Source organism: Pseudoalteromonas sp. QJM3NY_22, from assembly GCF_056173065.1.
The window spans coordinates 1,499,460-1,553,686 of the sequence record NZ_CM149655.1 but is presented as its reverse complement, the minus strand read 5'-3'; the positions used below and the strand labels follow the sequence as shown (position 1 = coordinate 1,553,686).

66 protein-coding genes and 8 tRNA genes (2 of these 74 cut by a window edge) are annotated in these 54,227 nt (G+C 41.6%); 20 read left to right on the top strand and 54 right to left on the bottom strand.

Annotated elements, in window-relative coordinates:
• The 4 genes from cmoB to AC0VZ4_RS06910 all read left to right on the top strand — a co-directional run.
• A protein-coding gene (gene cmoB / locus AC0VZ4_RS06925) for a tRNA 5-methoxyuridine(34)/uridine 5-oxyacetic acid(34) synthase CmoB (protein ID WP_475441287.1) crosses the window boundary here: on the top strand, positions 1-380 show its 3' end. Its footprint begins 589 nt before the window's first position; the window shows 380 of its 969 coding nt (coding positions 590-969); its start codon lies beyond the left edge, outside the window; it ends in the stop codon at positions 378-380.
• A 190-nt stretch (positions 381-570) separates the two neighbouring features.
• Positions 571-1,623 carry a phosphoribosylformylglycinamidine cyclo-ligase gene (purM, locus tag AC0VZ4_RS06920; RefSeq protein WP_149594765.1) on the top strand — a complete coding sequence of 351 codons (1,053 nt, stop codon included), beginning with the start codon at positions 571-573 and terminating at the stop codon, positions 1,621-1,623.
• Positions 1,623-2,270 carry a phosphoribosylglycinamide formyltransferase gene (gene purN, locus AC0VZ4_RS06915; protein WP_033028281.1) on the top strand — a complete coding sequence of 216 codons (648 nt, stop codon included), beginning with the start codon at positions 1,623-1,625 and terminating at the stop codon, positions 2,268-2,270. Before purM ends, purN begins: the two co-directional genes overlap by 1 nt.
• Before the next feature lie 16 nt (positions 2,271-2,286).
• On the top strand, positions 2,287-3,021 hold the full coding sequence (locus AC0VZ4_RS06910; protein ID WP_475441624.1) for a DUF3108 domain-containing protein: 735 nt from the start codon (positions 2,287-2,289) through the stop codon (positions 3,019-3,021).
• 38 nt (positions 3,022-3,059) lie between these two features.
• On the opposite strand, the gene AC0VZ4_RS06905 is transcribed toward AC0VZ4_RS06910, so the two are convergent.
• From AC0VZ4_RS06905 to AC0VZ4_RS06795, 23 genes are all read right to left on the bottom strand, one after another.
• The gene (locus AC0VZ4_RS06905) at positions 3,060-3,824 is read right to left on the bottom strand and encodes a class II glutamine amidotransferase (RefSeq protein WP_149605129.1); all 765 of its coding nucleotides are present in this window, start codon (positions 3,822-3,824) and stop codon (positions 3,060-3,062) included.
• A gap of 170 nt (positions 3,825-3,994) precedes the next feature.
• On the bottom strand, positions 3,995-4,948 hold the full coding sequence (locus AC0VZ4_RS06900; RefSeq protein ID WP_475441286.1) for a hypothetical protein: 954 nt from the start codon (positions 4,946-4,948) through the stop codon (positions 3,995-3,997).
• Positions 4,921-5,625, bottom strand: coding sequence for a hypothetical protein (locus AC0VZ4_RS06895; RefSeq protein WP_475441285.1), 705 nt, complete (start codon positions 5,623-5,625; stop codon positions 4,921-4,923). The genes AC0VZ4_RS06900 and AC0VZ4_RS06895 overlap by 28 nt, the downstream gene beginning before the upstream one ends.
• Complete coding sequence (locus AC0VZ4_RS06890; RefSeq protein ID WP_149614043.1) at positions 5,622-6,107, bottom strand: baseplate complex protein; 486 nt, start codon at positions 6,105-6,107, stop codon at positions 5,622-5,624. Before AC0VZ4_RS06890 ends, AC0VZ4_RS06895 begins: the two co-directional genes overlap by 4 nt.
• On the bottom strand, positions 6,104-6,733 hold the full coding sequence (locus AC0VZ4_RS06885) for a hypothetical protein (RefSeq protein WP_475441284.1): 630 nt from the start codon (positions 6,731-6,733) through the stop codon (positions 6,104-6,106). The genes AC0VZ4_RS06890 and AC0VZ4_RS06885 overlap by 4 nt, the downstream gene beginning before the upstream one ends.
• Entirely contained in the window at positions 6,726-7,034 is a 309-nt protein-coding gene (locus AC0VZ4_RS06880; RefSeq protein ID WP_475441283.1) for a hypothetical protein, read from the bottom strand. Before AC0VZ4_RS06880 ends, AC0VZ4_RS06885 begins: the two co-directional genes overlap by 8 nt.
• Complete coding sequence (locus AC0VZ4_RS06875; protein ID WP_475441282.1) at positions 7,027-7,959, bottom strand: hypothetical protein; 933 nt, start codon at positions 7,957-7,959, stop codon at positions 7,027-7,029. The genes AC0VZ4_RS06880 and AC0VZ4_RS06875 overlap by 8 nt, the downstream gene beginning before the upstream one ends.
• Before the next feature lie 29 nt (positions 7,960-7,988).
• Entirely contained in the window at positions 7,989-8,552 is a 564-nt protein-coding gene (locus AC0VZ4_RS06870) for a phage tail-collar fiber domain-containing protein (protein WP_475441281.1), read from the bottom strand.
• On the bottom strand, positions 8,549-9,352 hold the full coding sequence (locus tag AC0VZ4_RS06865) for a hypothetical protein (RefSeq protein WP_475441280.1): 804 nt from the start codon (positions 9,350-9,352) through the stop codon (positions 8,549-8,551). Before AC0VZ4_RS06865 ends, AC0VZ4_RS06870 begins: the two co-directional genes overlap by 4 nt.
• Entirely contained in the window at positions 9,345-10,493 is a 1,149-nt protein-coding gene (locus AC0VZ4_RS06860; protein ID WP_475441279.1) for a baseplate J/gp47 family protein, read from the bottom strand. Before AC0VZ4_RS06860 ends, AC0VZ4_RS06865 begins: the two co-directional genes overlap by 8 nt.
• Complete coding sequence (locus tag AC0VZ4_RS06855) at positions 10,483-10,809, bottom strand: DUF2590 family protein (RefSeq protein ID WP_475441278.1); 327 nt, start codon at positions 10,807-10,809, stop codon at positions 10,483-10,485. The genes AC0VZ4_RS06860 and AC0VZ4_RS06855 overlap by 11 nt, the downstream gene beginning before the upstream one ends.
• Positions 10,809-13,841 carry a phage tail tape measure protein gene (locus AC0VZ4_RS06850; RefSeq protein WP_475441277.1) on the bottom strand — a complete coding sequence of 1,011 codons (3,033 nt, stop codon included), beginning with the start codon at positions 13,839-13,841 and terminating at the stop codon, positions 10,809-10,811. Before AC0VZ4_RS06850 ends, AC0VZ4_RS06855 begins: the two co-directional genes overlap by 1 nt.
• Before the next feature lie 3 nt (positions 13,842-13,844).
• Positions 13,845-13,988, bottom strand: coding sequence for a DUF6890 family protein (locus AC0VZ4_RS06845; protein WP_425273081.1), 144 nt, complete (start codon positions 13,986-13,988; stop codon positions 13,845-13,847).
• 23 nt (positions 13,989-14,011) lie between these two features.
• Positions 14,012-14,299 carry a putative phage tail assembly chaperone gene (locus tag AC0VZ4_RS06840; protein WP_007378140.1) on the bottom strand — a complete coding sequence of 96 codons (288 nt, stop codon included), beginning with the start codon at positions 14,297-14,299 and terminating at the stop codon, positions 14,012-14,014.
• Complete coding sequence (locus AC0VZ4_RS06835; RefSeq protein WP_008135628.1) at positions 14,289-14,921, bottom strand: hypothetical protein; 633 nt, start codon at positions 14,919-14,921, stop codon at positions 14,289-14,291. Before AC0VZ4_RS06835 ends, AC0VZ4_RS06840 begins: the two co-directional genes overlap by 11 nt.
• Positions 14,921-15,370 carry a phage protein gene (locus AC0VZ4_RS06830; RefSeq protein ID WP_007378142.1) on the bottom strand — a complete coding sequence of 150 codons (450 nt, stop codon included), beginning with the start codon at positions 15,368-15,370 and terminating at the stop codon, positions 14,921-14,923. Before AC0VZ4_RS06830 ends, AC0VZ4_RS06835 begins: the two co-directional genes overlap by 1 nt.
• Positions 15,371-15,380: 10 nt before the next feature.
• The gene (locus AC0VZ4_RS06825) at positions 15,381-16,481 is read right to left on the bottom strand and encodes a DUF2586 domain-containing protein (RefSeq protein ID WP_475441276.1); all 1,101 of its coding nucleotides are present in this window, start codon (positions 16,479-16,481) and stop codon (positions 15,381-15,383) included.
• A gap of 145 nt (positions 16,482-16,626) precedes the next feature.
• Positions 16,627-17,295, bottom strand: coding sequence for a phage virion morphogenesis family protein (locus tag AC0VZ4_RS06820; protein ID WP_033015537.1), 669 nt, complete (start codon positions 17,293-17,295; stop codon positions 16,627-16,629).
• On the bottom strand, positions 17,282-17,761 hold the full coding sequence (locus tag AC0VZ4_RS06815; RefSeq protein ID WP_008135631.1) for a phage tail protein: 480 nt from the start codon (positions 17,759-17,761) through the stop codon (positions 17,282-17,284). The genes AC0VZ4_RS06820 and AC0VZ4_RS06815 overlap by 14 nt, the downstream gene beginning before the upstream one ends.
• Positions 17,758-18,195, bottom strand: a complete 438-nt coding sequence (locus AC0VZ4_RS06810; protein WP_008135632.1) for a head completion/stabilization protein — start codon at positions 18,193-18,195, stop codon at positions 17,758-17,760. The genes AC0VZ4_RS06815 and AC0VZ4_RS06810 overlap by 4 nt, the downstream gene beginning before the upstream one ends.
• Positions 18,196-18,306: 111 nt before the next feature.
• Entirely contained in the window at positions 18,307-19,035 is a 729-nt protein-coding gene (gene gpM, locus AC0VZ4_RS06805; RefSeq protein ID WP_475441275.1) for a phage terminase small subunit, read from the bottom strand.
• Positions 19,036-19,119: 84 nt separating this feature from the next.
• Positions 19,120-20,157 (bottom strand): phage major capsid protein, P2 family, encoded by a 1,038-nt coding sequence (locus tag AC0VZ4_RS06800; protein ID WP_475441274.1) that lies wholly within the window; start codon positions 20,155-20,157, stop codon positions 19,120-19,122.
• Positions 20,158-20,200: 43 nt separating this feature from the next.
• Complete coding sequence (locus tag AC0VZ4_RS06795) at positions 20,201-21,082, bottom strand: GPO family capsid scaffolding protein (RefSeq protein WP_475441273.1); 882 nt, start codon at positions 21,080-21,082, stop codon at positions 20,201-20,203.
• 205 nt (positions 21,083-21,287) lie between these two features.
• Between AC0VZ4_RS06795 and AC0VZ4_RS06790 the strand changes: the two genes are divergently transcribed.
• From AC0VZ4_RS06790 to AC0VZ4_RS06775, 4 genes are read left to right on the top strand one after another with little or no spacing between them, the layout of a single operon-like run.
• Positions 21,288-23,069, top strand: coding sequence for a terminase large subunit domain-containing protein (locus AC0VZ4_RS06790; protein ID WP_475441272.1), 1,782 nt, complete (start codon positions 21,288-21,290; stop codon positions 23,067-23,069).
• Positions 23,069-24,136, top strand: a complete 1,068-nt coding sequence (locus tag AC0VZ4_RS06785; protein WP_475441271.1) for a phage portal protein — start codon at positions 23,069-23,071, stop codon at positions 24,134-24,136. The genes AC0VZ4_RS06790 and AC0VZ4_RS06785 overlap by 1 nt, the downstream gene beginning before the upstream one ends.
• Positions 24,133-24,459, top strand: coding sequence for a phage holin family protein (locus AC0VZ4_RS06780; protein WP_475441270.1), 327 nt, complete (start codon positions 24,133-24,135; stop codon positions 24,457-24,459). The genes AC0VZ4_RS06785 and AC0VZ4_RS06780 overlap by 4 nt, the downstream gene beginning before the upstream one ends.
• The gene (locus AC0VZ4_RS06775) at positions 24,459-24,917 is read left to right on the top strand and encodes a hypothetical protein (RefSeq protein ID WP_475441269.1); all 459 of its coding nucleotides are present in this window, start codon (positions 24,459-24,461) and stop codon (positions 24,915-24,917) included. The genes AC0VZ4_RS06780 and AC0VZ4_RS06775 overlap by 1 nt, the downstream gene beginning before the upstream one ends.
• A 20-nt stretch (positions 24,918-24,937) precedes the next feature.
• On the opposite strand, the gene AC0VZ4_RS06770 is transcribed toward AC0VZ4_RS06775, so the two are convergent.
• Together AC0VZ4_RS06770 and AC0VZ4_RS06765 are read right to left on the bottom strand one after the other, a co-directional pair.
• Positions 24,938-25,060: transfer RNA gene (locus AC0VZ4_RS06770), tRNA-OTHER, on the bottom strand.
• A 29-nt stretch (positions 25,061-25,089) separates the two neighbouring features.
• Positions 25,090-25,650 carry a hypothetical protein gene (locus AC0VZ4_RS06765; protein ID WP_475441268.1) on the bottom strand — a complete coding sequence of 187 codons (561 nt, stop codon included), beginning with the start codon at positions 25,648-25,650 and terminating at the stop codon, positions 25,090-25,092.
• A 343-nt stretch (positions 25,651-25,993) separates the two neighbouring features.
• Here AC0VZ4_RS06765 and AC0VZ4_RS06760 point away from each other — a divergent pair, with 343 nt between their 5' ends.
• The 3 genes from AC0VZ4_RS06760 to AC0VZ4_RS06750 all read left to right on the top strand — a co-directional run bounded on the left by AC0VZ4_RS06760 (position 25,994) and on the right by AC0VZ4_RS06750 (position 26,995).
• Positions 25,994-26,239, top strand: a complete 246-nt coding sequence (locus AC0VZ4_RS06760) for an ogr/Delta-like zinc finger family protein (RefSeq protein WP_301562025.1) — start codon at positions 25,994-25,996, stop codon at positions 26,237-26,239.
• Between the two features lie 105 nt (positions 26,240-26,344).
• Complete coding sequence (locus tag AC0VZ4_RS06755) at positions 26,345-26,524, top strand: type II toxin-antitoxin system HicA family toxin (protein ID WP_007378159.1); 180 nt, start codon at positions 26,345-26,347, stop codon at positions 26,522-26,524.
• Positions 26,525-26,578: 54 nt separating this feature from the next.
• Positions 26,579-26,995, top strand: a complete 417-nt coding sequence (locus AC0VZ4_RS06750) for a type II toxin-antitoxin system HicB family antitoxin (protein ID WP_007378160.1) — start codon at positions 26,579-26,581, stop codon at positions 26,993-26,995.
• 39 nt (positions 26,996-27,034) lie between these two features.
• Here the strand turns inward: AC0VZ4_RS06750 and AC0VZ4_RS06745 are convergent, their stop codons facing one another.
• The 8 genes from AC0VZ4_RS06745 to AC0VZ4_RS06710 all read right to left on the bottom strand — a co-directional run bounded on the left by AC0VZ4_RS06745 (position 27,035) and on the right by AC0VZ4_RS06710 (position 33,661).
• The gene (locus AC0VZ4_RS06745) at positions 27,035-27,661 is read right to left on the bottom strand and encodes a KilA-N domain-containing protein (RefSeq protein WP_475441267.1); all 627 of its coding nucleotides are present in this window, start codon (positions 27,659-27,661) and stop codon (positions 27,035-27,037) included.
• A gap of 356 nt (positions 27,662-28,017) precedes the next feature.
• Positions 28,018-31,155 carry a replication endonuclease gene (locus AC0VZ4_RS06740; RefSeq protein ID WP_475441266.1) on the bottom strand — a complete coding sequence of 1,046 codons (3,138 nt, stop codon included), beginning with the start codon at positions 31,153-31,155 and terminating at the stop codon, positions 28,018-28,020.
• Positions 31,156-31,704, bottom strand: a complete 549-nt coding sequence (locus AC0VZ4_RS06735; RefSeq protein ID WP_475441265.1) for a 3'-5' exonuclease — start codon at positions 31,702-31,704, stop codon at positions 31,156-31,158. It lies immediately after the preceding gene.
• 13 nt (positions 31,705-31,717) lie between these two features.
• Positions 31,718-32,002, bottom strand: a complete 285-nt coding sequence (locus AC0VZ4_RS06730) for a hypothetical protein (RefSeq protein WP_475441264.1) — start codon at positions 32,000-32,002, stop codon at positions 31,718-31,720.
• 32 nt (positions 32,003-32,034) lie between these two features.
• Positions 32,035-32,634, bottom strand: a complete 600-nt coding sequence (locus AC0VZ4_RS06725) for a DNA N-6-adenine-methyltransferase (protein ID WP_475441263.1) — start codon at positions 32,632-32,634, stop codon at positions 32,035-32,037.
• A gap of 9 nt (positions 32,635-32,643) precedes the next feature.
• Positions 32,644-33,057 (bottom strand): hypothetical protein, encoded by a 414-nt coding sequence (locus AC0VZ4_RS06720; RefSeq protein ID WP_475441262.1) that lies wholly within the window; start codon positions 33,055-33,057, stop codon positions 32,644-32,646.
• An 18-nt stretch (positions 33,058-33,075) separates the two neighbouring features.
• The gene (locus AC0VZ4_RS06715; RefSeq protein WP_475441261.1) at positions 33,076-33,378 is read right to left on the bottom strand and encodes a hypothetical protein; all 303 of its coding nucleotides are present in this window, start codon (positions 33,376-33,378) and stop codon (positions 33,076-33,078) included.
• 10 nt (positions 33,379-33,388) lie between these two features.
• The gene (locus AC0VZ4_RS06710; protein ID WP_475441260.1) at positions 33,389-33,661 is read right to left on the bottom strand and encodes a helix-turn-helix transcriptional regulator; all 273 of its coding nucleotides are present in this window, start codon (positions 33,659-33,661) and stop codon (positions 33,389-33,391) included.
• Between the two features lie 96 nt (positions 33,662-33,757).
• Between AC0VZ4_RS06710 and AC0VZ4_RS06705 the strand changes: the two genes are divergently transcribed.
• Positions 33,758-34,039: a hypothetical protein gene (locus AC0VZ4_RS06705; protein ID WP_149614072.1), complete on the top strand. Its 282-nt coding sequence runs from the start codon at positions 33,758-33,760 to the stop codon at positions 34,037-34,039.
• Here AC0VZ4_RS06705 and AC0VZ4_RS06700 read toward each other — a convergent pair.
• Positions 34,026-34,415, bottom strand: a complete 390-nt coding sequence (locus tag AC0VZ4_RS06700) for a hypothetical protein (RefSeq protein ID WP_149614073.1) — start codon at positions 34,413-34,415, stop codon at positions 34,026-34,028. The two genes, AC0VZ4_RS06705 and AC0VZ4_RS06700, sit on opposite strands and share 14 nt — an antisense overlap.
• A gap of 96 nt (positions 34,416-34,511) precedes the next feature.
• Between AC0VZ4_RS06700 and AC0VZ4_RS06695 the strand changes: the two genes are divergently transcribed.
• Positions 34,512-34,802: a hypothetical protein gene (locus AC0VZ4_RS06695; RefSeq protein WP_475441259.1), complete on the top strand. Its 291-nt coding sequence runs from the start codon at positions 34,512-34,514 to the stop codon at positions 34,800-34,802.
• Here the strand turns inward: AC0VZ4_RS06695 and AC0VZ4_RS06690 are convergent.
• Entirely contained in the window at positions 34,799-35,155 is a 357-nt protein-coding gene (locus AC0VZ4_RS06690; protein ID WP_475441258.1) for a hypothetical protein, read from the bottom strand. The genes AC0VZ4_RS06695 and AC0VZ4_RS06690 overlap by 4 nt on opposite strands.
• Positions 35,156-35,251: 96 nt before the next feature.
• On the opposite strand from AC0VZ4_RS06690, the gene AC0VZ4_RS06685 reads away from it, so the two are divergent.
• Entirely contained in the window at positions 35,252-35,536 is a 285-nt protein-coding gene (locus AC0VZ4_RS06685; RefSeq protein ID WP_475441257.1) for a hypothetical protein, read from the top strand.
• On the opposite strand, the gene AC0VZ4_RS06680 is transcribed toward AC0VZ4_RS06685, so the two are convergent.
• Both AC0VZ4_RS06680 and AC0VZ4_RS06675 read right to left on the bottom strand, forming a co-directional pair.
• Entirely contained in the window at positions 35,505-35,852 is a 348-nt protein-coding gene (locus AC0VZ4_RS06680; protein ID WP_475441256.1) for a hypothetical protein, read from the bottom strand. The two genes, AC0VZ4_RS06685 and AC0VZ4_RS06680, sit on opposite strands and share 32 nt — an antisense overlap.
• Positions 35,849-36,067: a YdaS family helix-turn-helix protein gene (locus AC0VZ4_RS06675; RefSeq protein ID WP_475441255.1), complete on the bottom strand. Its 219-nt coding sequence runs from the start codon at positions 36,065-36,067 to the stop codon at positions 35,849-35,851. The genes AC0VZ4_RS06680 and AC0VZ4_RS06675 overlap by 4 nt, the downstream gene beginning before the upstream one ends.
• 182 nt (positions 36,068-36,249) lie before the next feature.
• On the opposite strand from AC0VZ4_RS06675, the gene AC0VZ4_RS06670 reads away from it, so the two are divergent.
• Both AC0VZ4_RS06670 and AC0VZ4_RS06665 read left to right on the top strand, forming a co-directional pair.
• Positions 36,250-36,870, top strand: coding sequence for a LexA family protein (locus AC0VZ4_RS06670; RefSeq protein ID WP_475441254.1), 621 nt, complete (start codon positions 36,250-36,252; stop codon positions 36,868-36,870).
• A gap of 172 nt (positions 36,871-37,042) precedes the next feature.
• The gene (locus AC0VZ4_RS06665; RefSeq protein WP_475441253.1) at positions 37,043-37,378 is read left to right on the top strand and encodes a hypothetical protein; all 336 of its coding nucleotides are present in this window, start codon (positions 37,043-37,045) and stop codon (positions 37,376-37,378) included.
• Between the two features lie 45 nt (positions 37,379-37,423).
• Here the strand turns inward: AC0VZ4_RS06665 and AC0VZ4_RS06660 are convergent, their stop codons facing one another.
• Positions 37,424-38,089, bottom strand: a complete 666-nt coding sequence (locus tag AC0VZ4_RS06660) for a hypothetical protein (RefSeq protein WP_475441252.1) — start codon at positions 38,087-38,089, stop codon at positions 37,424-37,426.
• A 133-nt stretch (positions 38,090-38,222) separates the two neighbouring features.
• On the opposite strand from AC0VZ4_RS06660, the gene AC0VZ4_RS06655 reads away from it, so the two are divergent.
• Positions 38,223-38,519 (top strand): hypothetical protein, encoded by a 297-nt coding sequence (locus AC0VZ4_RS06655; RefSeq protein ID WP_475441251.1) that lies wholly within the window; start codon positions 38,223-38,225, stop codon positions 38,517-38,519.
• A gap of 62 nt (positions 38,520-38,581) precedes the next feature.
• Here AC0VZ4_RS06655 and AC0VZ4_RS06650 read toward each other — a convergent pair whose 3' ends face one another.
• Positions 38,582-39,280 (bottom strand): DUF4760 domain-containing protein, encoded by a 699-nt coding sequence (locus AC0VZ4_RS06650; RefSeq protein ID WP_475441250.1) that lies wholly within the window; start codon positions 39,278-39,280, stop codon positions 38,582-38,584.
• Positions 39,281-39,589: 309 nt separating this feature from the next.
• Positions 39,590-40,822 (bottom strand): tyrosine-type recombinase/integrase, encoded by a 1,233-nt coding sequence (locus tag AC0VZ4_RS06645; protein WP_475441249.1) that lies wholly within the window; start codon positions 40,820-40,822, stop codon positions 39,590-39,592.
• A gap of 513 nt (positions 40,823-41,335) precedes the next feature.
• Between AC0VZ4_RS06645 and fadE the strand changes: the two genes are divergently transcribed.
• On the top strand, positions 41,336-43,792 hold the full coding sequence (gene fadE, locus AC0VZ4_RS06640) for an acyl-CoA dehydrogenase FadE (RefSeq protein WP_475441248.1): 2,457 nt from the start codon (positions 41,336-41,338) through the stop codon (positions 43,790-43,792).
• A 121-nt stretch (positions 43,793-43,913) separates the two neighbouring features.
• Here the strand turns inward: fadE and AC0VZ4_RS06635 are convergent, their stop codons facing one another.
• From AC0VZ4_RS06635 to dnaQ, 13 genes are all read right to left on the bottom strand, one after another.
• Entirely contained in the window at positions 43,914-45,035 is a 1,122-nt protein-coding gene (locus tag AC0VZ4_RS06635) for a PepSY-associated TM helix domain-containing protein (RefSeq protein WP_342866173.1), read from the bottom strand.
• Between the two features lie 18 nt (positions 45,036-45,053).
• Positions 45,054-47,090, bottom strand: coding sequence for a TonB-dependent receptor domain-containing protein (locus AC0VZ4_RS06630; RefSeq protein WP_475441247.1), 2,037 nt, complete (start codon positions 47,088-47,090; stop codon positions 45,054-45,056).
• Between the two features lie 192 nt (positions 47,091-47,282).
• Positions 47,283-48,641 (bottom strand): histidine kinase sensor domain-containing protein, encoded by a 1,359-nt coding sequence (locus tag AC0VZ4_RS06625; RefSeq protein ID WP_033038131.1) that lies wholly within the window; start codon positions 48,639-48,641, stop codon positions 47,283-47,285.
• Positions 48,638-49,351, bottom strand: a complete 714-nt coding sequence (locus AC0VZ4_RS06620; RefSeq protein ID WP_007378009.1) for a response regulator transcription factor — start codon at positions 49,349-49,351, stop codon at positions 48,638-48,640. Before AC0VZ4_RS06620 ends, AC0VZ4_RS06625 begins: the two co-directional genes overlap by 4 nt.
• A gap of 235 nt (positions 49,352-49,586) precedes the next feature.
• Positions 49,587-49,663 (bottom strand) — tRNA-Asp (locus tag AC0VZ4_RS06615).
• 54 nt (positions 49,664-49,717) lie between these two features.
• Positions 49,718-49,794: transfer RNA gene (locus AC0VZ4_RS06610), tRNA-Asp, on the bottom strand.
• Between the two features lie 37 nt (positions 49,795-49,831).
• Positions 49,832-49,908: transfer RNA gene (locus AC0VZ4_RS06605), tRNA-Asp, on the bottom strand.
• A 38-nt stretch (positions 49,909-49,946) separates the two neighbouring features.
• Positions 49,947-50,023 (bottom strand) — tRNA-Asp (locus tag AC0VZ4_RS06600).
• 31 nt (positions 50,024-50,054) lie between these two features.
• Positions 50,055-50,131, bottom strand: a tRNA-Asp gene (locus AC0VZ4_RS06595).
• Between the two features lie 41 nt (positions 50,132-50,172).
• Positions 50,173-50,249 (bottom strand) — tRNA-Asp (locus tag AC0VZ4_RS06590).
• Positions 50,250-50,275: 26 nt separating this feature from the next.
• Positions 50,276-50,352 (bottom strand) — tRNA-Asp (locus AC0VZ4_RS06585).
• 97 nt (positions 50,353-50,449) lie between these two features.
• Complete coding sequence (locus AC0VZ4_RS06580) at positions 50,450-51,820, bottom strand: TIGR03503 family protein (protein WP_008138491.1); 1,371 nt, start codon at positions 51,818-51,820, stop codon at positions 50,450-50,452.
• A gap of 9 nt (positions 51,821-51,829) precedes the next feature.
• Positions 51,830-52,543 carry a DNA polymerase III subunit epsilon gene (gene dnaQ / locus AC0VZ4_RS06575; protein ID WP_007378211.1) on the bottom strand — a complete coding sequence of 238 codons (714 nt, stop codon included), beginning with the start codon at positions 52,541-52,543 and terminating at the stop codon, positions 51,830-51,832.
• A 68-nt stretch (positions 52,544-52,611) separates the two neighbouring features.
• On the opposite strand from dnaQ, the gene rnhA reads away from it, so the two are divergent.
• Positions 52,612-53,076: a ribonuclease HI gene (gene rnhA / locus AC0VZ4_RS06570; protein WP_007378210.1), complete on the top strand. Its 465-nt coding sequence runs from the start codon at positions 52,612-52,614 to the stop codon at positions 53,074-53,076.
• A gap of 162 nt (positions 53,077-53,238) precedes the next feature.
• On the opposite strand, the gene AC0VZ4_RS06565 is transcribed toward rnhA, so the two are convergent.
• Positions 53,239-54,024: a class I SAM-dependent methyltransferase gene (locus AC0VZ4_RS06565; protein ID WP_008138494.1), complete on the bottom strand. Its 786-nt coding sequence runs from the start codon at positions 54,022-54,024 to the stop codon at positions 53,239-53,241.
• A gap of 53 nt (positions 54,025-54,077) precedes the next feature.
• On the opposite strand from AC0VZ4_RS06565, the gene gloB reads away from it, so the two are divergent.
• On the top strand, positions 54,078-54,227 hold the 5' portion of the coding sequence (gene gloB, locus AC0VZ4_RS06560; RefSeq protein ID WP_033037832.1) for a hydroxyacylglutathione hydrolase. 624 nt of this gene lie beyond the right edge of the window; 150 of the gene's 774 nt are visible here — the first part of the coding sequence; its start codon is at positions 54,078-54,080; its stop codon lies beyond the right edge, outside the window.

Genomic DNA, 54,227 nt, shown 5'->3' with positions numbered 1-54,227 from the left:
GCGTACTTTATCATCGTCGCTCACCTATCGACTTTTTAGCACAATTAAAGGCGCAGCTTCGCCCAGGCGGCGAACTCGTACTTGAAACCCTAGTAATTGAAGGCGATGAAAACACAGTATTAGTCCCAACTGATCGCTACGCTAAAATGCGCAACGTTTGGTTTATTCCAAGTACTGCAGCATTAAAACTGTGGATGGAACGCGTTGGCTTTAAAGATGTGCAAATAAAAGATTGCGCTATTACCACGCTTGAAGAACAACGCAAAACCGATTGGATGGAAAACGAATCGTTAATCGACTTTTTAGATCCAAACGACACAAGTAAAACAATTGAAGGTTACCCTGCTCCACTTAGAGCAATATTAACTGCAAAAGCATAGCGGTTAATTCAACGCCTTAAATACTAAAAAAACGCCTGCGGGCGTTTTTTTGTTTATTTAAACAACAAGCAGCGGACAAGTGTCCTTGTTTATTATTTCAAAATTACATTTGCGCTAGCCGCGACCTTGCAATTGTTGTAAAATACGCGCGTTTCTAAGCAACCCAAAACAACTATTTTGAGGAAAACCTGTGAGCGAACAAAAACAGTCTCTAAGCTATAAAGACGCGGGCGTAGATATCGACGCTGGTAATGCACTTGTTGAGCGTATTAAAGGCGTAGTTAAAAAAACTCGTCGTCCTGAAGTAATGGGCGGAATTGGTGGTTTTGGCGCACTTTGTGAAATTCCTGAAGGTTACAAGCAACCAGTATTAGTTGCAGGCACAGATGGCGTTGGTACTAAACTACGTTTAGCAATCGACTTAAAAAAACACGATACGGTTGGTATTGATTTAGTTGCAATGTGTGTAAACGACTTAATTGTTCAAGGTGCTGAACCCCTGTTTTTTCTAGATTACTATGCAACGGGTAAACTAGATGTAGACACAGCAGCTGACGTAGTGACAGGCATTGGCAAAGGTTGTGAAATTTCAGGTTGTGCCCTAATTGGTGGCGAAACAGCTGAAATGCCAGGTATGTATGATGGTGAAGACTACGACATGGCAGGCTTTTGTACAGGCGTTGTAGAAAAATCAAAAATTATTGATGGCACAAAAGTAGCCGCCGGCGATCAGCTTATTGCACTTGCTTCAAGCGGTCCTCATTCAAACGGCTTCTCTTTAATTCGTAAAGTACTTGAAGTGTCAAAAGCTGATACCAGCGCTGACTTTGAAGGTAAAACATTAGGCGAAACCTTACTTGAGCCTACTCGTATTTACGTAAAACCTTTACTTGAGTTATTCAAAAACGTTGACGTACATGCGCTTTCGCATATTACTGGCGGCGGTTTTTGGGAAAACATTCCACGCGTATTACCCGCTTCTGCAAAAGCAGTAGTTAAAGGTGATAGCTGGCAGTGGCCATCTATTTTTAACTGGCTACAAGAAAACGGCAATATAACTACACACGAAATGTACCGTACATTTAACTGTGGTGTAGGCATGGTTTTAGTAGTCCCTGCAGACAAACTTGAGCAAAGCTTAACAATGTTAAAAGACTTGGGCGAAAATGCATGGCACCTTGGTGAAATTCAAGATGCAGCAGCTGGCGAAGAGCAAGTTGAAATTGTAGGTGGTGCTAAGTAATGGCACCGACTCGTCTGGTAGTTTTAATCTCAGGTAGTGGCTCTAATTTACAAGCCATTATAGATGCCTGCGAACGTGGCGAGATAAACGGACATATAGCGGCTGTTATTAGTAATAAAGCAGACGCTTATGGCCTAGAACGTGCAAAACAAGCAGGTATTGCTACAAAAGTGCTCAGTCATAAAGATTTTGACTCGCGCGAAGCGTACGATGCGCAATTAATGAACGTTATCGACTCTTTTATGCCAAATCTAGTTGTATTAGCTGGATTTATGCGTATTCTTACTCCTAGCTTAGTGCAAAAATATGTTGGAAAAATGTTGAACATTCATCCATCTTTGTTGCCTAAGTATCAGGGGCTGAATACCCACCAAAGAGCAATTGATGCAAAAGATAATGTTCATGGCGTAAGTGTTCACTTTGTTACTGAAGAGTTAGACGGCGGTCCCGTTATTCTTCAGGCGCAAATACCTGTACTCAAGGATGATACAGCAGAAACATTAGCAAAACGCGTGCATGAGCAAGAGCATGTAATTTATCCTTTGGTGGTCAAGTGGTTCAGTGAACACAGACTTACTATGGAAGCAGATTATGCAGTTCTTGACAAAAAACAACTTCCTGCACACGGCGCGCACTACCCACAATAAAAAAATAAGTGCCCTGTTGTTATGTGCGGGCACTTTACTTCCAACTAGCCTAATTGCAGGCGAATTGACCCAATATCAAGCTAACTACGATATTTTACGCAAAGGTAAAAATCATGGTGAGGCTGTTCGTGAGCTCAAAAAAATGGGCGACGATACTTATGAACTAACATACCACAGCAATATTGAGTGGATGATTTTCTCTGATTCTCGTGAAGAAACATCAAAGTTTACCTTTAAAGATGGCAAGGTTACCCCGCATCATTACAATATGATCCGCACCGGTACAGGCCCAGATAAAGATTATAAAATTGATTTTGATACAACAAACAAAGTAGTGACTAGCAGCGCTAGCGAATACCCACTTAAGTGCGAATGGACTGATGAATTTCAGGATGCTATTTCATACCAAGTGCAAGTGCGCGAAGGGTTGAAAAAAGGCGAAACGAGCTTTTCATTCCCGCTTATAGACAAAAAAGGTAACCGCCGCGACTACAACTTTGAAGTTGTTGAAAAAGAGATGATCTCCCTACCTATCGGTAATGTAGAAGCCATTAAAGTTAAACGTTTATACGATAACGATAAACGCCAAGCAATTGCATGGTTTGCGCCAGAAATGGATTACATGCTGGTACGTATGTGGAAAGGCGAGAAAGGTATGGAGCAGTTTGAAGTTCAAATGAATTCATTTACTGTTACTGCACCAACAGCTATTGCGCCTGCTACAGCACAACAACCTCAAGAAGCTAACTAAATTTAATTAAACCAAAGTTAATATTTAAAATAGGTGGGCTAAATTAGCTCACCCATTTTAAATAATGCAAATTCCCCCGGCTCCATTTTTTGCCAACGCTCATCATTCGTCAAAGGCCTTGTGGCTATAACTGTTACTACATCGTTTGGTGTGGTCTCTTGTTGAAAATCGACCACCATGTCGGCATCAATCAACGTTGCTTTACCAAATGGCGCACGGCGCGTTATGTAATGTAAGTTATTAGTGCAATAGGCTAAAACAAATATGCCATCGGTTAGCAGCATATTAAATACGCCTTTTTCACGAAGGGTATGCGAAAGCTTAGCGGCGTATCTAAAAACCGACGCCATATTAGATGGACGCTTTGGGTATTTTTCGCGAATTTTATCAAGTAACCAACAAAAAGCGAGTTCGCTATCGGTGTTACCTACTGGGCGATAGTACTGTGGTTTTAAATCGTGATAATTAGATAGCTGCCCGTTATGAGCGTAAGTGATTTCACGCCCCCATAACTCTCGCGTAAAAGGATGAGTATTTTCAAGGCATACTCTACCGCGGTTACCTTGGCGAATATGGCTAACAACCGAGACACTTTTAATTGGGTATACTTTAACGAGCTTTGCAATTTCAGATTGATAACTCGGCTGCGGATCTTTAAAGGTTCTACAGCCTTTACCTTCGTAAAATGTAATACCCCAACCATCTTTATGCGGGCCGGTGTTTCCGCCACGCTCTAAAAGGCCTGAAAAACTAAAACAAATATCGGTAGGCACATTGGCTGACATGCCAAGCAACTCGCACATAAAATATATTTACCTTATAGTTCAATGTATTATAAATTTAAAAACAATTAAACTCCCACCTTGGTCACAGTTTTGGTTGCACATTTATCTTTTGTGATTGCTTTATCATTTATTTTTTCAATTTTAATTTAGTTATTGTTTAACACGATGAGTCAATAGGCAAGCACTAACTACCCTACTATTGGCTCTAATGTATTTTTTAAGTTGTTTGCTGTTGATTTGTGGCCTGTAAATTCGCCCTTTGTTATTGGAGGCCCTGCTCCCTGATCTTTATGGCCGTGGGTTTCTAAACTTTGATTTATGTCTTTTACTAGGCTTATTAAATCAAGAAGAACTTGAGCCACGTTTACTGAGCTGTCACCCAACCAAACTGTTTTTCCTTCGACCTTTGCCAGTTCGGTGGCTTTGGCGTGGAGGGTTTTTAGTGTGGTTAGGTTCATGTTTTCGGTGGCTTCAATATCTACCTGCTTTTTGCTGCCTAGCAATAACCCTTCAAGTGCAATTATTAAGGCTTTTTCGCCGACCACGGTTTTTAATGCGCCCATGATTTCGGTGATTTGATTTCCATCTATTTTTGTAATGTCGTGGCTGTCTATGCTGCAGGTGCGTTCGTGGTAGCTTTGTTCACTTTTACGCGCTGTCACAGTGTTGCTGTCGCTAGTTTGGGTTATATCGCCGTCGGTTGTGGTTTGCCAGTTGCCGTCGCGGCCTTGTATTTTGCTGCGGCTATTTTGCTGTAGCGTAACATCGGTGCGTTTGTGCTCGGGCACTAAACTTTGCCATGGTAATAAACTGGTGATAACGGGATGGCTGTTTAGGCCATCGATGTACTGTATTAAACACTGCATGCCTGGCATAGGTTCGTTCAACAAACCGTGATCGGATGCTTGCCCTGTGCCGAGTGTTACTTGCTGAAATACGGGCACGGCTAATGGCTCATTTGTGAGCGGATTTAATAGCTGTACGTCGGCCGCTTTTAGTGGCCTAAACGCGGTGCTGATTGCTGCGGCGTCACTTGGTAGGTCGTATATTTTTTCGATACGTGCAAGTTGCGGCAGGTGTTTACGTTCGCTTAGTTCTGGGAAGTAGCGCTGTATTAGGCGTTTAATGGCTTGTTTGACCATCGTATGTGCATCCTGTCGTTGATTAGGGTTGTTTCGGTTATGTTCCGGCCGTTTATTTGTATGCCTGGTCTTAATTTTGGAATGGCGATTAGCTCGCCGGTGGTTGAGCTTTTGGCTGTTATTGTGTGCTCTGGAAAGTCGTTTATTGCTGCGAGTGGCCAGCGGGAGTCGTGCCAACTACCGACAAATATTTTGCCATCGGGGCGTTGTTGAAATATAAAATCACTAATGCCCCATGCTTTGCCTATTTGCTTTAGCGCTTCAATACCTGTGCCGCTATGGTAAAACGCGGGTATCGTTTTATTTAAATAGCCGGCGTTTTCAGGTGTCACAAATTCAACACCGAGCTTTGCCAATTCATCAAGCACCGCTTTGATTGTTGCATGGCGAACTGCAAGGGGGGCAGTGAAACTTAATGCGCCGAGTAATTCGCGACAAGTTAAATACCAACGGCCGTTTGCCTGGTGTTTTGATTCGATAACGCCGAGAAAATACGGGACCATATTATCTAGTGTGTAACCTAAATGCAGTTCGACTAATCCGCTTGGCACTTCCTCTGTCACTATTTCAAACTTTGCACGACCAGTGCTGGCTATATCAAGTTGTACGCTTTTAGTAACGATGCTCGTTACTGGTTTACCGCCAATGGTTAGCGTATCGGATAGGCGGGTACTCATGGCCCCTCCACTGCAGCAAATTTACTTTGTACATCGTTATTTGAAGTGACTGCTTGCGACTGTGCATTTTGGTTTGCTGTACCATCAAGCTGTTGTTGCTCACGCTCTGATACGGATTGTACTTCAATAAGTTTAAAGCTGATTTGCCATGCACGCTTTTCTTCAAGTTCTACAGCTTTTACCTCGCCATCAAATTTGGCTTTACGTATTTTATAGGCCTCTGCTAATGCATTATTAATTGTGTAAATAATACGGGCGCCGTTTTCATCAAGTGCTTTCGCTTTGCTAATAAGTAATGCTAAAGTCCCCTCTTCATTGAGCGGTATTTTAGTGCTCACAGTTAACATGCCAGGCTTAACACCTTGATCGCTAATGAGCGCAAAACTTCCCATGCCTGACATATCGCCACCGGCTAATTTAATACCAGCATTGACCCGCGTTTCATACCCGGGGATATTCCAGCCATCTAACGATATGCTCATAACACCTCTTTAATATGATTAAGCTCGCTTGGTTCACCAACAAACAAACACATTGCCCAATAGTTATGCTCATTGCCTTTGCTAGCAACTGAGTCGGCTAGCTGCTTTGCTGTGCCTGCTGTTATTAATTGCATATCGACCCCGCTAATTTGAGCAGTAAATTGCGCCTGATTTAGTCGCTCGTCGCGTGCTGTTTTTAGCTCAACGGTTTGAGTCAATGCATCGTCAATGGTGTTTATTAATTGCTTGCCACTGTCGTTTACAGTAGCAATTTCGTCCGCTATTTGTTGCTCACGTATTGGCGTTAAGTTTTGCAATGTGTTTATTTGCCATTCGATACTTTGGCCGTCATAGGTTACGAGCTGAGTTTGCTCTAGTGCACTTTGACTTTGGCCGTATTGAGCACAGCTAATAAACTCAGGTATTGGGCAATATTCGTTTATCATGCTGAGCTTGCTAGCCAGTGCGGCAGGGTCATTTGCGCTAACAGATAAGAGCAGCGCGCTATATTGTGCTGGCTTATCTGTGCGTGAGCCGTCTTTTATTGCCGATGCAAGTAACTGCGCGCCCGCTTGCATTGAGCAAGGGGCGGCTGTTTGGTGATAACAAAGCGCAACGTTATGCATTTTCAGGCAATGGGTAACGGGCTTTAATTTCAGCTACTTTATCTTGCCACTTTTGATGTGACTCAGCTGTGCTATCAAATTGTGACTCCATAAATAAAGGGTCTGACTCTGCTTTGTATAATGTTTTTCGCACCGTCAAAATATCATTTCTTTTTACCTGTATCAGTGCTTCATTCACACTTGAAGCATCGACATAACTATGTGCGCCAAACCCTTTTACTGGGCCATCTACTAAGAGCTGATCTTCTTCATTAAATAAATCTTTTAAGTCAAATACGGTATGGCTATTACACTTAAACATTTAAACCTCCAAAACAGTTACTAATCATTGGTTTACGCTTATCATCTTCGTGATCTAAAACGAAAAGCTGAGGACTTGCGATATACGCTTCTAGCTCGCTTTCATTGTCTCCACTGGCAAAATTCATTTGTTTAACAACATTTGCTGACATGGGAGGCGAAAATATAACCTCGACTAATTTAAACGGATGGTCTGATTTACTCTGAGTGAAATCGACAGCCTCCCACTTTTTTTGGAATGATTCATTTCCATTGTAACCAGCATGATTCCCAAATATGAGAGATCCCTTTTTTACATAAACCCAGGCTCTTAACATTAATAAACCCGCAAAAATGCCATTACTTTCACTTGATATAATCTGTGCACCGTTAGTCAGGCGTGTAATTTCATTACCTTCTTCTCTTAAATCAACGGGTTTAACGTGCATTCGGAAAATGTGGCCAGTTTTAGTTAATCCCGACCAATCACCAGCAAAGAATCCACCTCTCGGTACTATAGTTTTCTCTTGAGAATCTTTAGCAAATAGTGGTGTTTCTTCTGATGCAAACCATGGATTATCTGTAAACTTCTCAGGCGTCTCACTTTCACTTTTAATAACACCTGCATGCCCGTAGCGAGTAGAGAACCCATAAGTTTTTGCACTAACAACCTCAAGACTAGTGTTAACTTTAGAAAAGAGTGGAGGCGAATGTGCAACTATTGTCTCCTTATTATCAATAGTCTCCACAGAGACATTCTGAAGCCAAGGATCTTGCAATAAATTCCCACCAACAATGCGCGTTTTCAGTAAGTCACTTTTAAAGTGTTCATAGTCATTTTTGGCATCATTTACGCTTTCATTAATCTGCTTTACTTTATTACTTACTTCTTCAGTCAACTTATTAGTTGCATCTAAAACCTGTGATATACCTGTATTTATATCCATAGTATTTTCTCTATTTATCTAGTGAATCGTTATAAAATATCTTTGTCAATCAATGCCAAATTAAGCTCTAAATAACGATGCATATTTGTAATTTGAACGGCTGCACTTTTGGCTATGACCTGATTTATTTTGTCAATTTGCGGGCTGTAATCAAACATCCACGATTGTGCGGGAATGGTGATCCGCGCTAATGCTGCAGCCGCTGCAAACTTCAATACAAACGAGCGGTTGTGTACATTGTTTACGCCCTGGCGCTTGCGCTGTAATGGCAAGTAATCAATGGCTAGCAATGTACCGTCTTGTGTTACCAACCCAATCCAGTTGTAGTCAAAGTCGCCGATATCTTGCTCAAGTATCACAGCCCAGGCGACGGTATTTGCATCCACATAACCTTTTGCATCAATATCGCGTCTGTGCACGACTTGTAAATTACTGGGCATTTTTTCGTTTGGGTTGCGCTCTGCGCTTTCGTTTAGATTAGGAATGTTTGCTAACACTAATTCTTTAACATCGAGCCCTGTGTTTTGCAGCGCGCGGGTTGTGATGTAACTTTTGCCGGCGTTGGTCATAATGCCGGTGATCGCTTGGGTCATAGTGGCTCCTTGGCGATACTTACACCGCCCTCTTTACTTAAAAATCCATAGTGATGATGTGCGGCAATAACATGCTGTACATCGGTGATGATTGCTTGGGGATGTGTATTACTTACAAGGTTGTCACACCCTAGAAATTGATACAGCTGCTCGAATGGCAATACGTGTTTTACATCGTGCGTAACTGCATACAGTGGCGCTTCGCAGCTTTCATTTTGCAAATCAGTAAAACCATAACTGAATTGTTGCTGCGTTTTATTTTGTGCCGCTAAATGCAGTGGGTGATCAATATGGCAGCTATCCCACTGCACATGCGTTAATCCTAAGCTCAGCGACACATCCGCTTTATTATGCACAGTTAATTCGTAGCGTCGGCATGTGCGGCCGTAGAGCTGTATTAGCTCAGGGAGTAAATCTGTATTACCTGCAAGCGTTGAGTCAGACATATCAATGGCAATAATGTCCCAATCTCGCCCATCAATACGCTCACGCACATTGAGCACTTCTAACCCTAAGCGGTCGAAAATACTTCTTACGGATGCCATTTCACCGGCGTCAATAGTATTAACTAATGCATGCTGTACGCGTTTTCTGTATAGCTCTATGGGTTCATCATCTAGTCGGGTAGTTAGCCGCTCCCATGCTAGGAACCCTAATACAGGCTCTTCATTTTTTAACTCGTCTTTTTGGTTCACTGCCCACATAACATAGTCGCGCGATTGCTCCCAGTAGCCTGTGGCCGCTTTTACAAGTTTTTCGGCGTAGCCTTTGTTTAACCAAGTGGCGATTTCGTTAGCCATTTGCCACCTCGTTAACGGTTAATGATGTAAGTACCGGTAACCAGTTGGCGGCGGTTATGTCGTCAATATCAAACTTGATTGATTGCAGTTCACTAAATTGTTCATGGCACTGTGTTATTAGTTGGCTAATACTGAACACAGTTTGATGCGTTACGCGTGTGGGTGCATACGCTGCATTTTGACGAAATGCGGCTTGTATAAACGTGGTTAAATCGCTTTGAATAGCGTGGCTGTTGTCATGTAACTTATAGGTTGCGGTGATATCAAACCCGTTGGTTGCCATAGCGTAAACCATAAAGTCATCCCCTAAACCATGGTGGTCTGCGGTACGAATATGTTGGTTAATGGCACTCAATAGTGCTGTTGGTACAGGGCCAACATCTAAGTAAATATACGCATCAGCCGTGCCTGGTCCACGTGGTGCATTGGTTAGTATTTCAATGTTATCTATTGGTACAGCAAAGCTAGCAATAATTTGTTTGTAAACAGCATTGATATGCCAGCGGGAAGCAGTACCAAATACGTTACGAATGCGTAGGCGATAATGCTCAGTGTCTTCATCATCAGAGCCTGGCTTAATTAACCAATCATCGTTGTTGGTTACGGTGATCCCTTCTTGTTGCTCAGTAAAGTATCGGTAAGCCTCTGCGGGTAAGTTATAAGCTGCACCGGTTTCATAGGCTTCAGCCAATGCATACGCGATGCTTTGGCCGTCGCTAAAATAAACATCTTGCAACAATGTGAGCGTGTACGTTTTATCGCCGAGTACATCAGTAACGACCTGCGTACCAGCAACAATAGCGTTTTCACCTTCGGTATTGAGTCTCGTAAACGTGAGTATGCCTTGTGCTTTTACGCCCGCTTGAATAAACACATTACGTGCAGGGCCATGGCGTTCAATCAGTGCAACTCGGCTTGCTGTCATAATGAATAAGTCAGGCATTAGCTGCGTTGCTAGCCAATTAAACAGCTGCACGACTGGCTTTGTGATCAACGCTTCAACGGTTCGCCAAAATGGGCCAAAGGGTGAATTGTTGGCAACTTGTATGTTTTGCTCTTTTAACTGTGCTTGCCACTGCGCTTGCGCTGTTTGCTCGTCCATTGGCAAGCCTGCATTTTGCATCATTGTTTTAAAGTTCATTGCTGCTCCCATACTGTCGCGTTTGTGCGTTAATGCTTAGCGTGCCATCGTCGTTGCAGTGCACTTTTATTGTGCCTGGCTTTACGCGATTGTCTTGCTCGGTTAGTAATTCGAGTTCGGTTAAAATGGGCGCTATGCCGTTTTTATTACGCAGGCCAACAAGCTTGGTTAGCAAGCCACTTTCTAAAATGCGGTGCTTTATGTCTTGGCCTATTACGTCGGCTTTTTTAAGCGCGCTAGGGCTTAGCGAGTCGTTAAGCATAAAGTCGCCGTCTTGTATTTCTAGGTCTATGTGCAGTGCAATATCAAAGTTCATCAGCTTGCTAGCTCCATCATTTGTTCAAAGCTTTGCGCTAGGTCGTCTGACTTAATCGTTAAGCTGTCGATGTGCACACTCTTACGATTATCACTGTCGGTAGAACTGCTGCTGTTATTAGTATTGCTAGTTAGGTTTTGTAAAAACTCTGACTTTTGCACTTTTGCTTTATAGCTATTGCTTTGCTGTTGTTGCTCGGTGCTTAGTTGCTCCACTTTGTACGCGCTGTTATTTGCTGCGTTGGTAATTGCCTGATCTGTTTTAGCCGTTGGCAATGACGGCATAGGCGCTATTGTTTGGCTGGCGCTTGATAGTTGCGTTTGTTTACTGCTGAAAACTGGCGAATTAGCCGCGTTAGTAAAATTGTTAGCTGTGCTGGCAACGTTATTTTGTAGCGCTGATTGTGGGGCGAACTGTGTTGATTGTGCACTTTGGCCAACATAGTTAAATTTGTCTGTAGTCGACACAGTTTTGTTAATTGAATCGTTCGCTGAAGCATAGTTATTGTTAGCTGGGTTTGTTGGCGCTAGTGTGTAGTTCATTTTATTGACGGCGCTATTACCCTGTAACTCTGCGACTGAATTTATGGCGCTGTTATTTAACGCGCTGGTTTGAGTAAGCCCGCTATTTGTTTGGTTTTTAGCAATACTGTTTTGTAATGTTGGGTTAATTTCACTATTCATTGCTGTGCTTGTTGAATACACAGCGTCGTTTGCGGCTGTGGTTACTGCGTTGGTGTGTACATTTGCTGTAGCTGAACTTGCTGCGTTGTTATTTAGCACATCGTTTTTTGTAATCTCGCTGTTCATTTTATTTACTGCATTATTACCCTGCAATTGTGCTACTGAATTTATAGCCGCAGTTTTATTTACTGAGTAAACAGCATCATCTGCTGCAGCATAGTTGGTGCTAGCTGTATTGCCTGGTACTTGCGTGGCCTTGCTGATCACGGCTTGCCCGTAGTCGCGGCTATATGCTTGATCGGCGCTTTGCATAACCATTGTTTTTTGTTGCGCGACTTTTGGCTCTAGCGCCGTTTGGTCAACCTTAGCTTTAACAGCTACGGTTTCTTCATCACTAAAGAACGAGACGACCATGTTTAAAATACCGTTGTCGGCTATGTTCTTCAAAAAGCCTGTGACACGATCAAAAATACCGCCAATAAAATTACCAATGCCGCTAAAGAAGTTGGTAACAAAGCTGAACTTTTCACCTAAGAAATTTACAAACTGGCTGATTAACTCACCCGCTCCGCTCCAGATTGATGAGAAAAATCCGCCTATCCCTTGTGCTATGCCACCAAAGAACCCCGCGATTGCACCACCAATCCCCGACACCACATCCCACAAGAATGAGAACACCGCACCAATGGCAGAAAATGCAGGAGCTAAAACGTTATAGATTCCAGTAGCAATCGTTTTAATTAACCACCACATAAGTTGTAACGGTAACGTAAGTAAGTCGAATGCAACTCGCAGTCCTTGGAAAATCAACGAGCTATCAGCCCATTCAGAAAACGCTGCGGTTATGTCATCAAAGTAATAGATTAATGCAGCCACGGCAGCAATAAGAGCAAGCACGCCTGCGACAATCCATGTGATAGGGTTTGCCCACAATGCAGCATTAAACAACCAAGTAGCCGCTTGGCCTGCGAGCATAACGGCTTTAAATGTGCCCATGGCAATAGCGGCGGCGCCCATGCTGGCAATGAGTGCTACGAACCCCGAAACACGAAGGGCCCAAAGCGATGCAAGCCAAAGCTTGTTTACAATAATTTGTGCGTTAGCAAGCGTGATGCCTATTTTTGTAGCGAAGTTATATAGCCCCATTGCAAATGTGGCTATGCCAAAGGCGGTCATAAGTGCGACTACGCCAACTATAACGGTTGCTATTGCGCTTGATAAAAACGGGAATCGTTCAGTCAGTGACACAATGCCCGCAAAGCCGGCGGCGAGCATTTCAACGAACGGCTCAACCACAGGTAACAAACGCTGGCCTAGTGCTATGGATGCAGCATTAAATGATCCACTTAATTTTTTCCATGGCGTTCTCATATCGTCTGCCATTTTTGCAACGTTTGCCATACCGCTTACGCTGCCTAAGTCTTGAACCTGATTGTTTAGCCCATCAATATCAGTTATTAATAGTTTAATTAATGATGATGCTTCAGCTGATCCGAACGCGGTTGCTATTGCATCAATGTCCGCTTGCTTAGTTAATCCTTTTGTTTTTTCATTTATTTTTTGAAGTATATCTACCATCGGTAATAGCTTGCCCGAGCTATCTGTAAAATCTAAATCGAGTGCTTTTTGAGCTTTACCTGCTCCAGCTTCAAATGCTTTATATTTTGTTGCTGATTCACTACCACTCATAGTCGATTGCAAACGCCCCATTACTGCGATTTGTTCTGCCAGTGGCGCAGACGATGAGGCTCCCAAAGCACTGAACGCGGAAGCCATTTCTTTACCGTCAGTTTTATAATCAGTTACTGCCTTAGCTGTAATGCCTGCTATATCTTCCGCCCACTTTACTTTGCCCATTTTGTCGGCTGTTGATTTAAATACGCCGTACATCGTTCCCATGTAGTCGGTCACTGTTGCGGCATCAGCTTTAGTGGCTTTGGCTAAGGTGTTTGATATTTCGGTAACTTTTGATAGTTCGTCGCCTGTAATTCCTGACATTGCTGATTGAATGTCGTAGGCACTGCGAACAAAGTCGGATGCGTTGCCGCCAAAGTTAGCGGTAAACTCTAATGAAGTTTTGTTTAATTTTTGTAATGATTCGTCAACTACGCCAAGCGACTTCACTTCACCTAATGCGGAGGCCTGATCTATTGCTGGCGCAAGCGAACGGGCAAGCGCATAACCACCTGCTACGGCTGTGGCTGCGCCGCGCATCATTTGATCTTGTGCAGCGGCGGTTTGCTGGCTCAGCTGATTAATTTTAGCCATGACTTTATTAACCGGGCCAGTGACTTTGTCAATGATGCCGATTGAATAAGTAAGCTTGTCTAATTTGCTGAGTGTTGCCATTAATTACTCGCCGCCTAATGCTGTGCAAATGCCGTTATTTACGGCTGTTACAAAGTTTTCTTGCTGTGATGTTTCAAGGTAAAGCGCCTGTGCCAAGCTCTCGTCAGTTACTGGTTGGTTGCCAAAATACTTAGCGTGGTATGCCAGTAACTGATCGAGCCTGCTTTTGCCTATTTGCTTGGCTCGGCTTTCGATTTTTTTACCGTAAAATTAAACTCAGGTTGGTATTCTTCAACAATTGCACCCACTAAAAACAATGCTGCACCCGGTTGCTGTACCAGCTCTTTGAGCTTTTTAGCGTCGGCTTCAACCACTGTGTTTAATAAAAAGTTAGTTGCCGGCTGCACCTTGTTATTTGGCTGAGTCGAGTTAATGTATTTGTTGTAGTCGGCGCCATTTACATTAAATGTGATTTCGCCAACGGGGGTTTCTAATGTGATTTTTTTCTCAAACGCCATGATCAATACTCTCTTTAATATCTGCTTGTTCTAGCAGTGTGTAGGTAAAATAAGGGCCGTACTTGGCTGCTGATTGCTCGCACAAAGCAATAAATTCATCAAAGTCATTGGGATTTGCAAACACCTGACAACCGGCAGACCATTTATCAACTTGGGTTGATGTGGTTTTGCTGTTTGCACGGTGGCAATTAATACCAAAGTAACCTTGTTGTAGCTCTGCTTGGGGTGTGACGTCCGTGTCTAACTCGGTGTCTTTGTTGTTGTCACGTAGAACAACAACCGGTTTATGCTGTACAAGGGCGCGATACTTGCCCTGGTGATAACCCAACGTCCATAAGCTTTTATGCTGCCCTGCAACTAGCACCGCTGTGCCGTCTATGTTCATTGGGTTTTTACGCCAGTAAATACCGGCATCTGTTGTGGCTTTATACTGCTTTAACTGCCATTCGCTGTTTTGCTGATACAACACACAAATTGCATCGTTAAACGTGTTGGCGCGGGTGTTTGTATGGCGAATGCCTATAATGTTTAGGTTTAATTCACCCTCAAATACTTTATGCCCACATGCTTGCAGGGTGCTTAGTAATGTTGTGGCAGTTAGTGTGCGAATGGCTTTAGTCATTACAAATCTCTCACTTCATCGTCAGTTAGGTATGGCACACCGTTAATTTTGACAAAATCAGGGCTAGTAATTGGACACTTGATTGATGTGGTGTCTTCTTCGCCACCATCGGCTTTAATGTTTAAAATTTCGTCCAGCTGCGGCAGGCAACCAAACGCTTCAACGTTCTTTTTACCTGCAGCTACTTCTGCATTAAACGCAATATCAAACGGTTCAATACCTTTCCAACTGCCTGCTTTTTCAGCTTGCGCTTGCACGATTAACCAATTTTCATGATCAAGCTTTAGTGTTACTTCGCCTTCAACATCGCCATCAATAAAGCCCTTTGGAATACCGCGCACTTTTTTAACGGTGCGCCCATCCGTAATTTTGCAAGTCGCTTCCATAACATGAACCATCGAATCACCAATGAAGATATCGAAGTCTTTACCGCCTAGTACTTTTTGCATGTTTGCGCTCCTACTCTGCGTTATCTAACATGATCCCAACAATGATGGTGTTGGGTGAATCGATTGGTTTAACTTTAAGTACGACTTGTAAGGTGGTCGCATTCATAAACGTTAGGTTGATACTGTCGTCTTTTGGTGCGCGAATTAAACCAGGGAACTTATCGGCACCAATATTGATAGAGCGTGCCATGTCGCGCAGCGGTTTACCCATAATGCGTTTACCAAATTCAATCCCGGTGCTGCTGTTGTTTAAGCGACGATTTTTAACGTTATGAATTCCAATAATGCGCACAGCACGTGCAGCCATATCAACAATGCGGCCAATTTCAATTTTTTGAAAATCACCGCCTTCAGCGTCGAGCATGTTTACATCGCCAAAATACGTACCATCAAAATCAGCATAAAACTGTGTACAACTAAAACGCAGCGCATCAAGTGCCGCCGTGGTTGAGTTGGTTAAGGGGTTGCCGGCGGCATCTTCTGGGTGTGGCATCAATGACATTGCACCCGTAAGCACACGCATTGGGCTATCAGCAATAGTGACTGCGCTTTTACATAAACGCCCTGTTACTGCGCCTAGTTCGTCACCGAATAAAAGCGGGATAACAGCCACACGATCGCCTACTACGCCATCGGTTAACGGTTGTAATGAAGTCACTAAATCAGGCCAACTTTGCTCAGCCGTTAAGCCAGGTGCTGCAAGTAAAAAGCGAACACGACGAGCAAGGCTCGATAAAATTTCAAGCGCTTTCGCTTGGTAGCTTTCAATGTCGGCTTTGCCTGTAACTGGCGTACAAATAACAATAATTTCAGGGCTAACATCCTGATCCATTGCTTTATCTATAAGGGCCATTACGTTATCGCCTGCACCATGCGGGATGGCATAACCACTCACTAAGTCATCACCGTTGCGTTGCCATGCTTTTACTTGTGTTTTTAGTGGGGAGTCGGCGGCGCCAAACTCAACATCAAAATCACTTTGTGCATTAATAGATAAAATTTTGCCGTTGTTCTCACTCGCTTGACCGATAAACAACACACTGCGTTCAATTTGTTTCGTAGCGCCACTGCCTGTTTGTATGGCGGCAACGGTTACTTTACCTTGTGCCATGATCGTTCCTTTTGCTTTGCGCTACGCAACGTGCATAGCTTTGTTTAAAATAAAACTTTGTTGCTCTTTTTGTTCAGCAACGGTTTGCCCTAAAAAAGAGCGGGCAGGCAAGTCAATTTGCCATTTGCTCTTGCTTGAGCTGCCCTTATTTCTGATTTAAATACATTTTCTTTTCTAACTCTGCGATTCTTATTTTGCTTCGCTCTACTGGCGTGTTGCCTAGCAACTCCCGCTCTGGTCGTTTTATTGACCACTGCTTTTTCTTCTCTTTTTCTTCTGCTTTTAATAAAGCGATAATCAAACCTGCTTTGCCGAAAGATAGCTTTTGCATTATTGTTCCTTGGGTAACCCTCACGTACTTACCCATATCTTTGCTCCACATTTTGTAACCTAATGCTTTTAACCTTCTGGCTTGCTCTAGTGTTGCGCCCTCGCCGTAATCTGGCCGAGGCCTTTTTTTTAAGTTTTTTATTGACCGCTCTACGCTGAACTTTTCTTCTAGGCCGCGCGAATGAGCTTTTGCAATTGCACCTGCATAACCACGCCCACTTGATTTATAACCAATCTCCGCACTAACACCGCTTGTTTTTATATAGGTGCGCTTTTTTTGGTTTATTTTTGTAAAAATTCTTTTTTTCTTTGGCTCTTTCCATGCGCTACCATCTGTGTTTTTGCCTTGCTTTACCCTTGCAATAGACATCTCTCGTGACCTACGCCCCATGCTTCTCATTATTGCTCTACGCTTTTTTTCTGGTAGCGTTAGCGCCTCCAGTTGGTCTCGTTTACTGTTTTCGTCAAACTTAATCTTCAGCACTGTATACGCTGCCTGTTAAATTAAATTTCTCAGCAATCCATAGGCTTTGTTGGCCAAAGTCGTAGCACTTACCATCTAGTTCAAATGGTCCATCTTCCTGCTCTATTAGCTCGATAGTTTCTTCGAATGTATCTATGGCTATTTCAATTTCGTATGAGTTGTCGTCATTAATTGTGCTTGCAAACTCTGCGTTTTGTGAGTCGTCACCTGTGCCGTTATTTTGTAGCCAAAAACTTACATATGCGCTTATTAGCTCAACTGGTGCAAAGCACGGGTCAATCGAAATTACTGACGAGTAATAAAGTCTTGCTGCCAATAAACCATTGCTGTTTATTTTTTTGCTAGCGGGAATTATTACGCCCTGCTCCACTGATGTTTTAAACTGAGTATCTAACGCTAGCTTTTTGCCTTGGTACTGCGCATCAATTAAGTACTTTGTTAGCTGTGCTATTTTGCTTTGGCTCATAACAGCTCTACCGATAAATTAGGGCTTAGTGCTTGCAGTAAGCGCATGGCGTTTATGCTTTCGCGTTGCCAGTGTTCAAAGTTATCAATGGCTGATTGCGACTGTGCTGTTGCGTTTTCACGGTGTGTACTGCCAAGCTTAGATACCAATAAATGCGCCTTAGCTTTGCTGTAAACTGCATCGTTATAAAAAATTACTTGCTGTGCGTTTAGTGGCTCGCCATGAGTAAGCTGAACATCTTCTAATTCTTGATTAATTTCACCCTGTGCACGCTTTAGCTTTTCAACAAGCAGCGCACTTTTGCTGGCGTACTCTTGGGCAACTGCGTAGTGCTCAATAAAATACGCGGTGCTTAATGCTGGGTAATAGCCATTACCTGGCACATCAACATTGATGCTTTGTAAATCTGCTTGTGGCATACCGCTTAAATTCATATTGCACCTGTAAAAACACACACATTAAATTAGGTGCGGGCGCCACTTAGTCACACTGGCGACATAATTAATACTCGCACTGTGCTAAGTTGCCCGCTGGCGTTGGAGCTGTTACACGTTAACCGTTGCTTTTAATTGCTTTGCTAGCTTATCTACTAAACCTTTAACTCCTGCTTTGTCGTTAATGGCTTGGGCGTGCTCTGCAAATAACAGAGCATTACCATAATTGTGCTGGGCTGCATCAACCTTGGCAGCAATGGCGTACAATTTACCGCCCACCACTTCAAGGCCGTTCCAGTCTTGGTTTTTTACGGTATTGATTAAGCCACGCAGTACATAGCTAATATCAAATAAGCCTTGCTGCTTTGATTCTGTTAGGTAGTAATTTGCATCGTCATAGAGTTGGTCGATAACGAATGCAGGCCAATGTTTGGTATTAAATACCGTTGGCAGTGGTTGCTTTTGCTCAATCATAAACGGCAGGAGTTCTAGCGCTGCATCCCAGCGTTTTAAGTCAACCAACCAAATAAACACCCATGCTAAAACCGTGTTCGGGTGGCACTGGCCGCTTAGTCGATATTGATTGATATACCCTAAATAGTCTTGGCGTTCTAACGCTTCAGACTTGTAAGTTGCTTTATCTGCTATATCAGTAAATGTTTTTAATTGAGCTAAGTCAGATTCGATGGCTGCTGCATAAAGCTGGTACTCGGTTTGCTTAGTGATAGTGGTTGGCGCATGGGTATTCGTGGCTGTTGCCGCGACCGTTGGCGCTTTTTTGTCAGTGCTTGCTGGTACACTGCCTGCTGCTTTGGCTAATGATTTTTTGACTAAGCTCATTTAAAAACACTCTTTAATGTGGTTAAAAAGACCGGCTCGAAAATTGGATTAAACAAGCCGGCCAAATGGAAATTTACCGAATATTTAAACCCAGGCGCTACCGTCTGAATTTGGTAACTTGATACTGGTTGATTCGAAATACATGACTTTTTCAAGGTCTTCTACGTAGTAGCAATCGTTTCGTGATAGGTAGTCTTCAACGCGTTTTTTCTTAGCGTTGTTTTCTACACTGGTACGCGTTGATCCTGTTTGTACGTAGTGACTTAAGTTGTCAAAGCTGGTGACTAAAATGCCACGAGCAGGGAAAAACGGAATTTTATATGTCATTAAACCGCCATAGGTATCAATCACCTGTTGCAGCTCAATCTTGGTTTTTTCACTTGGGGTATGTGCTTGCTTGGCGTACAGCTTATTTTTGTCTTGTGCTAAAAGCTCGTCGCCAATAATAGCCACCATGTTTGCACGTTTGTGCTCAGGAATACCTTGCAATGCATCGTGCACCGCTTGGTCTAGGTTTTCGTAATCGCCGCCAGCACCAATACGAATTTCGCCAGCGGTTTCGCCTTCACTAATTGCACGCTCGGGTGCATCGCGGCGAATTAACTGCAACCAACCAATGTTTACATCGTTCATCATTGGGTAGGCTGTAATATCAGTTGTCTCGGCTACGTGTGTACCATTCCAACCAATTTTAATAATGTCGAGTGCGATTGCTTGGCGCACGTGGTTACGATAGCGATTATGAAAATCAGGGAACTTAGACCACTGATCCATTTTTACCCATGTAATATGAATGTCGCATTCTGTTGGGTAACAACGGTATTCACGGTTATCGAGCTTTGATACATCGCGGGTTTTACGCTCTTTGGTATCGTCAGTTTCAACCCCTGCACGGCCTGTAACGCCACCGTCAACACTCATGATCACCGATTGACCAACTAAGTCATCAACCGGAACGGTGTTGATCATCTGTAAAAATTCAGCTGACTCGTAAACGGCGTCGTATAAACGCTGCTCGGTTGTCGGCTCTACATTAAATTGCTCGCTCATTGAGGCAACGCCATAATTAACGGCCATGCCTGCCATAATGGCGACGAATAACTCTCTGGTTCTGGTTTTCATGTGCTTTCCTGCGTTTTGCTAAGTTGATTTAGGGTGAGTGTGTTTACAGCAATTGACTGTATTTGCCTTCGTCGCCTTCGGGTTCGTCGTCGGCGTCAGTGGTATCACCCGCAGGTGCTTTTAATGCTTTTTCAAACTTATCGGTTAGCTCAGTAAGCAGCTGCTTAGTTGAAGATAACTCTTCTTTAACTTGGCTTAGCTCTGTGCTTTTTTCGCCTTCTGGCGGCGTTTCTTCGTCTTCCACTTGTGTGGTTGAAAACGAATCAAGCTTTGTTGTTAAGCCATCGAGCTTTTTACCAAACTCGGCAAACGGTGTGCCTAGCGCGTCTTTTAATGCGGTGGCTAATTGTGTTTCGTTCATGTCGGGATCTTCCTTTGCGAATAGTCGTTTAAAAAAGGGTTTTTTAGGTGATGTGTCGATTGGCTCACATGACCCTAAATCAACGGTTAATAAGGCGACGTCCTTGTCGTCTGGTTTACTCTTACTACTGAAATGGATTCGGTCGGTGTAGCAGCTTGCGGGGTAGTCGGTCACGGCTAAACCGGTTAGGTAGGTTTTGCCAGAGCCCATAAAATCGCGGCTAATTTCGATACTAAAATAAACCGCTTGGTCTGCTTTGTTCAGCTCAACAAACCCTTGATTGGGGGCAAGCACGGCGTATAAACACACTACGCCTTCTTCGTTTTCATAAGCTTGTACGCTTACTACATCGCCCAACATGCCGGGAATATCCACGTTGTGTAGGTTTTTAGCGGCCCAGCCTGACCAATTAAATTCGTGATCAACATTAATGCGTGCACCGTATTTACGCGGGTTATAGGTTTCTACAATGTCGGCTACGTCTTGCTCTGATATTTCGCGGCCGTCAACGGTCATGCCAACGGCGGCAATTGATAGCGGTTTAGTACGTAGTTGACCTGGCATAAACAACCCTTTTTAAATGTGTTTAAGTTAAGCGTTTTGCTTTAAAGTAGTTGCAGTTTGCACCCTCTTTCACATCCTTTCCAACGGTTTAACTTTTTGAAATTCCTATATTAAGCTTTTAGGAATGACTAGGTTTTTGACTAACAGATTAAGCGCTTTATAACGAATACACTGCCGCTATGAACTAATTAACGCGGCGCAATAGATGGCGAACTACGGACCAGAAATACGCAAAAAAGCACAAGATTTGTATGTTGTTGAGGGCTACACGGTGGACGAAATAGCCGAGCTTGACGAGATGCCCAGTGCGCGTAGCATTCGCCGTTGGTCGGAGGCTGGCAAGTGGGAGGACATGTGCCCAAGCTATAACGCCGAAATGGCCTTTAGCAAACGTATTAATGTACTGGCCGATAAAGATGATAAAACCGATGCTGACTATAAAGAGCTCGACTTTTGCACGCGCCAGTTGTGTGCACTTAATAAAAGTAAATTAGCCCCTGCCCCTAAACAGCGCGCAAGTAATGACGATGCGACTAGCAATAATAGCGGCGGCAGTCATAACAGTAATGATAAAAAATCGAAGAAGAAAAAGAAGAACGATTGCTCAGGCATTACGCTTGAAATGCTCAACACGCTTAAAGACACACTACTTTACCCGCACCAAAAACATTGGTTTGATAACCAAGACCACCGCGCCCGCTTTATACTAAAACCCCGCCAAATTGGCGCAACCTTCTATTTTGCGTTTGAAGCCTTTTACGATGCTGTGGTGAATGGCCGCAATAAAATATTTATATCGGCGAGCCGCGACCAAGCCGAAGTATTTAAAGCCAATATTGTAGCCTTGTGCCGTGAGCATTTTAATATTGAATTAACCGGCTCGCCTATGGTGCTTAATTTAGCCGGCGGAAAAACGGTTAAGCTGATATTTAAGTCAACCAATGCGCGTACGGCGCAATCCGAATCCGGCGACTTATATATAGATGAAGTGTTTTGGATACCTAAATACAAAACGCTGCGCGGCCTTGCACAAGCCATGGCCACGCATAAGCATTTACGAATAACGTATTTTAGTACGCCATCGGTTACCAGCCACGAAGCGTATGATCATTGGAACGGTAAATGGTTTCGTAAAACCAAAGCGTGTAACGATCCTGAATTTGCCATAGATGTAAGCCATAAAAACCTAAAAAACGGCCAGCTGTGTGACGACGGTATTTGGCGACAAATGCTCACGGTTTACGATGTAGTAACCAGTGGCTTTGACCGTATTGATATTGGCGTACTTGAAAACGAATATAGCGTAGATGAGTTTAATAACTTGTTTATGTGTAAGTTTATTGATGATGCACACAGTGCGTTTAATCTTAAACAGCTTATGAACTGTGTGGGCGACTCAACCAAATGGGCTGACTTTGATTTAGACTACGAACGCCCGTTTGGCCTACGCCCTGTTGTAATTGGTTTTGACCCTGCCCGCTTTGGCGATAAAGCAAGTGTTGCCATTTTAAGTGCGCCCATGCAGCCAGGCGAAAAGTTTTTACTGCTAGAAGCACTTGATTTAAGCGGCAACGACTTTGAAGCCATGGCGAACGAGATAAAGCACCTCACCGATAAATACAACGTTGTGCATATTGGTGTAGATACCACCGGTATTGGTTATGGCGTGTGGGAGCTTATTACTAAGTTTTACTCTAATGCTGAGCCGATTCATTACAACCCCATTATTAAAAACCGCATGGTAATTAAAGCCATTAACGTTATTCAAAACCGCCGCTTTGAGTTTGACCAGGACGCGGTAAATATTGCCAGCTCGTTCATTAATATTCGCCGTAAAGTAGTGGGCGACCAAATTACCTATGCCACAAACCGCACAGCCACAACAGGCCATGCCGATATTGCGTGGGCAATTATGCACGCCATGTTATTTGAACCACTCGACGGTAACGCCCATAGCCGTCAAACATCTGTAGGAATTGCAGCTTAATGAGTAAACCACGATTACAAGTAAGTAACGGCCAAGCGCCAAACTACAACCAACGCACAGCGGTAACCGATACGTTTAGCTTTGGCGATCCTGAGCCCTGTTTAGACAACCGGCTAACTGATTACGTTGGGGTGTTTAGTGACAGTAACGGTATTTACGCCCCGCCCATTAATTTGCAAGGCTTGGTTAAACTACTGCGCGTAAATGCCCAGCATGGGCCAATACTCTACTTTAAGCGCAACATGATTTTAAAGTGGTATAAGCTTAACCCACTTTTAAGCCATCAAGCCCTTAGTAAGTTTGCATTTGATTTGCTATGGAGCGGCAACGCCTATTTGCAAATTATTAAAAATTCGTTTGGGCAAATTATTAAGCTGCGCCATTTGCCTGCACTCACTATGCGTTATACCGATAAGCGCGGTGTGTATGCGCAATTAAGTAATCGCAGTCATGAGCCTGTTTACTTTAATGCGGGCGAAATAATACACGTAAAAGAATACGACCCCGGGCAAGGCATTTATGGCATACCGCAATATTACGGCGGTATTCAATCAGCATTATTAAATGAAGATGCCACTTTATTTAGACGTCGCTATTACAAGAACGGCGCGCACATGGGTTTTATATTCTCAATGGCTGACCCTAATTTAAGTGCTGATGATGAAACAGCCCTTAAAAATGCCATACGCGACAGCAAAGGCGTGGGTAACTTTAGGAGTTTGTTTTTTAATTTCCGTAGCAATAAAGCTGATGCTGAAAAAGCAATAAACATTACGCCAGTTGGCGATATATCAACTAAAGATGAATTTGAGCGGATTAAAAAAATTACGCTTAACGATATGCTCAGCATGCACCGTGCGCAAGAAGCACTGAGCGGCCAATCATCTGGCGACAGTCCAGGCTTTGGCGACTTAGACAAAATTACCCGTGCCTATTACAACAACGAAGTTGTGCCCCTGCAGCAAGACGTATTAGGCATTAATAACTACTTACCTGCCGCACAGCATATTGAATTTAAAGAGCCTGAGTATTCAGACTTAAACCCAACCACTAAGGAAGCCGCATGAGCTGGATAGATGTAACAGAGTTTATTAAACAATGGGGGCGTTTATTTATGTTGAGCTTTTTAGCAGCCGCTATTCAAATGTATTTAAGTAAAAAGCAATTTACGTTTTTTCATTACTGTATGAACGTGCTCATTGCCATATTTGCAGCATACTTAGCCGCTATGTTTTGTGAGTGGCGCGGCTTTGACGAAAGCCTAAAAACAGGTGTGATTGGCGTAACAGCATATGCAGCACCACACATTTTAGAAGGGTTCGACAAGCTAATTAAATCGTTTAGCAAAGACCCAAAAGGCTTTATTAAATTTATCAGGGGGATTAAATAATGGAATGGTTAAAAACACTGGTTTCATTCATCACAGACCCAATAGCCGATTTAACCGGCGGCTATGTTGAGCGTAAACGCATCGCGGCAGAAATGGCCGCTGATGTAGCACGCGCTGAGAACAATTTCAAAATTGCCCAGTTTAATGCTAAAGCAAAGCGCTGCATGCAAGCCGAGCAAAACGACGCGGACTATGACTTGCTTGTGCTGAAGAACCGCGACAAAACAATGATGGATGAAGTGATCATTTTATTCTTTTTGGGTTTGTTTGTGTGCCACTTTATCCCCGATATGCAACCTTATATGCAAAAAGGCTGGCAGGCTATGGGCTATAATGGCGCGCCCTGGTACTTTGAATTTGTGATTGTAGGTATTGCCGTTTCAACGCTTGGGTTAATGCGGTTGTTTAGAGCGTTTTGGGGTGGTCGTAGCAATAGTAAGAAAAGCGCTAGTGACTAGCTAGCGCTTTGTTTTTATATTGGTGGGAATAGTAGGATTCGAACCATACATTACGCCATTACCTCTGCCATTAGCACCATGACATCGACTTTGATTTCTCTTTCAGAGCTTTCCAAATAGGTGCGTCTACGCTCATCATTCCCATGCAGATTAATATAACACTTATCTATTTTTACGGCAAAACTAATTTGCTTTTCCACTCTTCTAAATCAAAAATACAGTTTTCTATTCTATCGGTAACTATGTAATTTTTGTCGGTTAGCGGCGTGAGTACATCATCATAAATTGGTGACATATAACAATGCTCATTTTCAGTACTGCGTTTACTCGTACCAATATGTTCAATCTCTAATTCAAGCCTGTTAATTATTCTGCCAGTATGCTTTTCTAAATCATCGTCTGAATAATCAAGGCTGGTTAGTAACGAGTTTAACTCAACCAATAAAGCATCAACTCTTTCTTTTATTAATTCTAATTTCATATCTTGCCTTTTTGAGTACCATTCAATTTCTAATGCGTTTTCAAATTTACCGGCAACAACTTCAAGACGTTTAAGTGCCCTTGTTAAATTTGGTCCTTGCACACCATTAAGCGTTGCTGCATTGGTCTTGCTGATACCACGAACCAAATAATCACTGAGTGCTGCTTTTATATCTTCACTGGTACTTTTACCAAACGATAAAAGTGCATCTAACCGTTCTTGGCTTTGTGAGCCTTTGTGCAAATATTTCATATTTTATTTATCACTTAACTGATAATAAATTAATGATATTTCAATATTAGTTAAATCACCAGCTATTTGATCTTTTTGTTGTCACTTTATTGTCAAAGGTTGTCACTTTTTGACAATGCGATCTTTTTAAAATTGCTCACAGATCCTTTTGCTGGGCTAGCTGGCGATTAATGACGTGTCACAGAGGTTGTCAATTTGACGCGTTTTTTGCACGAAAGCGGAAGGCGAGGAGGAGTGAATTTTTCGCCCTTTTGGTTCTCAGCTAATAGTTAAATGGTTATTTGGCATACATGCAACCACTGTATATAATGACAGTGTATTTTATTAACGATTGGTGGTTATTATGGCGCGGGTTACTTGTCCAAATTGCGAAGCTAAAGCAACAATTACGTCACGCGAAAAGCAAAGCGCGCATGTTGTTAATTTATATTGCTCATGCACTAACACTAAAGAGTGCGGCGCTACGTTTCGTATTACCCAATCGTTTGATCACTTCTTAAATCCGCCTATTCAAAACACACAACAGCTTGCCGCATCTCTTTTAAAAAACCTTTCCAAAGAACAACAGCTGTCATTGCTGGGCGTTTAACATTTTCATTTTTAAATAATTTAGAGTTATTGGAGTTATAAATAGTTGACTCTGTTTATTGCTGGGGTTATAGTAACCCCACGTTGAGAAATAAAGCGAGGTACAGTGAATAGCAAGGATTTAATCAAACAGCTAGAAGAGGCGGGTTGGCAAGAAGTTAGAGTGAAAGGCAGTCATCATCACTTTAGGCATCCAAACCATACCAATCTCATTACCGTTCCCCACCCTAAGAAAGATTTAGGCAAAGGATTGGTAGCAAAAATACTGAAAGATGCGGGGCTTTAAGCCCCTATTTCCTTAACTCTATCACTGTTGTAAACACTCATTAGGAGAATAGCGATGTTATATCCAATCGCAATTGAAAAAGGCACAGAAACTGAAGCATTTGGCGTGGTGTTTCCTGATGTGCAAGGCTGTTATAGTGCCGGTGACTCATTCGAGCAAGCACTATTAAACGCTAAAGACGCACTAGAAACTCATTTAGAGTTATTAGCTGAAGACGGTATTTTACCGCCGCAATCAAGTAATATTAACGCTCACGTAAATAATCCTGAGTTTTCAGGCTGGGTATGGGCATTGGTTGATATTGATCTTGAACCCTACTTAGGCAAAGCAGGTAAAATTAACGTAACTTTGCCTAACTTATTAACTAAGCAAATTGATGATTTAGTTAAAGCACATCCGCAATACAAAAGCCGTTCAAACTTTTTACAGTTAGCGGCACAGCATGAAATACAAGGTATTTCAGCACGCTAAACTAAGGGCGCATTTAGCGCCCTTTTTACTGCCTGCCTATTAATGATTCACAAAACGTTGAATACTGCTTAGTTTGTTGCCTTGGGTTTCGACTATGTGAAGCAGTGAGCGCAATTCTTGCTCTAGGCCTGTTACGTCTTTAACGGTTATTGGTGTGTTGCTGCGTTGGCACTGGCGCAATATGGTGAATAACTGGTTCATACGTAAGCGCCAGCCGCAATCAAACATATCTCTAAACGGGATGAACATACTTAAGCGCATTTCGGGAAAATCTAATATTGGTAATTCGCTTAGGGTTGGCAAAGTGGCAAGCTCGGGTTCGTTGCGTTTGCTGTGGAGAAATACGCGGTTTACTTCTAATTGAAATTTTGGGCTGATCCACCCTGCGTAAGAAATGGCTAATAGTTCGTGGGCGAATGTGCCACGATTAGAACCGCCGTTGTTCACTTCTAGAGCAGACCCCGAATTCGGGGTCTGCTCTATTTTACCTAAGCTCAGATCCGAATTTAACTCTAAAATTAATTCTTTGGTAGATACGTTCGACAACCATTTATTTGGCGCTTTGTGCTTACCTAGCCCACTGGCTTTATGCAGTGCGTTTAAGTTTACGCGGTTGTAGTGATCAACAGGGATTAGGGTATTTGAAATAATAAGTTGGTTTGTCATGATTATGACTCCTTTGTGATTAATCTAATCACCACACAAAGAGACCAAGCAATGGGTGGTGAACTGAACAAGGTTGGTCTACCGACACAAAGGAAACGGCGCTCCGAAGAGCCCTCGCCCAGCTCACCATAATTTGGGTGTGCTAAAGCTACACATTAAAAAACCAGCTAAAAAGCTGGCGACAATGCGCCTTTGTAGTATCGAGAGACCAATCTCGGCAACTGGATTTTGCCAGTGCCTTTTTACTATAGCCCCGCACAAGGCGAATTGTCAATTAGGTTAGTTTTACCTCCTTCAATCGTTTTCTATTTTTTATTTTTATCTGTACCTACGGATTAGTTAATTCGTAGGTACACTTAGGCCATTAAATCCAGTGACCACCAATCGTTGTCGCTGATTGCTGTTGCTTCACCAGCTAGCACTAATCTAGCTAAATCTAAATCGCCGATAAGGTCGGCGTGACCTTTTATTTTTTTGGTATCTGATGGGGTGATTCGCCCATCTAATTCGGCATACATATGTGCTAGGTCGTAAAGCTCACGGGCGTATGCATAGTGTTTTTCGGTTGGTTTAGGCGTTATTGCTTTTTGTGGTGTGTCCATGTGGGCTTTTTCAAAGCTGTGTAGCTCACGTTCTTGCAGGTAGTACACGCGGTTGGCTCTAATAACGTTGCCGCCTTGGTTTAACTGCTTCATTTGAGCGCCAGTAAACATATTTAATAGGTCGTCGCATGGTTTGGCTGTTTGCTCATCTACATTTGGGGTGTGTTTTTGAGCTTCGGTAAGCGCTATATAGTCAATTGAGTACTGGCGATACTCTTTTTGCTGCGCTGATTCGTCCAGTACCACTAAATGGCCGTCTTTTATTAGGTAAATATGGCCGTTATTTTTAACCCGCTTACCTGCAATCAGATCCTTTTTAACGCTCGCGATCTCTTTTTTAGAAAAACCGATCATGTCTAGCAATAATTCGTCTGTATGCCCTACAGCTAAAGGCGTACGATTATTCCCACTAGTCCAAGGTAGGTCGGCTGCGCCGACGTTGTTAGCATCCTGCCCATCAATTGCAGCGGTGTTATCGTTTGCTGCGGTGCCTATGGTTTGCTTAGACCAGGTATGTAAGCGAGTTACCAACGTGCAAAGGCCTGTTGTATCTTCAACGCCTTTTAAGCGTTTAGTAAATTCGGCATATTCATTGCCGTATTCGGTGTGTTGGTAGGCAGGTTTAAAACGGGCATCGCGGCCAATACCAAAGCCACCCATTAAGGTAACAAAGGTTTTAAAGTCGCCAGCGTCGGCGGCTTTACGTACTTGTTCTAGTTGCTCGTTGCCTTGCACTTCTTCGCGCACTCGGCGCAATTCGCGCCAAATAGTAATTGATGGCGATTTTTGAAATTGAAACTGCCTAATACCCCACGTACTCGCCCATGCTTTAACAGGGTTAACTGCTTGGGTGAGTTTTTCGCCTGTTTCGGCATCAAATTCGTTTGCCAGTGCAAAGCCATCAATATTTTTGCTTACGTACTTAGCAACATAAGCCGCCGCCCCGCCTGACTTTTTACCGTCTTTATCTACCGTTGCAGATAGCATTTTTATAGCGGTGTAGCGTGGGCTGCTCGGAAAGTAGTTTTTAACCGGTGCACGGGTGTACACCTTTTTAGATTTATTTAAACCCCAAATACGGCGCGCTTTTGTGTAGCGTGCGCGTAATGCTTTGCGGTTTTTAAAACGCTGAAAAAATACCTCGCGGTCATCGCGGGTAAAGTAGCGGCGTAATAAATGATTAACTTGGTCGTAGTAACGCGCTGGCATCCATAAAAGCATGTGCCAGTGGGTGCAACCGTCGGCGTGTGGCTCGGCTACACGTAGTCCAAAATACGGTATTTCAAGGCGGTCTAATTTAGCGCGTGCTTGCGAATAGAGTTTGTTTAAGTAAAGGCTTGCGTCTTTTGGGGTTGACCCATCCCACGTTGGCGAATTTGCATGAAAACGGCTAGGCGCTGTAATGTTATAAAAGCCACCGGTATAGCCCATTTCGTCGGCCAGTTCTTCGGTTTCGCGTATGCGTAGCATTAATTCGTTACGCATGTTTTCGGGGTTGGCAACACCTGCTTCTACCGCTTTCATTAGCGATATAACATCGTTTTGTTCGTTTACTAATTCTAGGCTTTCTAGGTAACGTTGCCCGCGTTCGCGATTGGTGGTGTATTCCGCCACTGCTTGTTTTGAACAATACGCACTTATACCACGGCGTTTTGTGGTTGTAGCGCCTTTTTTATCGGTGCTGTTAAATAGGTCGCGCCCTACTTCGCCTGTGGCAATTTCTAGGTGTTCAAGGTAACGCCTACGCACTGTTTTAAGTTTATTTGCCCACCATGTGTGGCTTTGTGCTTTTAAAAGGTCCACTTCAGCATCGGGTACTGTTAGGTAGTCCCCTTTTTCAGCAAACTTTAATTGCACAGTAAATTGTGCCGCGTACTCGTTTACTTTTTCGTGTATGTCGGTTGCATCCCACGTGGGGTGTTCTTTTGCAAGGTCGGCTATTATTTCGGCCACTTGCATTGCCAATACATTTGCGTGTTTTTTGGTTTTATCTGCATTGGCCAAGATATGCCAAGGCAGCGGCATAGCATTAGTAATTTGCTCGAGTATTTTTAGGCGTGGTTGCAACGTTGCAACTGTGCGGCGTAACCAATCATTTGCTTTAATTTGCTTGCGCACTTCGGCCACTGTAATTGCTGGCTTTTTATGCGCTGTTTTTATATCGCTAAAGTCGTAGTTTTTGCGGCTGCTGTTTATTAGCCTTTCGTTGTATTGCTGTTCGGTTTCGCCATTCGCTTTACCGGTGTTTTTAATGTGCGTGTACTTATCAATATAACGTTTAGCTACGCGCATTTGCAGCGGCTTAGGCACGGTAGCTAAACACTTATAAACATGCGCAACTTGATACGCATCGTCAATAGCAGCAATAACCGACATGGCAGACTTAGTAACCTGATCGCCAACCGGCTGCTGTAAATTCTGGCTGGTTACAGGTTGTGGCTTTTTTACATCACGCTGCTTGTGTGCAAATTCCATATTACTGGCAGTTTGGCGTACAAAGCTTGCTTGTATGCTTGGCTTACGGCCGCTTTGGATTATGTCTTTAACAATAAAGTTATGAATATTATTGTAATGCACTTTTTTAAGTGCCGATTTAGCCGGCGCACTTAGCTTAAGGTTGGTTACATCAATGCGGTGCTGTGTGGTTTTAAGCTCATCATAAAACCAAGCGTTTGCTTTTTCGCTTGGGTTTATGGGCTCGTCTTTATACCAGGCATTATTTGGTGGGGTAATTTTGGCAATGTACTGCTTCACCATTTTATATTGGCTATACGCAGTAAAACGGCCAAGGCCGTTTATTAATGTTGTGCGGTGTTCAATGTCGTCAACGGCCTTAACCATAGTTAAAGCCGCTGTTACAACATCAAAACTTACAATGGGCCACATGCTCATTTATGCAAGTGCCTTGTAAATGGCTGATACATATTTGGCTTGATGAATAGCATCATCTAGTGCGTTGTGTGCCGTGCCTGTAAAGGGCATATCACGCTTAGGATCAAACCCTTTAAGTGTGCGACCTAATTCAACAACGGTTCTAACATCGCGGTCATTCCAAAATGCCCAAGGCTTTTCCCAGCTTGCCGTTTTAAATGCGTTACCAATAATTACATTGTCAAAGCTTGAACCATTACCCCAAACAACACGGCTCTTAAAGTTTTCTATTTGTGAGATCCACTTTGTAAAACCAGATAATGCATCAAGCAAATGGCTGGTATCATTACTAGTAATTTCAGCGCGGGCGGCATCACTTTGCTTTAACCACCAAAGCACGGTGCTTGGGTCAATCTCGCCGTATTGTGCGGCGCTTTCTAAATCAATCTTTCTATAAAAACTATCGCCAATTTCACCAGTAGTCGGCTCAAAAAATACCGCGCCAATGGCAACAATAGCAGCGTTATCACCCTGCCCCATAGTTTCTAAATCAAGCATTACGTGGTTCATAGTTTTCTCCTCTTTATAGATAAATTTCAATAATTTTAGGCTCACCGTGAATTTGCGCGGCGTCTAATGCGGTTTGCATTTGGTCGTAAACTGGCGCGTATACATCATGTACATCAACAATCATTCTCACTATTGGCAAAAAGTCAGTTAGGCAGTTTTCACACTCCATAAGCATTGCAACTGTTGGGCGTTTGTTTAAATTGCGAATAGTAAAGTTGGCTTGGTCGATAGCGTGTTCAATGATATTTCTTACTAAGTTCTGTTTTTTAAATAGATCTTGGTCTTTGATAGTGGTCATTTTTAGTATTCCTTAGGGGGTTTTATTGGTTGTTATTTAACAACGCCAAGCGCTGAGAATATTGCACGGAACTTGTTTGGTCTATCGCCAAGGTAAGTAATAAAGCAGCCTTTTGGTGCGCCCTTTTTTACATTGCCTTGTGGGTCATTAAAGTGTGTGCGGCCATCAATAAAACAGCTTAAACCTGCGTTTAATAACTTTTGGCACCATGCTTCTGAGCTATTAACAAAGGTGATGTTCATCGCTTCTTTAAAGTTACCTTGAGCATATTGGTCTAAGTAGTAGTCAATCCAATCGCCGTTGCTGGCTATGTCTTCGGTAATACAATGGCCCCGATACTTACTGTAAGTCGGGTCGTTACATATTTTTTTAACGCATTTTGGTTTGCATGCTATTTCACCTTTGTTGAATGGGTGATTTAACCAAACGGTATTAGCTATCCAATTTCTTGTTAATGCATCGTCATCTTTGGTTAAGTAACACGTTGCTTTTACTGACTTGTTAGCCACAGCACAACTTGCAGGGTCTAAATCAATAACGGGAAACATTTGGTGTACATACTTCAAAACTTTATCAGGCGTATAAAACTCAACATTGCCACTGTCTTGATTGATTAGTTGATCGGGAGTCATGGCTAATCCTTAATGTGCTTGTTCTGTTTTTTGAGTATTTTTAGCAATGCTAAAATCTCGCTTTTGTAAAAAACGGCTTGGTGTCATGGCATTAGCATCAACAAAGGCAGTTACTATTTCTTGAAGCTGTAAAATAGCTTGATGAATTTTAAGTCGCTTTTCACGGTCAAATTGGTGATAGCTCCTTTCTAAATCACTTTTAGATAAACCTGCCGAATAACACACAATTACTTGCTGCGGTTTACTCAAGTGCGTATACACATATTCAGCGGTATTACGATCGATGTTAAATAGCCCTCTAATTTCAGTAAGCCCCTTTGGTGTTGGCTTTACATCAACAACTTTTAACTGAGTTTTTTCAGGCTGTTCGTTTACGCCTGTAATAACGCGTTTTTTTGCAATTTCTAATGCTGCATTTGCCATAGTTATGCTCCTAGTTGTTTACGCTTTGCCATTCTTTTGATATTTACGTCCGCAAAAACAACAAAAGTTTGCAAATATGTTTATTTTCTCTTTTCGTTTATTGATGGCATGACCCCCCATTTTTTTTGCAGCTCGGTATTTGAAATTAATCTTAGGATTTACAGGTGAATGGTCGCCTCCACTGAGTATGTATGTTTGATTTTCCCAGCTCACATCAACTTCAATAGCACCTTCAGGTATTGTTCCCTGCTCAGTTAAATGATTTTTAACGCGCTCTAGGTTTTCGGTAAAACAATTGCATTTAGTATTTTCAGTAGTCATTACTTTGCTCCTAACTTACTTGTTTGTTGCCGTAAATTTCTTGAAACTTCTCGCCGCCCAAACGCATAAACTCTTCAATATCGGCTTCAAGCCATACAACACGGCCACTCGATATTTTATGTGTTTTAGGAAACTGCCCTTTTTCCATCAACCTGTATAACGACGAGCGATGTAAGCCACATTTTTCAGCCACATCTGCTGGGCGTAAAAAACGGTCGTTAATGCTAATAACTTCGCCACGTAAATTAGTGCGGTAAAACTCGGCTGTATTTTGATTACTCATGCTGCACACTCCTGTACCTGTTTATTTAAAATCCCTCTTTGTTCTGCTATGTTGCAAGTGCGAATATTCACAAACCAAAACAAAGAGGAAAAACCTATGCCATCAACCATTCAAAACGAACAGCTAGAACACTTTAATAAACTGGCCTTTTGGGCAATAGACCTACTTATTAAAAAATTCCCAGTCGGCATTGAATTACAAACCGACACCTACGAATCAACAGACGCTGCAAGCTCAGATGAACTAGAAGGCGCTTTGCATTACCTAGTTCAAATGGGCTACCTATACAGCCCCGCACCACTCACTTTTTACTTAACCAAATCCGCCTTATTAAAATTTGCTAACACCGATTTATCCGCAAAAATTAAACGCGCTTAATTCCAGCGCTACTTAAGGCTTGTTCAACAAAAGCAATAAACTCGCTATCGCAATAGCCACTTATTGCTTTTTCCCGCTTAGCTTTTAGCGCGTTCATTACCGCCATTTGTATTAACAAATCGTCATCACAGTCATCAATTAAGCTGCTTGCCTTTGCCAACACGCATAAGTAATGCTTTCTGCGCAAAACAAACGCAGGCGTTACGCAAGCTTTGTGCAAGCTAACCACATTAGCGCCACCACAATCGGGGCAATTCATTTCGCCCGTATAGTGGCAGTCATCATTAATTTGCACTTCCATAAGCCCAGCGTCGCCCTGCCAATGACAATCACTACATTTAAACTTTAAAGGCGTAGTTACATTAACGTCACTCATGCTGCATCGTCCTTACCTAATTTATGTAAAATCCCTCTCTGTTTTGGTATGTTGCAAGTGCGAATATTCACAAACCAAAACAAAGAGGAAAAACCTATGGATAACAATCAAGATTACAAAGCTATCGCCACTGCAATTTTTAACCGTTTATGCAGCAACTTCCCAACCCCTGTAACACTTACTCCTGACGATATTTTTAATGAGCCCGATGAAACCTCATCTAATGCGCTCAAAGGAACTATCGCCTTCTTACTTCACGAGAAATATATTATTGCCCTACCTAGTGGCACATCGTTCTTGTTAACCGAAAAAGGCTACGACAACGATTTATGCAACCAAAGCGAAATAAATACAGACTCGCAAACTCGTTTTTCTTTTCTTAATTAATAACCAATTGATTTCTCTAAAAGCGCAGCTATTTGCTGCGCTTTTAACCTTGTGTTTTTACTTCTGTCTGGGTAGCCGCTCCACGCTTTTTTGTAGCTCAAAATGTAACAAGTAATAATGGCCGCAATATCTGCGCTATTTTTAATAGTTTCCACTTCTTTAATTTGTGGTATCAAATAGCTACCTTCACGCCTTTCGCCTTCATCATTTAAATGCGTAGCGACATATAAAGCCGTTGCCCCCATATGCTCAAACGTCATCTTTTTGTCAGCGGCGTATTCAGCAAACAAGGCTTGTATTTTTTTACCAAACTCTATACTCGCATCTTCTTGTGCTTCAATTTCTGTACTCATGCTGCATCGTCCTTACCTAATTTATGTAAAATCCCTCTCTGTTTTGGTATGTTGCAAGTGCGAATATTCACAAACCAAAACAAAGAGGAAAAACCTATGTCTTTAACCCTACAACTTCACTTGGTTGCGCAGCTAAATACCCTAGCCGACCAAATTGTAGAATCTCTATCACCCACCTTTCCGGCTAGCGGGTTAATTACCGCCCAAGCGCTAAACGTAAAACCGGACGAACTAGAATATGCGCTCGATTTTATGGTTAACGCTGGTTACTTATTCGAATCGGGCAAAGGCTACGCCCTGACCGAAAAAACCGCCGTTTTACTTATAAGTGGTTCATTCAGCCCAATGCTCAAAGTAAATCAAGACGTAAAGAACGCGTAATGTCGCCAATCAACGCCTTGAACTCCTCAGGGCTATAACTAGCATTTCCCATGTGTTGCTTGCGTTTTTTGTAAAACTCACGCAGCACATGCTTTAACACTTCAAAATCTGGCTCATGCTCATAATTAACAACGGGCTGTAACAAGGTAACAATTTCAATCGCTCGCTCTTGCCTACCAATTTCTCGCAGCACCACGTTATAAAAAGTGTAATCACTACTAGGCTCCTCACCTGCATCAACGCGTGATTGCTCCTCTTTTAGCCATACTTCAACTTCTTGGCGAGTCTTATCGCAATAAGTAATTTCAGTGCTCATGCTGCATCTTCCTTTTTGCTTTTTTGATGATCGGCTAGTAAATCGTTTACCGATATTTCACCGTTAGTTAGTTCTGAAATACGTGGAATGTATTTCGCTGGGGCTTGACCATGTCGGCTAACCCAGTGATGGACTACTGATTGCTTAGTACCTAGGACTGTGGCGAGCTTGGTTTGCCCACCAATTAGGCAAACTGCTTTTTCAATGGCAGACATAAACACCTCTATTCAGATTACTTTAGGTAATACTAAGATCACTTTAATTCATTGTCAAACACAATAATTACTTTTATGCATAATAAGGGATAGCTTTAAGTAATTTGCGATTATTACAAAAGGTTGTAATAATCGCAGAAAATAAATAACTTAAAGTAATTTTATAAATAAAAAGGATGAATATGGATATTGCAGAAAGAGTGAAGGAACGTCGCAAGCAGTTAGGTTTAACTCAATATCAACTTGCTGATTTGGTTGGTGTTGCACAAACATCTATACAAAAACTAGAAAAAGGCGACACTAAAAACCCGCGCAACATTGAGGCGTTAGCTCGCGGCTTGCAATGCACACCTGAATACTTGCGGTTTGGAATTAGTGAAAACGAAAACAGTAACGTTGCACCGGGGCCAACACTTAAAGCGGCGGTGCCGTTAATTAGCTGGGTGCAAGCAGGTGCATGGTCTGAAATTAGCGAAATTAAAGCCTACGAGGCTGAGCGTTACTTATGCCCCGTAAAATGCAGCGACCTGACCTTTGCGCTTAAGGTGCAAGGTGTGAGCATGGAGCCTAAATTTTATGACGGCGATTTAATATTTGTAGACCCAGAGGCCGAGTGTATTCATGGTTCTTACGTAGTAGCGCGTCTAGACGATAATAACGAAGCCACCTTCAAACAGTTAATAATCGAAAGCGGCCACAAATTCCTAAAAGCCGCCAACCCCAACTGGCCAGAGCAACTAATACCGATTAATGGTAATTGCACGTTGGTGGGAAAAGTTATATTTACGGGTAAGTCACTTTAGTTTTACTGAATACTGTGCTTTTGCACAATGTATTGGTTTTAATGCGGTCTTATGCGTTCTTATACTTTCTATCGCGTTCTATTTTGTTGTAAGCCCTATAGCCTGCTGTTATACTTTGCTTATTAATTGACGCTTTCGTCACTTTACAGAACAAAAAATAACGGAACTAAAAATGTCAAACAACAACGATAACGCCCCAGCAACTCGCGGCCAATTTGTTACCTTTGAATTTATTGCAAGTATTGTATTTATGGTTACTGTTGGTATTGCGGCGTGGACGTGGAATAACCGCGTAGATAATGTTGATAATCGGTTTACGCAGTTAGATCAACGCTTCGAAAAGCTTGATACTAAACTCGATGCGTTAATTTTGTCTGTTAATACAATTCAAAATACAGTAGCGACTAAAGACGATTTATTAAAACTATCTAATCGTGTTACTCAAAACGAAAAAGACGTTGCGCGTATGGACTTTCGTGTAAATCATATCGAAAAGAAAACACCCTGATATTTACGGATTACGAAAAAGGCCGCTAATTTAGCGGCCTTTTTTTTACATTTTTATATCAAGCAAACTCCATTTATCATCCACAATTTCGTTTTTAATCTCAACATAATAAGGCGTTCTAATTGTTGCACCAAATGAGTTTTGCGAATCTACATACGCCCATATTTTATGAACGCAATCGCCTGCATACTCAACCCTTACGTCACTATCATTAGACGATGGAAAATCTGCAGTGGATGGTGACTTAAGGTATTTTTTGACAAATTTTTGAGCCATATAATAATGCATATAATCAGATTTGCACTCCTCCTCTCGCTCAGCAGCTAGCTCCTCTGCTTTTTCACGCTCTATTTTTTCCGCCTTAATTCGCAATCTCTCTTGCTCTGCGGCTATTTCACGTTTCTCAATTTCTTTCTCTATCCTTTCCTTTTGGGCTTGCTGGGCTTTTTGCTCTGGAGTAAGTGGCGGGGGTGGCGTAGCGAAGGCCGCTGCAATAAACAACAATACAATACTGGCTATTACTGCTTTGCCTTGGGTTACCTCTATTTTGCTTTTTGCGGCTGCGTTTATTTTGCTAAGCAACGGCGGTAAACATATTGCTGAAGCCGCCAGTAATATTAACCCTGTAGCAATATCGCCTGTGCTTAAACTAGCTATGCCACTAATTAAAAAACTTATCCCAAAAAACCAACCTAGTACTTTTAATATCATGCCCTTTCCTTATATTTCCCATAATGTTGCAAAGGTATAGGTTAAGTTTTCGTTCAGGTTTTAACAACCTGTGTATTTATACAGCCAATGCTATACTGCGGTGAAGAAAATAGATTGATTGGGCAAGTTAAGCGTGGGTAAACAACATAATTATTTAGCGGTGCATGCTGATCATGCCGCGCCTTTTTTAAATAAAATAACTAACGGGGCTATTTGCCCTGTGTGCAAAACAGGTGAGCTTAAATTTTTGGGTAATGAAAACGAGTTAATTGGTGTGTATGAGCTGCCGATTGATTGCTTTACTGCTAGCTATAAAATCGACACCGCTAACGTGCCTGTTTTTACGCTTGTTTGCTCTGAGTGCTTTATTCACCAAACCGTAAACGCTAGGCTATTTTTAAATGCTTTACATGGCAATGTTGATTTGTAGGCATTAAAAAGCCCGTGTTAAACGGGCTCGTAGTCATCTTGTATTTTCATAAATTTATTCTCCTAGTTTACTAATTCTATAATAGCGGGTAAGCATGGAATAAACAGTAGAATATTGGCAATTACTAAGTATTTTACCTCACTATCACTTTTCTCGTTTGTATTAGTAAATAGTTCGTAAGCTTTTTCTAACCAGTGAAATGGCCTATTTTCTTCTGACTCTCTAAACTTTGGGTGCTTTTCCATTCTAGCCTGTTGAACAACACGCCTTTCATTTATATATGGCTGTAATGTTTCCCATATATAGATAACAGTTGAGCCACGGTTGTCTTGGATTATACCTTTGTCGTAAAATCCTTTAAAAATACCTTCGCATAGGTGCTCTAGCTCATTTAGCTTATCTAATATTGGTCTCATTTCTTCTATAGTTGCGCTATTTCTGGCAAGGTAAATTAGCGAATCGTTTTTTTGGTTTTCGTTATCTTTTAGGAAGTCTTTTACGTATATGTACTCGGGGCCTATTTTCCCCTTTCCTTGATGGATTACGTCAATAGTGTTTTTTTCACGGGTTCTTATGTTGTGGTTGGTTACTGTATAGTAAGCAGATGATAGCGCGATTGTTGCTGATAACAGCACCGCCATAGCAGATGCCAGCGGGAAATATTCTTTCGTCAACAATGCTGGCACACCAACATACACTATGCCGCATACAAGAACGCCAGCTAAAAAGCTGGCGTTAATAAGTAGTATTTTCTGTTTCATTGTTAACCCAAGAAGTCTAAACCTTGATCATCGCCCATTGCTATATGTTTAATCATATTTACTCCTATATATCTACTTTATAATATTAATTAACTAAGTTTACGTCTTACTTTTGTTTGCACAAACTCGTTATATGAATTTTATTAGGCCGCAGCAGTTTGTTGTAGCCTTATGATATTTCAATTTTTTATAAAATTTTTAATAGTTTTTTGTCTGCTTTTACAATTTTTTATTAAATTACACTGTAATATAATAAAGCTAATAGAATATATGTCAATATTATATCTGTTTATTTAGTCTCAACCTGCCTCAATTTATTGCCTTTATAAATCTCTCCCACACTTCTATGCTTTTGCTTTTTTCTTTCATGTAGTCATACCTGTCATAATGCACGCTTGATACGTCAAACTTGTTGTGTTGTTGGAGTATGTCGCGGTTTATTTTATCAATACCCGCTTTGCCCATGAGTGTTTTACACGTGCGTCGCAGGTCGCGCGGATTAAAGTTTGGTACTTTGTTTTTTTCACACCAACGTATTATTGCCATGCGAAGTGTTGATACATGAGCGCTAGCTATTGGGTTATCACGATGCGGAAACATTTGTCCTGCTTTGCCTTGCTGCTGCGTTAGCTCTTGTATTATAGCTATTGCGGTATCGCACAATGGCACTATGTGATCGCCACGCTGTTGTACTTTTATTCTGCTAGCGGGAATAGTGAACGTTTTATTTTCTAGGTCAAAGTCACTTGCGTAAGAGCCGTAAACCTCGTTTACTCGTTGGCCACCAAGTAATAATGCCAGTTTTATGTATTGGTGGGTGTAATAAGGCAGGTCGTCGGCATTCCATACTTTTTTTAGTTCATCTTCGTTTAGCCAGCGTTCGCCTTTGTTTTTTGGCGTTTCAAAATTGATGTCTCTTATGAAGTTGGTTTTTATATCGTAGTGATTTGGCTTTTTGTATTGCTCTGGTGAGTTATCAAAATCAATTGCAAATTTTAATATACTCATTAATACACTTCGAACTAGACGAGCCTGCTCTTTAGCGCCGCGATTATAGACACGATAAATAATGTCGCGTGCCATATCTATTGTGAACTCATCTGGCATTAAATCAGTTGCAATATATGGGGTGAGATTTCTTTTAATTAGCTTTTCAGTTCTGTCTATAGTTGACTCTGCCCAACGTGTACTTATATAAATATTAAAATCATCAAGCATTTGGTGCATTGTTCGTTTAGCTGCTGATTCAAATGCGATACTTGCTTGGGTTAATTTATTTTCTTGTGGGTCAATGTTGTTTCTGAGTAGTTCTGATATTTCGGCATGCTTACTGCGCGCTGCTTTTAAATCAATTGCAGGGTAAGTACCAATGCCCATTACTTTACGTTTGGCATTAAAGTGATACTGCACTCTAAATGTTTTAGTTCCAGTTTCATTTACACGTATTTGTAAACGCCCTTCGCCGTAGTTACCATTTTCAGTTAATACATACCGACTTTGCTTAGGCTTAAGCGCTTTTATAGATTTGTCTGTAAATTTCATATCTCACCCATTGAAACTGTGACCACCACATAGGTCACAGTTTTGGTCGCAGTTTTGACTGAGATAATACTAACTTAAAGAGACAAGAAGAACAGTTTTAAATACTAAAGGTTAAGTAATACAGGGTGGTTAAGACTAGTTAGTACGGATAGCATTATTAAAAACTGACATGCCAAGTAATTCACACATTAATAAAATAACCCTTAAAAACCATACATTAAAATAAATAGCGTTATATTTGTGTATTAAGCGTACACTAATTTGCAGCCCGCTATAACGGCTATATTTACTTAAAAAGTGTCATTTTGCTATTAGATTTATTTATTTTTACGTTAACACTGCTTACGGCTAATGCTTTGACTATACGATAGTTATTAAGCCTCCCTCTATCGGGTAAGTAAATATCGTATTTAAGTTACTTTCTACTACAATTTAACATCGTTATGTACTTGAAAATTACTGTGACTAGCGCTACTCTAAGTGAGGTGGTCTGACCTCTATTAAGGAATAAAAATGACACTCATATTTACACTCGGTTTAATCGTGCTGCTTTGCACAGCGATTTACCACAGAGCGAGTTGGAACACAGCACTTGGTGTTTCTGCTGCAACCCTACTTATAGGCACCTTCGCCGGTGCTTTTGGTTTAATTAGCTGGTTGATCTTTTTGATCATCGCGGTTCCTCTTTCTGTTACTGGCCTTCGTCAGCAATATATTATCAAACCTATTTTTGCTGTGTTCAGAAAAGTAACACCAAGCATGTCTGATACTGAAAAATCAGCTATTGATGCCGGTACTACTTGGTGGGAAGCTGACTTATTTTGCGGTAATCCCGATTGGAAAAAACTTCACCAATACCCAGTTCCTAAACTTACTATTGAAGAGCAAGCCTTTGTTGATGGCCCTGTTGAAGTAGTATGTGGCATGTTGGACGATTGGGAAGCAACACACGAACTAACCGACCTTCCTCAAGATGTATGGCAATATCTAAAAGATAATAAATTCTTTGCCATGATCATCAAAAAAGAATACGGCGGTTTAGAGTTTTCTGCATTTGCACAGTCATGTGTACTTCAAAAACTAACAAGTAAATCAACATTACTTTCGTCAATTGTTGGTGTACCGAACTCTTTAGGCCCAGGTGAATTATTACAACACTATGGTACAAAAGAGCAAAAAGATCATTACTTACCGCGCTTAGCGAGCGGTCAAGAAATTCCATGTTTTGCATTAACTTCGCCAGAAGCGGGTTCTGATGCAAGCTCAATTCCAGACTACGGTGTGGTATGTAAAGGGCAATGGAATGGTGAAGAGGTTGTGGGTGTTAGTTTAACGTGGAATAAGCGCTACATAACACTTGCCCCAGTGGCTACCGTGCTTGGACTTGCGTTTAAGTTACAAGATCCAGACGGCCTAATTGGCGACAATAAAGAGCCAGGCATCACCTGTGCACTTATTCCAACGGACACTCCTGGAGTTGAAATTGGTCGCCGACATTTCCCGCTAAACGTTCCATTTCAAAATGGTCCTACTCGCGGTAAAGACATTTTCGTACCACTTGATTATATTATTGGTGGTCCAGATATGGCTGGTCAAGGCTGGCGCATGCTGGTTGAGTGTTTATCGGTTGGTCGTGCAATTACATTGCCGTCAAATTCTGCTGGCGGCATTAAAATGATTGCCGTTGCAACGGGTGCGTATAGCCGCATTCGTCGCCAGTTCCGCTTACCTATTGGTAAAATGGAAGGTGTTGAAGAGTCACTAGCAAAACTTGCTGGTTACGCTTACAGCTCTGATGCTGCGGTTAGTATGTCTACAGGTGCGGTTGATTTGGGCGAAAAGCCATCAGTTGTTTCTGCCATTATTAAATACCACCTGACAGAGCAAATGCGTGATGCAACTATTCATGCAATGGATGTACTTGGCGGTAAGGGCATCATGCTTGGGCCAAATAACTATTTAGGTCGTGGCTATCAAGGTGCACCTATTGCCATTACCGTTGAAGGTGCAAATATCTTGACTCGTAATATGATTATTTACGGTCAAGGTGCAATTCGCTGTCATCCATTTGTACTTACCGAACTAGGTGCGTGCGAAATTGAAGACCGCGAAGAAGCGCTTAACGTATTTGATAAAGCGCTAATGGGTCACATTGGTTTTACTATGTCGAACCTTGTACGTACTAAATGGCTTGCACTTACCGGCGCTCGTTTTACAAGTGTGCCGTACAACGACGAAACAGCTGAATTTTACCGTATAGCGTCACGCTTTAGTGCATCACTTGCTCTTATGTCAGACATTAGCATGGCAGTATTTGGTGGCTCACTTAAACGTAAAGAACGTATTTCAGCACGTTTAGGTGACTTACTTAGTTACTTATACTTAGTGTCTGCAACGCTTAAGCGTTACAACGACGAAGGCCGTAAAAAAGAAGATTTTGCTCTAGTAAAATGGAGTTGCCAAGATCATCTTTACCATTGCCAACGTGCACTTGCTGATTTAATTAATAACATGCCTTCGGCTCCACTACGTGCCGTGTTAAAAGTATTGTTATTCCCGTTTGGTCGCCCGGTTCGTAAACCAACTGACCAACTTGAGCATAAACTTGCGCAACTACTACAAGTACCTAGTGAAACGCGTAACCGCTTAGCAAGCTACGTATACTTAAAAAATGAGCCGCTTAACCTTGTCGGTCGTCAAGAGCAAACGCTTAAAGACATCCTAGACGTTGAGCCATTATTTGAAAGAGTATGTAAAGAGAAAGGCCTTAAACTGCCATTTTTCCAGCTTGATAAAGTAGCACAAATGGGACTTGAAGCCGGTATATTAAGCCAAGCAGAGGCTGATAAACTAGCTGCCGTTGAGCAATCTCGCTTAGATGTTATTAACGTTGATGACTTTGACCCTGCTGATTTACTTGCAGGCAAAGCAGCACGAAATAGCGTTAAAAAAGAAGCTGATGAGGCTTAACTAAGTAAGCATTTGAATACTAAAAGCCAGCGCCTAATGCGCTGGCTTTTTTGTGTAAAATAAATTCTTATATATCAAATCGCACATTTCAAGCAATCAAATACTCGACGAAAAGTGTAAGTTAGCGCTTAGTTATCAATCGCTTCCATGCTAAAACTATGCCTGTATACACTAAAAAACATGCGAGCAATGATGCCAAACCAGCTAATGTTTGCCCTAAAAAACCAAAGTATTCACCGGTATGTAAAAATCGAGATGTTCCCCATGCTTGATCACCTCGCGTCCAATCCGATTTTTTTAGCGTTTTAGTTACATCCCCCGTGCGAGTATCTAAAAATAATGAATACGCATATTCTTGACGATTCCCTATACTGGTATCAATATAAAAACGTGCTTCGTGTTTTTTGTCACCTAATTCTAACCACATTGAATACCAATCAGCGGCACCATTGTTAATTGCATGTACTTTAGCTTGTTGAAATAAAGTATCGTACAGTACTTCATCTGCCGATAAATCGAATACTGGTAGATGCTTTTCTCGCTCGGGTACGTTTTGCCCAAACGCGCCATATAACGCTTTATTCGCCCAGTCAAAATGAAACAAAGTAGCCGTTAATGACAAAACGAGTAAAACCGGTAAACACCAAATCCCAAAAACTAAATGCCACTGCCTATTTCGATGATGTGATGATTTGTAACTCTTTGCTAGTAATAAGTATCCTTTTAACGCAGAGCGGTTAAATCGCTTTGGTAACCACAGATAAGCACCCGATAGTAATAAAAAGATAAAAAATAGATTAGCGTAGCCATTTATATTTTTACCAATCACCTGCGAAGCGCCATGCAGTAACAAATAACGATGTATATCAGTTACAACGTGAAAAAAGTCAGCCGCCAACCCCTCTCCTTCACGAAGCACGTCTCCTGTATAAGGGTGTAATAAGTAGCTATGCTTTCCAGCCCAGGCAGGAATGGCAGCCCCTTCTCGATTAACCCAACGAATATAAATATGTGATTGACTCGGATGCGATTTTCGCAAAATATCCACAACATCATCAGCCGATAGTCGCTGTTGAACATAGGTGTTATTTACAGTAAATCGCATTTCATCTAGCTCAACAATCTGTCGTTCATAGGTTAATAGAAAACCCGTGAACGACATGCTAAAAATAAATAAACCGGCGATTAGACCTATAATTAAGTGGGCCCAAAAGACCCACTTTTTAAATAGTTTTAAGAACATAAAATAAGTTACTTATTCTTAAAACTGGTAGGAAATCGATAAGCGAATATCGCGCCCAGATTCGTATGGACCAACAACAGTACCAAATACTTCACTGTAATCACCCACACTTGAATGATCGATATATAACTCATTAAATAAATTAGTAACAGCAACATTCAATAATAATGAATTCGTCACATTCCACTGTCCATATAGATCAAAAGTGGTATAGCTTGGTTTATTTAGGGTATATAAAGAATCGGTCCAACCAAGATCAACGGCTTGATGAAGAGTATCAATATCAAGCGAATCGACTTTAGTTACACTAAAACCAACCTTTGCATCGGTGTTAACATCGTAATCAACGCCGGCAACCCATGTATTACCTCTGCTATTACCTAAACCGACAAACTCATAACCATTAATATCAATTGCATCATAGCTTACAGTATATAGACCATTACGAGGGTCAAGCTCTGTATCAGTAGCTGAAAATCCAATGAAGAAATCAAATGAATTTAAGCGATATGCTAGGTCAAACTCAAACCCTTTAGTATCTAACGTGCCTATATTGTTATAAACCGAGTCTCCTTCATATCCTTCAAATATCACATCATCTAAAGAAGAATTGTAAATACTGGCCTTAGCGGATAAATTTTCACTTGTGTACGTTATGGATGCCTCAATATTGGCGACTGTCTCAGGTACTAAACTTTCATCCGCCACGGGAATATCTGAGCCATCATATAAATATCCATCGATGGTAAAGCCATCGCCTATTTGTTTTCCACGCGCAGCTTCAGCATACCCAAGCCCTACTGTCCAAGCATCATTTATGTCGTATGCTAAACCTATATTAAAACTTACTTCACTATCGTCTAAACTCGAAGCACTTTCTGTAATTGCAGTGCCATAATATTCATCTAATAAGATGTCTTGTTTAAACTTATAACTATCAAAACGCACCCCATAGCTCAGTAAAAGTTGTGGGGTAATATCACTATAACCTTGCGCATAAACCCCAAGTACACTGCCTTGTTCTGCATTTTCTTTTGTACCTGCTGCAGATCCGCTCGACACTTCATCGTTTCTATAATCAACACCATAAATAAATTTATGTTCATCAATAATACTTGTATTGCGAATATCTAAGCCATATGTATCAATGTCAGCAAGCCAAGCAAAACGACCACCATTAAAAGATGATTCGGTTTTGTATGCTGTCGCCTCTAAATACAATAAGTTATTGTGAGAAAATATATAATTAGCAACGTAAGTATCTCGTTTTGCTTCGCTTGGGTACAAAGCATCACCTTCTTGCACCGCCCAGTTAGGACGTGCCGAAAAATCCCCTTCTTCGTCGCGTTTTTCAATACTTAACGATAAATGATGATTATTTGCTAACTCACCACTGGCTTTAATAAACATCATATCTTGATCAGCAGCTGTACCATAAATAGTATCGCCATCACCATCTTCCATGTTATCGCGACCCACAGTACTGAAATATCCTAATAACCCCCATGTATCACTTAATTTACCGTATACACTGGTACTGAAACGCGTGCCGTCATTTGAAAAATAACTTGCTTTAACACGCCCACCAAATTGTTCACCTTGATTAAGTAGGTCTTGTGCGTCTTTAGTTTTAAAGCGTATAGAGCCACCAATCGCACCAGGACCACTTGTTGCTTCACCGGCCCCCGCTTGTACATCTATTTGTTGCAGTAGGTCTGGATCTATTGTTACACGGCCAATATGATGAAATAACGTTGATGTTTGTTGTGCACCATCAACCGTTATATTTAATAAAGAATCTTCAACACCACGAATATAGATCTTTTGCGCAACGCCTACCGAGCCACCCACGCTAACAGAAGGTGAATGTCGAAAAATATCAGCCAGATCACTTGCTTGATATTGTTCTATTTCTTCAGCTGTAATACTCAAATTAGTTGCAGAGCCAACTACAGATATTTTTTCAACAGATGCTTTACTTTTAGCAAGTTCTTGCGCGGATATAGGTGAACTGAATGATGTACAAATGGCACTCACTAAGGCTAACTTTTTCAAGGGGAACGTTCCTTCTTAATGGTAAATAAGAAGGATTATCATTTTCTTTTAAGTAAAAGCATAGCAACTTTACATTTGTTACATTTAGCGTGAATAAAACACAGAAATGAAACTTACTTAAGCTATAGGATTAATTAAGATGCTGATTTAATTATTCATTAATTGGATGTATTAACAATAATAAATATAATTTTATACACCTTTAGGTACTGTTACCGTCATGATTAAGCCACCGGCAATACTATTTGTAGCAAATACTGTTGCTGCGATCGCGTTTAATTGTCGCTGTGCTAAAGCAAGCCCTAAACCAAAACTATCACTGTTGCACGAACGGGCTGAATCAATCCGAAAGAAAGGCCTAAAAATAGTATTTAAATGCTCTTTAGGCACTCCAGGGCCTTGATCTGAAATAATAATTTGATATTCATATTCATGATCAATGAGACTAACGCGCACTTGTTTATTAATGGGTGTGTAACGTAGTGCATTTCTAAGTATATTCTCAAGTGCTTGACCTAATGCCCTATGATTACTGTTTTCAATATGAGCTTGATTAGGTAAGTCAGCAGAAATCAGTTTATCTGGGTACTCAAAACGTCCATCTTCAATGAGGATTTCGAGTAAATCGACTAAGTCCAAAGGTTCAATACGTAACTGAGGTGATTCATTATCTAACCAAGACAAAGTTAGCGTGTCATCCACTAACTTACGAATGTGCTGTGACTCTTTATGAATACGTTCTAATTTAATTTGTGTGTCCTCTACGCCCTCCTCCCTGTGAGAGAGTAAGTTATCCGTTGCGATATCTAAGCGTGTTAAAGGTGTTCTCAACTCGTGGGAGAGATCCGTTAATAATACACGTTGGTGCATAATTTGCTCACTGATCCGCTCAGCCATTAAATCAAATGTTTCAGCTAATTGAGACAGTTCGTCGTTACGTGAGCCCAACTGCTCCCGAACCCTGACGCTAAAGTCTCCTTTACTAAATGCCCTACTTGCTAAGTCGAGTTCTTTAATTGGATGCATGATATGACGATATAACACAATAGATAAACATACCAATATAGACATTGGTAATAAAACTTGTAACGACAAGCGTGTTAAATTCCAAAGCGACCCCGGACGCATTCTTTGCGGCAACTGCACAACAAGGCTAGTTGTACCATCTTTAAAAGGTAACTGCATAGCCGGTGCACGGTCGAAGTACAGATGGATTTTCCAATCAATGCTACGCCCTAAATTATACCCGGTATACTCATAACGATGAGAGCGATTACCAGCTAACTCAACCACATTCGCTTTGGCAATTACAGCCCAAATATTTTCTTGTTGCTGCAAGTTATCGACCCAACGCTCAAGCTCGCTCATATCGCCTTGATCAAATATAATCTCAGCCTTTGTTTGCCAATCAGTTAATTCTGTTCGGCTTGAATCACTTAACATACTCATATCATTTTCAAAGTGATTAACCGCGACATTAATTAAATAGAACATCGCAACAACACCGGTACCAATAATTAAGCACAGCTTCCAAAATAGACGTCGTGTCATTTAATACAGTATCCTTGGCCATGCACTGTGTGTAAACGACTGCCATCCCAGCCAGCATTATTTAACTTTTTTCGAATACGACTCATATGCATATCTAAACTACGATCGTACTGGCTAAAACGTTTGTTTAGCACCACTTGATATAAGAAAGGTTTTAACAGTATTTGTGCTTGGTTTTTCATTAAAATTTGCAGTAAGCCAAACTCAATAGGCGTAAAAGTTAATAGCTCACAATGTAGAAAAACCTGTTGATGTAAGCTATCTATCTCAAGTCCATCAATATTAGCAATATAAGGAGTATTAGTGTCTTGTTTAAAAACACGTCTTAGTACTGAATCTACGCGTAATAATAATTCTTGGCTATTAAAGGGTTTCGCTAAATAATCATCCGCACCGGCTGATAGACCTAGAATGCGCTCTTCTTCAGCATGTTTTGCCGATACAATTATGACAGGGGTGCTATTACAACTACGTAAAATATTGAGCACTGCCAAGCCGTCTTTTCCCGGCAACATAACATCTAATAAAATAAGGCTAAAGCGCTGAGCAACTGCTAAATCAAGTGCATGATTACCATCAAAACACTGTGTAACAGAGTACCCTTGGTTAGCTAGTAATTCAGTAATTTGATCATTAAGTAATGTATCGTCTTCAACAACTAAAATATCAAAATCAAATTTGTTGCGTTGATAGGCCTGTGGTGCAGACATAGAAAGCCATAATTTTTATAGTATTAAAACAAATTAAAGCAAATGGTAATACAAATCAATATCAAAAATGGTGCGCAGGAAAAAAGTTAACTATTTGAGTGTGTTGAGTGTGTTTGAGTGTGTTTGAGTGTGTTTGAGTGTGTTTGAGTGTTTGAGTGTTTGAGTGTTTGAGTGTTTGAGTGTTTGAGTGTTTGAGTGTTTGAAATCATAAACTTGTTATTGAGGAAATAACAAGTGGCGGAGTGGACGGGACTCGAACCCGCGACCCCCGGCGTGACAGGCCGGTATTCTAACCAACTGAACTACCACTCCGCAGTGGTATGTGCATGGGGTAATGCACTTACTAATTTTAATCATGATATCAAATGGCGGAGTGGACGGGACTCGAACCCGCGACCCCCGGCGTGACAGGCCGGTATTCTAACCAACTGAACTACCACTCCGCAGAGATATCATTATACTTGTTATTACTTAATTTGTTGGCGGAGTGGACGGGACTCGAACCCGCGACCCCCGGCGTGACAGGCCGGTATTCTAACCAACTGAACTACCACTCCAGCATACAAATTTTGTAATATAACATTGTTTAAATAGTTGGCGGAGTGGACGGGACTCGAACCCGCGACCCCCGGCGTGACAGGCCGGTATTCTAACCAACTGAACTACCACTCCAGCGCATATTTAAACTGTTATTTTTTCTTATTGGCGGAGTGGACGGGACTCGAACCCGCGACCCCCGGCGTGACAGGCCGGTATTCTAACCAACTGAACTACCACTCCATAATAAGAATATGTTTTACAACCATACGTTGTGTAAGTGTTGGCGGAGTGGACGGGACTCGAACCCGCGACCCCCGGCGTGACAGGCCGGTATTCTAACCAACTGAACTACCACTCCAGCTTTTACTTACAAGTTTTCGAAAATGGCGGAGTGGACGGGACTCGAACCCGCGACCCCCGGCGTGACAGGCCGGTATTCTAACCAACTGAACTACCACTCCATATTTTCGTTGCTGTTTAGGTCTCCCTGACAGCGGCGTGAATAATACGAACCAACCCCTATTTCGTCAAGGGCTTTTTTGTTTTTTTATAGGTTTTTTAGTCATCTGTCATCGAAAGGTTTAAAATTTCACCTGATTTGTCACTTTTTGAGCCATTTTTACCGACTTGATTTTTTTCTGAGTCAGTAACGTCATCTTCACTTGCTTTCTTTTTCTTTAAAAAAGGCAGCCTGACGTTAAATTTAATCGACTTTTTCTGAACAAATATACGAATTAACAGCCAACCAACCAATAATATGAATATATTACAGCCGACAATCAAACTAATTATTGTTGATGTGGTCATTTTTCCTTCATCAGGATCGCTTTTAATCATTTCATCAGGCGTAATAATCGTTGCAGGGTCAATTTCGGGAACCGCTTCTATGGGTCGTTCTATCTCAAATTTATATGTGGGTAGCGTTGCCATAAATTCACGATCATTTATATTAGTGCCAAAAACAGACAGTTCAACACTATACCGACCCCAGTCATAATTTTTTATCGTAAGCTGGCGTGATACATTTGCTATTGCATCAATCGTAAACATTTGTTCTTCATTATTGGGATAATATATTTTGCCCTGAATTATCACGGTTTCAGGTTTAACAATGTTTGCATCAATAGTTATAGCTAAAATATGATCATCAAAATCCTCTTTAGCTAAAGCTATATCAAACTCAAAAGGCGGCTCATGAATAATAAGTGCTTTTTGGGTTATACGCCTTTGTAGCAAAGGAGTCGCAATGTAAAGTTCTGGTGTCCACTCTCCTGCAGGGAAATCTAATTTAAATTCACCGGTAAATACACCATCTTTTGGTCGTTCATCAAACCCACGACCATCATCTTTAAACTCAGCAACTTCTTGTATACCAGCACCGAAATTCGCAAAACTCTCGTTGTTAGTACTGACAAAATCGACATGTAAACTAACCACATCTTTAAATAAGTTAGCATTAATTGGTTCGCCATCATTTAATACTCTACCCGTAACCTTTACAGATTCGCCTCTAAATAACACCGATGGTAACGACTCTGCCTGCAACGACACCTCACCTAATACCACGATTCGACTATCTGGTAATATGCTGCCTATAACTTGCCAAGGCCCAGGCGTTGGCTTTTTAATTGTAACGAGATCGTAGTTAAGTTCATCAAACCATTCAATGTTAGGATCTTTAACTGAGTCGGGAGCAAAGTATTTACTGCCATCTGGCCTTACTAAAATAACAGCAGGTGTACCTGCCTTTCTAAAAAAAAGTAACGTTATTTCATCAATTTGACTATCTATACGAAAACGATTTTCTAATAAAGGTATTTCATTTTGTTGGCCATCGCGTTTAAGTACTTCCACTTGCTTAGCGCTATAAGCATTATTTGTAAAACAGCTAACCGCTATTAGCACAGTTACAAAACACATCGTTTTCATATTATGGCCTTATTCAGCGCGCCATAAACATTGGCCGCCTTCTTTATTTACAAGATCTAATCGGGCTTCGTGTGCGCTTTGCTCAGCATCGCTTGCTCGCAATACAACTAGTGGGGCTCTGTCACTATTTAAACGCTTTATACCCCCCTTTCGCTGCTCGCTGCCGTCATCTTTGTTTTGATTCAAATTTAGTTTTGTTTGACCGCCCGTCATGGCAAGGTAAACATCAGCTAAAATCTCAGAATCCAGTAACGCACCGTGAAGCGTTCGCTTGGCGTTATCTACATCGTAACGACGACATAAAGCATCAAGATTGTTCTTTTGACCTGGATGCAAGTCACGCGCCATTTTAAGCGTGTCAAGAACTTCACAAAACGTACTCGTTTTAGGATAACCCTGATTAAGCAACGCAAATTCGTTATCCATATGACCAACATCGAACGGCGCATTATGAATAACTAGTTCAGCCCCTTCAATATAGTCGAAAAACTCTTGCGCGATTTGATGAAACAGTGGTTTATCACGTAAAAATTCGTTAGTGATACCGTGAACGTCGATTGCTTCTTCTTCGCTTGGGCGTTGTGGGTTTATATAAACGTGAAAGTTATTGCCTGTTAAACGGCGATTTACTAACTCTACACACCCAATTTCTATAATACGGTGCCCTTGTTTAGGGTCGATGCCGGTGGTTTCTGTATCTAAAACTATTTGTCTACGTGCCATATCGAATTTAGCCTGATTCTGGTATCTTTCTATAATCACTTTATTGTACATAAGATCAAGGTAAAACAGTGCAAAAAACCGTAGAGATTTACACCGATGGCTCATGTTTAGGTAATCCAGGCCCCGGCGGTTATGGTATTTTTATGATTTATAACGGTCACGAAAAAGAAATGAGCCAAGGTTATAAACTCACAACGAATAACCGAATGGAAATGCTCGCGGCTATTGTAGCCCTAGAATCACTCACTCGAGAATGCGAAGTAAATCTAACAACCGATAGCCAATATGTTAAGCAAGGTATTGAATCGTGGATCACTAACTGGAAAAAACGTGGCTGGTTAACATCAGCTAAAAAGCCGGTTAAAAACGTCGATTTATGGAAACGCCTAGATAAAGCCTGTAGCGAGCACAATGTAACCTGGAAATGGGTTAAAGGGCATAGCGGCCATAAGTACAACGAAATAGTTGACGATTTAGCGCGCGATGCCGCAGGCAGTAAAGATTTACTAGAAGATGTAGGCTACCAGCCTTAAATTTATTCTAAGCTAGTTGTTATACCAATTTATTAAAAACATGTTCATTCTATCGCATTAAATAACTCACTAACTGCGTTAAAAATTATTCATATAGAACAACTATATGTCACAATTTTCGCCTTGTTAATGTGCTATTTTCTTAGCGCTATAATAGATCACTTATTTAATGCAATTGGTATTATTTTTTTGGTCACACGTTTTGTAATGCTGCTTAGAGGTTTGCCTAAGCCCTGCCCCTTTTACGGGTGCAAACTGCGGCCTTGCATGCCACTTAGGTTTTATCGGCGTAAGTGGCGCAACTCTTTTTCGTGCCACCAGCATATAAACACTGCCCATTGGTTTTAAATACTGTTTTGCAAAAGTCCGCCAAAACTCAAATCTTGATAACCTGTTACCTCTTGCCAGTGATGAATAAATAAAACGTTCGTCACTTACAATTTCAAAACCCAATAAATTTAGCCAATCTTTAACCCTCGCAGGGGTAAAAAAGCGCCCTGTCCATGGTAATTTCTGACCACTAAAAGGCAGCATTTGTGCAAGCCCGCACAAACTAAACGGATTAAAACCAGTCACGAGTATATAACCGCCTGGAATAAGCGTGCGATGTGCTTCTCGTAAAATATGATGCGGGTCTGAATGATACTCTAAGCAATGGCTTAGTATGCAAGCATCAATACTGTGCTCGTAAAATGGCAGTTCATCTATGTCAGCAACTACCCCGGTGTAAGGTCCTGGCTCTGCAACACACACTTGATGTTTAATCGTACTTATACTTGTGTTTAATTCGCCACTTAAATTACCCAACTTAAGCATATGATAGCCAAACATACGCGGCAGCCATTGCTCCATTTTGCGTTCAATATCTGCACGCAAATAATCCCCATGAGGAAACTGCTGCCACGACAGTGGTTTGGGTCCTTCTTGAAAACTAAGGGCTGGTTTCATTTTTTGAGCTCGTTATACTATGCGATAAGTGTCACTTTATAGAGCAATTTACCATGGTGCAAGTCAAAGCAATTAAAGCCTTTTCTGATAATTACATTTGGTGTTTAACTACCGATAACAGTAACCAAGCATGGGTAGTCGATCCAGGCCAAGCACATCCCGTATTAACGTACTTAGCTGAGCATAAACTAACGCTTGGTGGC

Excerpts from the sequence above, each read along its gene's own strand:
- AC0VZ4_RS06880 (WP_475441283.1), bottom strand. The coding sequence starts at position 7,034 with ATGTTTAAGTGTAATAGCCATACCGTATTTGACTTAAAAGATTTATTT.
- AC0VZ4_RS06680 (WP_475441256.1), bottom strand. The coding sequence starts at position 35,852 with ATGAGCACTGAAATTACTTATTGCGATAAGACTCGCCAAGAAGTTGAA.
- AC0VZ4_RS06580 (WP_008138491.1), bottom strand. The coding sequence starts at position 51,820 with ATGAAAACGATGTGTTTTGTAACTGTGCTAATAGCGGTTAGCTGTTTT.
- AC0VZ4_RS06875 (WP_475441282.1), bottom strand. The coding sequence starts at position 7,959 with ATGGATATAAATACAGGTATATCACAGGTTTTAGATGCAACTAATAAG.
- AC0VZ4_RS06840 (WP_007378140.1), bottom strand. The coding sequence starts at position 14,299 with ATGGCGTTTGAGAAAAAAATCACATTAGAAACCCCCGTTGGCGAAATC.
- AC0VZ4_RS06830 (WP_007378142.1), bottom strand. The coding sequence starts at position 15,370 with ATGCAAAAAGTACTAGGCGGTAAAGACTTCGATATCTTCATTGGTGAT.
- AC0VZ4_RS06850 (WP_475441277.1), bottom strand. The coding sequence starts at position 13,841 with ATGGCAACACTCAGCAAATTAGACAAGCTTACTTATTCAATCGGCATC.
- AC0VZ4_RS06695 (WP_475441259.1), top strand. The coding sequence starts at position 34,512 with ATGGATAACAATCAAGATTACAAAGCTATCGCCACTGCAATTTTTAAC.
- AC0VZ4_RS06705 (WP_149614072.1), top strand. The coding sequence starts at position 33,758 with ATGCCATCAACCATTCAAAACGAACAGCTAGAACACTTTAATAAACTG.
- AC0VZ4_RS06670 (WP_475441254.1), top strand. The coding sequence starts at position 36,250 with ATGGATATTGCAGAAAGAGTGAAGGAACGTCGCAAGCAGTTAGGTTTA.
- AC0VZ4_RS06710 (WP_475441260.1), bottom strand. The coding sequence starts at position 33,661 with ATGAGTAATCAAAATACAGCCGAGTTTTACCGCACTAATTTACGTGGC.
- AC0VZ4_RS06810 (WP_008135632.1), bottom strand. The coding sequence starts at position 18,195 with ATGAATTTAAGCGGTATGCCACAAGCAGATTTACAAAGCATCAATGTT.
- AC0VZ4_RS06725 (WP_475441263.1), bottom strand. The coding sequence starts at position 32,634 with ATGACTCCCGATCAACTAATCAATCAAGACAGTGGCAATGTTGAGTTT.
- AC0VZ4_RS06735 (WP_475441265.1), bottom strand. The coding sequence starts at position 31,704 with ATGAACCACGTAATGCTTGATTTAGAAACTATGGGGCAGGGTGATAAC.
- AC0VZ4_RS06740 (WP_475441266.1), bottom strand. The coding sequence starts at position 31,155 with ATGAGCATGTGGCCCATTGTAAGTTTTGATGTTGTAACAGCGGCTTTA.
- AC0VZ4_RS06780 (WP_475441270.1), top strand. The coding sequence starts at position 24,133 with ATGAGCTGGATAGATGTAACAGAGTTTATTAAACAATGGGGGCGTTTA.
- AC0VZ4_RS06835 (WP_008135628.1), bottom strand. The coding sequence starts at position 14,921 with ATGACTAAAGCCATTCGCACACTAACTGCCACAACATTACTAAGCACC.
- AC0VZ4_RS06785 (WP_475441271.1), top strand. The coding sequence starts at position 23,069 with ATGAGTAAACCACGATTACAAGTAAGTAACGGCCAAGCGCCAAACTAC.
- AC0VZ4_RS06690 (WP_475441258.1), bottom strand. The coding sequence starts at position 35,155 with ATGAGTACAGAAATTGAAGCACAAGAAGATGCGAGTATAGAGTTTGGT.
- AC0VZ4_RS06895 (WP_475441285.1), bottom strand. The coding sequence starts at position 5,625 with ATGAGTACCCGCCTATCCGATACGCTAACCATTGGCGGTAAACCAGTA.
- AC0VZ4_RS06750 (WP_007378160.1), top strand. The coding sequence starts at position 26,579 with ATGTTATATCCAATCGCAATTGAAAAAGGCACAGAAACTGAAGCATTT.
- AC0VZ4_RS06645 (WP_475441249.1), bottom strand. The coding sequence starts at position 40,822 with ATGAAATTTACAGACAAATCTATAAAAGCGCTTAAGCCTAAGCAAAGT.
- AC0VZ4_RS06730 (WP_475441264.1), bottom strand. The coding sequence starts at position 32,002 with ATGACCACTATCAAAGACCAAGATCTATTTAAAAAACAGAACTTAGTA.
- AC0VZ4_RS06885 (WP_475441284.1), bottom strand. The coding sequence starts at position 6,733 with ATGCATAACGTTGCGCTTTGTTATCACCAAACAGCCGCCCCTTGCTCA.
- AC0VZ4_RS06620 (WP_007378009.1), bottom strand. The coding sequence starts at position 49,351 with ATGTCTGCACCACAGGCCTATCAACGCAACAAATTTGATTTTGATATT.
- AC0VZ4_RS06635 (WP_342866173.1), bottom strand. The coding sequence starts at position 45,035 with ATGTTCTTAAAACTATTTAAAAAGTGGGTCTTTTGGGCCCACTTAATT.
- fadE (WP_475441248.1), top strand. The coding sequence starts at position 41,336 with ATGACACTCATATTTACACTCGGTTTAATCGTGCTGCTTTGCACAGCG.
- AC0VZ4_RS06865 (WP_475441280.1), bottom strand. The coding sequence starts at position 9,352 with ATGGCTAACGAAATCGCCACTTGGTTAAACAAAGGCTACGCCGAAAAA.
- AC0VZ4_RS06745 (WP_475441267.1), bottom strand. The coding sequence starts at position 27,661 with ATGACAAACCAACTTATTATTTCAAATACCCTAATCCCTGTTGATCAC.
- AC0VZ4_RS06815 (WP_008135631.1), bottom strand. The coding sequence starts at position 17,761 with ATGAGCCAAAGCAAAATAGCACAGCTAACAAAGTACTTAATTGATGCG.
- AC0VZ4_RS06760 (WP_301562025.1), top strand. The coding sequence starts at position 25,994 with ATGGCGCGGGTTACTTGTCCAAATTGCGAAGCTAAAGCAACAATTACG.
- dnaQ (WP_007378211.1), bottom strand. The coding sequence starts at position 52,543 with ATGGCACGTAGACAAATAGTTTTAGATACAGAAACCACCGGCATCGAC.
- AC0VZ4_RS06860 (WP_475441279.1), bottom strand. The coding sequence starts at position 10,493 with ATGAACTTTAAAACAATGATGCAAAATGCAGGCTTGCCAATGGACGAG.
- AC0VZ4_RS06870 (WP_475441281.1), bottom strand. The coding sequence starts at position 8,552 with ATGACCCAAGCGATCACCGGCATTATGACCAACGCCGGCAAAAGTTAC.
- AC0VZ4_RS06825 (WP_475441276.1), bottom strand. The coding sequence starts at position 16,481 with ATGGCACAAGGTAAAGTAACCGTTGCCGCCATACAAACAGGCAGTGGC.
- AC0VZ4_RS06795 (WP_475441273.1), bottom strand. The coding sequence starts at position 21,082 with ATGCCAGGTCAACTACGTACTAAACCGCTATCAATTGCCGCCGTTGGC.
- AC0VZ4_RS06855 (WP_475441278.1), bottom strand. The coding sequence starts at position 10,809 with ATGAACTTTGATATTGCACTGCACATAGACCTAGAAATACAAGACGGC.
- AC0VZ4_RS06625 (WP_033038131.1), bottom strand. The coding sequence starts at position 48,641 with ATGACACGACGTCTATTTTGGAAGCTGTGCTTAATTATTGGTACCGGT.
- AC0VZ4_RS06765 (WP_475441268.1), bottom strand. The coding sequence starts at position 25,650 with ATGAAATATTTGCACAAAGGCTCACAAAGCCAAGAACGGTTAGATGCA.
- AC0VZ4_RS06790 (WP_475441272.1), top strand. The coding sequence starts at position 21,288 with ATGGCGAACTACGGACCAGAAATACGCAAAAAAGCACAAGATTTGTAT.
- AC0VZ4_RS06800 (WP_475441274.1), bottom strand. The coding sequence starts at position 20,157 with ATGAAAACCAGAACCAGAGAGTTATTCGTCGCCATTATGGCAGGCATG.
- AC0VZ4_RS06650 (WP_475441250.1), bottom strand. The coding sequence starts at position 39,280 with ATGAAACAGAAAATACTACTTATTAACGCCAGCTTTTTAGCTGGCGTT.
- AC0VZ4_RS06665 (WP_475441253.1), top strand. The coding sequence starts at position 37,043 with ATGTCAAACAACAACGATAACGCCCCAGCAACTCGCGGCCAATTTGTT.
- AC0VZ4_RS06660 (WP_475441252.1), bottom strand. The coding sequence starts at position 38,089 with ATGATATTAAAAGTACTAGGTTGGTTTTTTGGGATAAGTTTTTTAATT.
- AC0VZ4_RS06715 (WP_475441261.1), bottom strand. The coding sequence starts at position 33,378 with ATGACTACTGAAAATACTAAATGCAATTGTTTTACCGAAAACCTAGAG.
- AC0VZ4_RS06905 (WP_149605129.1), bottom strand. The coding sequence starts at position 3,824 with ATGTGCGAGTTGCTTGGCATGTCAGCCAATGTGCCTACCGATATTTGT.
- AC0VZ4_RS06675 (WP_475441255.1), bottom strand. The coding sequence starts at position 36,067 with ATGTCTGCCATTGAAAAAGCAGTTTGCCTAATTGGTGGGCAAACCAAG.
- AC0VZ4_RS06775 (WP_475441269.1), top strand. The coding sequence starts at position 24,459 with ATGGAATGGTTAAAAACACTGGTTTCATTCATCACAGACCCAATAGCC.
- AC0VZ4_RS06700 (WP_149614073.1), bottom strand. The coding sequence starts at position 34,415 with ATGAGTGACGTTAATGTAACTACGCCTTTAAAGTTTAAATGTAGTGAT.
- gpM (WP_475441275.1), bottom strand. The coding sequence starts at position 19,035 with ATGAGCTTAGTCAAAAAATCATTAGCCAAAGCAGCAGGCAGTGTACCA.
- AC0VZ4_RS06890 (WP_149614043.1), bottom strand. The coding sequence starts at position 6,107 with ATGAGCATATCGTTAGATGGCTGGAATATCCCCGGGTATGAAACGCGG.
- AC0VZ4_RS06900 (WP_475441286.1), bottom strand. The coding sequence starts at position 4,948 with ATGGTCAAACAAGCCATTAAACGCCTAATACAGCGCTACTTCCCAGAA.
- AC0VZ4_RS06720 (WP_475441262.1), bottom strand. The coding sequence starts at position 33,057 with ATGGCAAATGCAGCATTAGAAATTGCAAAAAAACGCGTTATTACAGGC.
- purN (WP_033028281.1), top strand. The coding sequence starts at position 1,623 with ATGGCACCGACTCGTCTGGTAGTTTTAATCTCAGGTAGTGGCTCTAAT.
- AC0VZ4_RS06565 (WP_008138494.1), bottom strand. The coding sequence starts at position 54,024 with ATGAAACCAGCCCTTAGTTTTCAAGAAGGACCCAAACCACTGTCGTGG.
- AC0VZ4_RS06685 (WP_475441257.1), top strand. The coding sequence starts at position 35,252 with ATGTCTTTAACCCTACAACTTCACTTGGTTGCGCAGCTAAATACCCTA.